Source organism: Sinisalibacter lacisalsi (assembly GCF_014640115.1).
Lineage (GTDB): Bacteria > Pseudomonadota > Alphaproteobacteria > Rhodobacterales > Rhodobacteraceae > Sinisalibacter > Sinisalibacter lacisalsi.
Window position 1 is genome coordinate 132930 of the sequence record NZ_BMGI01000001.1, and the last position, 56132, is coordinate 189061.

Here is a 56132-nt window from a genome sequence, read left to right on the forward strand (position 1 = left end):
GCACAAGGCGGCCAACCCCGACAGCCTGATCGCGCAGGCGCACGTCTTCCCGCTCGGTGGCATTCAAGCCAGCGCCGACTGGATCACGGCGCAGAGCCGCTGAGAAGAGCTTTGACGCAAACCGAAAGCGGCGCCACACCGGGCGCCGCTTTTTTGTATCAGGGTCCGGGTTCAGGCCCCGGTGACCTCGACCGAGTTGTTCGGGTCGATGGTCACAGTGCCCTGGCGGCGCACCCAGTTCTCCACAACGTCCCAGATCGGCGGCCCCTCGGTGCCCTCGTTCACGCTGGCCCAGCCGGCGACAACATAGGTCTTGCCCGGGTCGATCGCCTCGCCGGTCTTGAGCAGGGTCATGTTCGACAGCCGCTCGCCCTGCGGCCTCGACACGTCGATCCGGTAGCCCATGCCGCCGACACGCACCATGTCGCCGCCCTGCTGATAGTAGGGATCGGGGTTGAAGAGGTTGTCGGCCACGTCTTCGAGGATGATCTTGAGCTGCTCGCCCGTCATCTCGCTGCGGTAGGCTTCGGGGTAGCTCATCGAGGTGGCCGCGAAGATGTCTTCGCGGGTGATCGGCGTATCGGCGATCAGGCTCGGCCCCCAGCGGAAGCCGGGCGAGAGCGCGATGTCGGCCTCGCGCTCTTCGATCAGCGCGTTGCAGATCAGATCGTCCCAGGTGCCGTTGAAGTTGCCGCGCCGGTAGAGCACGGAGCCAGTCTGGCCGATCACTTCGGACATTTCCGCTTCATAGGGCGCACGGTGGCCGTCGATCACCGCGGCCATCTCGGCATCGGGCTCGATCACGTCCGCAAAAATCGGGATCAGCTTGTGGCGGAAGCCCATGAGTTGGCCCTCGCGCACGTCGAGGTCGAGGCGGGTGACGAACTTGCCGTTCGAACCGGAGGCGATCACCAGGGTCTGCCCCACCATTACCGGCTCGGGCAGCGCATCGTGGGTGTGGCCGGTCAGGATCACGTCGATCCCCGGCACCCGGCCCGCGAGCTTGCGATCGACGTCGAAGCCATTGTGCGAGAGCAGCACCACGAGACCGGCGCCTTTGGCGCGCACCTCGGCGACCATCTCGGCGATCCGGTCTTCGCGGATACCGAAGCTCAGATCGGGGAACATCCAGCCGGGGTTGGCGATCGGCATGTAGGGAAAGGCCTGACCGATCACCGCGACCTGCACCCCGCCGCGCTCGAACATCTTGTAGGGTTCGTAAGCCGGCTCATCCCACTCGGCATCGAAGATATTGGCGCCGAGGAAGGGGAAGGGCAGGCTGTCGACGATCTCGGTGACACGGTCGATCCCGAGGGTGAATTCCCAGTGCGAGGTCATCGCCTCGACGCCAAGCTGGTTCATCGCGTCGACCATATCCTGCGCGCCGGTCTTGAGCACGGTGTAGGAGCCATGCCAGGTGTCGCCACCGTCGAGAAGGAGCGCATCGGGGCGCGCGGCGCGGATGGATTTCACCACCGTTGCCACCCGGTCGAGCCCGCCCATCTTGCCGTAAGTGCGCGCCAACGCATCGAAATCGTTGTAGGTGAGCGCATAGGCTTCGGGCGTGCCCGGCTCGATGTTGTAGAGCTTGAGAAAATCCTGCCCGGTGACATGCGGCGGCAGGCCCTTGACCTCACCGACACCAAGATTGATCTCGGGTTCCCGGAACCAGACCGGTTTGAGCTGGCCGTGAATGTCGGTGACATGGATCAGAGTCACGTTTCCGAACGTATCGAAATCGAGCAACTGGTCTTGCGTCAGCTGCTGGCGGGCCGCGATCTGCGCCCAGGCGCCAACGCCACTGCCACCCACGATCGCCGACGCGGCAACAGTGGCCTGAAGGAAGTCTCTCCGCGAGATCATGCCTTCCCCTCCCCAAAATGCTGAATTGTTTCTGGATCAAGAATCAGACGCGGCGGCACCATGTCGGGGCCGCCGCGTCTTTTGGCTCAGTTCCGCACCGAAGGCGCTTCGACCGAGAGGCCGTTGCCGCGCGAGGCGACGTAGAGCTCAAGCGCGCGGAACTCGGGTCCGCCACGCTCGTAGCTTTCCGCCCGGGTATCACGCACACAGCCATAGAAACGGTTGTGCAGCGAAATCATGTTGCTCTGCTTCAGGCGGTAAACCGGGAAGCCGTTGATCTGGCCCTGGCTGAGGTGATCGGCACGGATGTAGTTGCCGTTGTTCTCCTCGTGGCAGCTTGCGCAGGACAGGTCGAGCAAGCCATGGCGCTTGTAGTAAAGCTCCTTGCCCTGTTCCCAGTAGGGCTGCGCCGGGCCGTCGATCGCCACGTTCACCGGCATGCCGCGCGATTGCAGCGCGATCGCCGCCGTCATGTCGCGCATCGGCGCCGTGTTCCAACCCCAGGCCTCGGCGCCCATCCGGTTTTCGCGGCAGTCGTTGATGTAGTTTTCCATCGACCACAGCTCACCATCGGCGTTGACCTTGGGAAGCACGGCGCGAAGGCCCTTCATGCTTTCCTCGATCGAACCGTGGCACGACGCGCAGGATTCCCCTTCGGTGCCTTCAACGGTTTCCCAGGCTGTCAGACCCTGTTCGACGTGAAGAAATGCCGGGTTCTCGAAATCATCCGTCTCCAGCCGGCGGGTCGCCGCGTCGCGGAAGTGCCAGCCCGAGATGGCCTGGTCGAGCGCCCCTTCCAGGTGCGCCGGCGCTTCCGTGATCGTCACCATTTCCAGCTCGTCATTGATCACCAGCACGGCATCGAGATCGGGCTCGGCCGTGGCCGTGTTCCCGATGGCGAAGCTCATGGCTATGGCCAGAGCCGCCGTCTTCTTTGCGCGAAAAGTCATCGCGTCTCCTCCCTGACGTTCTTGTTCTTGTTGCTGGCGATCAGGCCAGTTCAATGCCGTTCGACGTGGTGTAGACGGAGCCGTCATCGTCGTACCATGTGAAGGTGAACTCGCCTGCCGCGTCGATCTGAGCGTCGAACTCGATGTAGGGGTTGGCCGAGATCGCCGGCTCGAGCGCCATGTCGACCACCGAGGTGCCGTTGAATTCGCAGGTGAAGCGATTGATGATCTGCCGCGGGATCGGGTTGCCGTCGCCATCCTTGCGCAGCCCCGACTCCATCGAGTGGCTGATCAGGGTCTTGACGGTGAAGGCTTCTCCGGCCTTGGCCGAGGAGGGGATCTTCACGCGGGGTTTGACATCTGCCATTTGAGTGTCTCCTGAATCTGGTTGGGTCGTCGGTCCGCGATGTTGCCACCGCGGGACGGGCCTCAGCCGCCGCAGCCGCCGATGGTGACTTTCACGGCGCGCGTCGTCTGAACGAAGCTGCCGTCCGACATGCGCGCCACCGCGAGAACGTCTTGCGTTTTCGCAAGGCGAATGCGGGTCGAGAGCCGGCTCGAACCGGCGGCCGGACCGAAGCTCACGCGGCAAACGGGCGGCGACGGGTTGCCGGTGGCCATCACCATGATCTCCTCGGCACCAGGGGCCGAAACCTCGATGGGAACCACGTTGCCGTTTTCCGCGATCTCGGGCGCGTTGATCTCGATGCCGCTTTCGCCGATCTCGGCGCCGCCGGTGAAGGCGGCAATCGCCTCTTCCACCGCAGAAGCCATCGCCGGCGTGCCGGCAAGAAGCGCGATGCCACCAGCACCGATCACCAGGGTTTCTCGTCTCGTGTAGGTCATGTTCTGGATGTCTCCCTTAAGTTGGCCCTGGCGCTCATTCTTCGGTGAAGGTCAGGAGCAGGGCGAGAATGTCTTCGATCTGCTGGGCGGTCAGCACGGTCACGTCAGGCGATTTGGCCGCCTTGCCGGTGTAGCCATCACCCGGACGGTAAAGGTTTGACACGTTGTAGAATGCCGGCATGACCGTTTCGGGGAAAGTGTGCTTGGCATTCACGAGGATACCCCGGATCTGCGCGGGTTCATAGCGCGCGCCGACACCCGTCAGCTCCGGCCCGACATCGCCCGGAAATTGCTCCTGGCTCCAGCCTTGGGCAGTGTGACAGGCAACGCAGTTGCCCGCGCCCCGGCTCACCGCCGATTTGTAGCCCTCTTCCGGGTCTCCGGGAACGCCGGTAAGGGATTCAAATACCTCGCCGTATTCCGAGAAGCTCACCTCGGTGGGTGCGGTTTCGGCACTGAGGATCGCGGGAAACGCAGTGGCGGCTGCCGCGCAAAGCGCAAACAGTGTTCTCATAAGAGCCCTCCCTAAGCTCGTTATTTCATGTGCGGCACTGTGCCGCTCGTTCTGTGGCGAAATGCCTCATTGGCGGGCACTGCCTGAGTCGCGACCTTAGCAATCCCCTTGGCAAGCAAACAACAAAAAGATTTGATTATTTGCATGAAAATGTCGCCCAGGAACCGGGGCGACATCGGGATTATCCACGCAAATCATTCCTGCGCATAGAAATTTTCCGCGAAGTATCGCTGGAATTCGATGTTGTCGTATTCCTTGTCGCGGACCCATGTGAACATCGCGAGCGTTGTTGCGCGCTCGAAGGCCCCCGGCATCACGGCCGAGGCCGCGCTGATCGCCGTCACGCCTTCCGGAACTTCCTCGGGGAGAAAGATCATCGTCGGTGTGAACACGGTGTTCCAGCGCCGCGCCGTGTCTTTCTCGCTGAGCACGGTGCCGTCGAAGTCGGTGACTTCAAGATCGCCGTAGAGGTTGACCTGCACCACGAAGAAGCTTTCCCGGATCATCGCGTCGATATCGGGGTTGGGGAAAATCTTCTCGTGCATCTTGGTGCAATAGATGCACCCGCGCTGCTCGATGATGATCATCATGCGCTTGCCGGCGGCGTTGGCATCGGCAAGATCCTCGCGCAGGTCGAGAAAGGTTTCCTGCAGCCAGTCGGGCTTGTGCAGCCCGTCGTCGCCCAGTGGCACCTCGGCGATTGCCGGGCCGGCGAGCGCCAGAATCGCCGAGGCGGCGAGCGCGCGAAGACCTTGCTTCAAGGCGTATCCAATCATGTCGTCCTCCCTTTAGCGACGCCTCAGATGAGCGTCTTTTCCCAGCTGAAATTGTTGATCATCCATTCGGCGATATAGTTCACCGAGTTCGTCGCGATGAGGATGGCGAAGACGATCATCATCACCCCCATTGCCTTCTCGGCATAGACCATGAACCGCCTGTTGCGCCCGACCCAGGCCAGGAACGGCCGCGCGGCGGCGGCGGCGAGCACGAAAGGCAGGGTCATCGCGAGGCCGTAGACCAGGAGAAGCAGGCCCCCACGGAACAGGTCGCCCGTGCCGCTCGCCACCATCAGGATCGCCGCGAGCGCGGGGCCGACGCAGGGCGTCCAGCCAAAACCGAAGGCAAGGCCCATCACGTAGGCACCAACCATTGTTGTCGGGTCCGATTTCGCCTCGAGCCGCGCCTCGCGGTATAGAAACTTGAGCCGGTAGATCCCGAGGAAGTGCAGGCCGAACAGGAACAGCACCGCCGCCGCCGCCCAGGCGAGTTGATCTCGCCACTGGATGAACGCCGAGCCCAGCGCCGTTGCCCCGAGCCCGAGTAGCACGAAGATCGAGGTGACGCCGAAGGCGAAGGCGAGGGCCGAGAAGATCAACCTGCGCTGCGCGCCCGGCGCGATTTGCGGCCCGCCTTCGTCACCGCGCAGTTCCTGCATCGAGAGCCCGGCCATATAGCACAGGTAGAAGGGCACGATCGGCAGGATGCACGGCGAGAGGAACGAAAGCAGTCCGGCCAATGCCGCGCCGCCCAGTGTTGGATCAAATCCCATTTTCTACGTCCTTGTCGCGCGACATATCATGACATAGCATTCTTTATGTTCGTAATTCGGGGCGTCAATGAAATATCCTTTCGCAGTCGCAGCAATGCGGAACGTCATCGGGGCCCTGATCCTTGGCCTGTCCACGTTTTCCAGCCCTGCCGCCGCAGGCGAGCTTCGACTTCTCATGTTCGAGCAGGAGGGCTGTATCTGGTGCGCCCGCTGGGAGCGCGAGATTGGCGTCGCCTACCCCAACACCGAGCAGGCCGCGCGCGCGCCACTGACCCGGTTCGACCTTCGCGACAAGCTTCCCGACGACATCTCGCTGGTTCGCCGGGCGCATATCACGCCAACCTTCGTGCTGCTTTCGGATGGCGCGGAAGTCGGGCGGATCGAGGGCCATCCCGGCGGCGATTTCTTCTGGTTCCTGCTCGATGAACTGATCAAAAAGACCACCGGCACCCCCGCCGAAAACTGACCCAACCAAGGAGGAGAAAACCATGAAAAAACTTGCCATCGCTGCCGCTGTCGCGCTTGCCGTCGCGGCTCCGGCGCAGGCGGAGGAGCACGCGCCCGTCGCCCGCACGGTTTCCGGCGCCTATGACGACGTGATGTTCGACGTCGAAACCGCGATCACCAACGCGGGCCTCGTGATCGACGCGGTCAACCACGTGGGCGACATGCTGGAACGCACCAAGGAAGACGTCGGCGGCACCGAAACGCTGTTCACCAACGCCAAGGTGTTCAACTTCTGCTCCGCCGACGTGAGCCGCGCGGTGATGGAGGCAGACCCGATGAACCTGCAGTTCTGCCCCTACACCATCTTCGTGATGGAGCAGCCCGGAACCGTGGGCGAAGTCACCGTCGGCCGCCGGTCCTATCCCTCGGGCGCGATGGAGCAGGTCAGCGCCATGCTCGACAGCATCATCGACGAAGCGCTGTCCGGCTACTGACCCGCTGAAGAAAGAGGGGAGCTCAGAAGCTCCCCTCTGCCGCCTGATCCAGAATCGCGAGAATCGTTTCCTTCACGCCCAAGGCCTCTTCGAGAAGCTCGGGCGGCAGCGGTTTGCCCCCGTGGATCATCATGTCCATGTCGAGCGAGTAGATCCACAAGTCGCCATTGGCGTCCTCGACCAGTGAAACACGGCACGGCAGATAGGCCGAATAGGCCTCGGAAACCTCCACCATCTTCGCCGCCGTCATCGGGTTGCAGTAGAGATAGATCTTCAGCTTGCGCCACTCGCTCCCCTGCATCAGCGAAACCTGTTCGCCGAGCGGCAGAGAACCCACGTCGCGGATGTTCTGTTCCAGCGCCACCGACTTGATCGATTCGTCGATCTCCTCGAAGGTCAGCCCATCGGCCACCTTGCGCTTCCACACGGTCGCCTCTGCCGAGTTGCCGGTTTCGGCCAAGCGCATGGCCATGTTCCAATACACTCCGGGCGCCTGCGGATCGAAGCCGCGAAACGTCCAGAACACCCAGCCCGTCGCGACAACCGAGACCAGACCTATTACCATCAAAATGGCGCGAATTACCTTCATGCGACGAGCCTCCCTGTTTCTCTCCGCTTACTACCATATCCGTTTCAGGAGGCCGCCAAGTCAAGCGTCGAAGCAAGGCGGCCTCCTCGGGCCGCACAAGTGTTGCGCCTGAAAGGCCGCCGTCAGCCGCTTCGAACCGCCAGCTATGTCAGGACTCTCAAGGTGTTGCGGCCACGCTGAAGCGCACACGCCGCCGGGGCAATCAATGCGAAGCATGTCCGGCCACGGCAGGCCGTGCCGCCCGAGAACGGACGATTGCCCGCGTTTTCCCGGCATTCATGAGCAGCTATATTCGGGGGAAATGGTGCCCAGGAGAGGACTCGAACCTCCACGACCTTTCGATCACTGGTACCTGAAACCAGCGCGTCTACCAATTCCGCCACCTGGGCAGGTGTCGTGGAGCCGCGATGTAAGGCCAGTGCCGGGCGGTGTCAACGGGATTCGCGGCGGAAAGCGGGCGCCGCGTTTGCGGCTTGTCCCGACAGGCCCGCGGGGCTATTCAGGGCCGCGCATCATCCGAGGAGATTACCATGTCGAAACTGGTGACGATCTACGGCGGCTCGGGCTTTGTCGGGCGTTACATCGCCCAGCGCATGGCGCGCGCCGGTTGGCGGGTTCGCGTCGCGGTGCGCCGGCCCAACGAGGCCCTTTTCGTGCGCACCTATGGCGTTGTCGGGCAGGTCGAGCCGGTGCTGGCCAACATTCGCAACGAAGCCTCGGTGGCGCAGGCGATGCAGGGCGCAGACGCCGTGGTCAATTGCGTGGGCACCTTCGACAAGGGCGGCAAGAACAACTTCGGCGCGGTCCAGCACGAAGGTGCGGAACGCATCGCCCGGCTCGCAGCGGCGGAAGGTGTGGAGACACTCGTTCATATTTCGGCGATCGGGGCCGACAAGGATGGCGACACGCTTTACGCGCAATCCAAGGGCAAGGGCGAAGAAGCCATCTTGAGGCATTTTCCGAACGCCGTGATCCTGCGCCCCTCGGTGGTTTTCGGCGCCGAGGACCAATTCTTCAACCGTTTCGCCGGGATGACCCGGCTGAGCCCGGTGCTATCGGTCGTCGGGGCAGAGACGAAGTTCCAGCCGGTGTTCGTCGATGACGTGGCCGCCGCTGCCGCGCATGGCGCGACCGGCAAGGCCGTTCCGGGGATCTACGAACTGGGCGGCCCCGAGGTGAAGACCTTTCGCGAGTTGATGCGGATGATGCTGGAGGTGATTCAGCGCCGCCGCCTGATCCTGAACCTGCCGTTCGGCCTCGCCCGGATGATGGCCTGGTTCTTCGATCTCGGGCAATCGCTGTCGGGCGGCCTGTTCAAGGCGCCGCTCACGGTCGACCAGGTCAAGAGCCTGCGTCACGACAACGTCGTGAGCGCGGGTGCGAAGGGCTTCGCCGATCTGGGGATAGAACCGCGCGCGATGGCGTCGATCCTGCCGGAATACCTGTGGCGTTTCCGAACGTCGGGCCAGTATGCCGCGATCAAGGCCTCGGCGAAGAACCTGAAAGCCTGAGGTCAGGTGTAGGCGAACAGCAGCAGGACGATCCCGAGGATGACCCGGTAGATCACGTAGGGCGTGAAGCTCACGGTCTTGAGCAACCGCATCATCAGGCTGAGCGCGAGCAGAGCCGAGACGAAGGCGAAAGCGGCTGCGATGGCGCCGTCTCGCGCGGCCGCAATATCGGCGGTTGCCGCCACCTCGAGGCTCAGGAATGCACCGGAGGCGAGGATGGTCGGGATCGACATCAGCATGGCGAGGCGCGCACCGTCTTCGCGGCTGTAGCCCAGCGCCCGCGCGCCAGAGATCGTGGCGCCTGAACGCGATGTGCCCGGGATGAGGGCGATGGCCTGCCAGAACCCCATGACGATCGCGTCACGCAACGACCAGTCGCCCACCCGCTTCACCTCGGCGCCACGCTGGTCGGTCCAGTACAGCACGATGCCGAAGAGCAGCATCGTCCAGCCGATCACCGCGACCGAGCGCATGGCATCGTCGAGGCCGGTGAGCTTGAGCGCGAGGCCGAACAGCACCACCGGAACCGTCGCCACGCCGAGCAGGAAGGCGAGCCGCGCACCCGGCGTGTCGATCCGGCCCCTGATGAGCCGTGGCAGCCCGGCCACAGCGCTGGCGACATCATGCCGGAAATAGAGGATGACGGCGCCGAGCGTGCCCACGTGCACGGCCACGTCTATCACCTGCCCCTGGTCTGCGAGCCCGGTGACATTTGGCAAGAGAATCAGGTGCCCCGATGAGGAAACCGGCAGGAACTCCGTCAAACCCTGGATGACGGCGACAAGAAAGAGGTGCCAGAGAGACATTGGCCGATAGCCTTCGAAAATGATACCCCAAGCTAACTACTGGAAATTGAAAGGAAAGGGAAATTTTAGGTCATAATTACTGATATTTAAGCGACACAACCCCGGACCCCGCCAAGGCCCGGACCGGAAAAACCGCACATTTAGGTCAGCATAACTGCCTTTTCTTTTCCGGAATCCCTGCTAAACAGTCGCTCCGAGGAAGACGGAGGCAAAAATGGCAAAGCAGCCGATGCTGAAATTCGTGGACGTGGCGCGCGACATGCCGGTGAAACGCAGCGCGCAAGAACGCAGCCATGATTTCGACGAGATCTATGCGGAATACGCGGATGCGAAGGCCGCCGAGCAGGCATCGCGTTGCAGCCAGTGCGGCGTGCCCTATTGCCAGTCGCACTGCCCGCTGCACAACAACATCCCCGACTGGCTGCAGATGACGGCGATGGGCCGACTGAAGGAAGCCTATGAGCTCAGCCAGGCGACCAACACATTTCCAGAGATCTGTGGCCGCATCTGCCCGCAAGACAGGCTCTGCGAGGGCAACTGCGTGATCGAGCAGTCGGGCCACGGCACCGTGACGATCGGCGCCGTCGAGAAATACATCACCGACACCGCCTGGGAGCGGGGCTGGGTCGAGGAGATCGTGCCGCGCGCGGAGCGCGGTGAGAGCGTGGGCGTCATCGGCGCCGGGCCGGGCGGTCTGGCCGCCGCCGACGTTCTGCGCCGCGCGGGCGTTCAGGTCACGGTCTACGACCGGCACGACCGGGCCGGCGGGCTGATGACCTACGGCATCCCCGGCTTCAAGCTGGAGAAAGACGTGGTGATGCGCCGCGTCGAACAGCTCGAACGCGCGGGCGTGAAATTCGTGCTCAACTGCAACGTGGGCGAAGACATCTCGTTCCAGGCGATCCGCGGCCAGCACGATGCGGTGCTCGTGGCCACCGGCGTTTACAAGACGCGCGATCTCGGCGGGCCGGGGGCGGGCGCGGCCGGCATCGTGCCCGCGCTCGACTACCTGACCGCCTCGAACCGGATCGGCTTCGGCGACGAGGTGGAGGAATTCGACAACGGCACCCTCAACGCCAAGGGCAAGAAGGTTGTCGTGATCGGCGGCGGCGACACCGCGATGGACTGCGTGCGCACCGCGATCCGGCAGGGCGCCACCAGCGTGAAATGCCTCTACCGACGCGACCGTGCCAACATGCCCGGCTCGCAACGCGAAGTGGCCAACGCCGAGGAAGAGGGCGTGAAGTTCGTCTGGCTTTCCAATCCCAAGGGCTTCACCGGCGATCCCGTTACCGGCGTGAAGGTGCAGAAGATGCGCCTCGGCGAGCCGGACGCAACGGGCCGACAGAGCCCCGAGCCGATCGAAGGGTCGGACTACACCGAAGACGCCGATCTGGTGATCAAGGCGCTCGGCTTCGAGCCGGAAGACCTGCCCGCGCTCTGGGGCGAGGACGCGCTGCCCGTCACACGCTGGGGCACGGTGCTGGCCGAGTTCAACTCGGGGGCAACCAGCCTGCCCGACGTCTACGCCGCCGGTGATATCGTGCGCGGCGCCTCGCTCGTGGTCTGGGCAATTCGGGACGGGCGCGATGCGGCCAACGCGATGCTCAAGGCTTTCGACGAACAGGGCGCGCAGGTCGCGGCGGAGTAAGGCCAAGATATTCGCTTTGCGGCCCCGGAAACGGGCAGCGAACAACCTGGTCGGTGAAACCGGCATCAAAGGCAACCGGAACGAAGGACGCAGAAAAATGCGATGGTCCGCGATCCATACCACGCTCGGCGCGCTCGCCTTCGCGTTGCCTGCCGCCGCGGCCGACTTCAGCCCGCCCCGGGGCTGCGAGGCGTTCCTGACCGTGCAGAGCCGGAGCTGCTCGGTCGCGCTTCAATGGCGCTGCGGCGCAGAGGCCGACAGCGATTTCTGGTCCGCCACCTTTTCGAGCGAAGGGCTCGAATCCATCGTGCGCTATTCGGCCGATTACCAGTGGCTCGACGCCGTCTACATGTGGGACAATTCGCGCGAGGAGTTCCAGCCTCCCGCCACCGACCCGATCTCGCTGCGCACCCTGATCGACGCGGGTATCGACAGTTTCGATTTCACCATGCGCCGCTCGCAACCCGACCGCAGCTATGACCTGCGCGTTGTCGGGGCCGACTTGCTCACCGGCGAAACCGTCGAGGTCGACGGCTATAGCCTCGACGTGGTGCGCACCCGGGTGGAGATCACCGCCGAGGATGGCACAGTGGAATACAAGTCGGAAGGCCGGCAATATCTCTCGCGCCCGCTCCGTCAGTTCTTCCTCGGCACCGAACGGATATCGGCCCCGGATGGCTCGGTAGCGGAATATGATGATACCCCGGTCGACATCATCGAACCGGGAGAGCCCGGCTTCGGCGCGACCGAGCCGCTCTACGAATGCAATATCCAGGATGCAGCCATGACGCCCGCCGCCCCGCAGGCGGCGCAGAAGGAGACGACCCATGACCAAATTTGACGACAGCTGGATGGCCGAGGAGCAGGCCCGCCGTGACTGGCTTGCTGAAAATGGCATGTATGCGCCCGAGTTCGAGCACGCGTCCTGCGGCGTGGGCCTCGTGGTTTCGATCGACGGCAAGCCCTCGCGCAAGGTCGTCGAACACGGCATCGGCGCGCTGAAGGCGGTCTGGCACCGGGGCGCGGTGGACGCCGACGGCAAGACCGGCGACGGCGCCGGCATTCACGTGCAGATCCCGCAAGCCTTCTTCCACGATCAGATCCGCCGCACCGGCCACGAGCCGCGCGAGGGCGAGCAGATCGCCGTCGGGCAGGTTTTCCTGCCCCGCACCGATTTCGGCGCGCAGGAAACCTGCCGCACCATCGTGGAGACGGAAGTGCTCCGCATGGGCTATTACATCTACGGCTGGCGCGGTGTGCCGGTCGATATCTCCTGCCTCGGCGAGAAGGCCAACGCCACCCGGCCGGAGATCGAGCAGATCATCATCTCGAACTCGCGCGGCGTGGACGAGGAAACCTTCGAGCGCGAGCTTTATGTCATTCGCCGGCGGATCGAGAAGGCCGCCGTGGCGCGTGGCGTACGCGAGCTTTACCTCGCGAGCCTGTCGTGCCGCTCGATCATATACAAGGGCATGATGCTCGCCGAACAGGTCGCGGTATTCTATCCCGACCTCATGGATGAGCGTTTCGAGAGCGCCTTCGCGATCTATCACCAGCGCTATTCCACCAACACCTTCCCGCAATGGTGGCTGGCCCAGCCCTTCCGCATGCTGGCCCACAACGGCGAGATCAACACGCTGAAGGGCAACATGAACTGGATGCGGAGCCACGAGATCCGCATGGCCTCGTCGGCCTTCGGCGATCTCGCCGAAGACATCAAGCCGATCATCGCCGGCGGGTCGTCGGATTCCGCAGCCCTCGACGCCGTCTTCGAGGTGCTCGTGCGCGCGGGCCGCTCGGCGCCGATGGCGAAGGTGATGATGGTGCCCGAGGCGTGGTCGAAACAGGCCGGCGAACTGCCGCAGGCCTGGGTCGACATGTATTCCTACGCCAACTCGACGATGGAGCCCTGGGATGGCCCGGCGGCGCTGGCGATGACCGACGGGCGCTGGGTTTGCGCCGGGCTCGACCGCAACGGGCTGCGCCCGATGCGCTACGTCGTCACCGGCGAGGGCCTCGTGATCGCGGGGTCGGAAGCCGGGATGGTGCCGATCGACGAGGCGACCGTGGTTGAAAAGGGCGCGCTCGGACCGGGCCAGATGCTGGCGGTCGACATGAAGGACGGGCTCCTGTTCCACGACGCCGAGATCAAGGACAAGCTCGCCGCGTCGCGCCCCTTCGGCGAGGCGGTGAAGCACATCAAGGATATCGAGGACGATCTCGCGAAGGTCGAGGAAAAGGCGATCTTCTCTGGCGAAGAGCTGCGCAAACGCCAGATCGCGGCGGGCTATTCGCTCGAGGAACTCGAGCAGGTGCTCGCGCCGATGGCGGAAGACGGCAAGGAAATCCTCGCCTCGATGGGCGATGACACGCCCGCAGCCGTGCTCTCCAAGCAATACCGCAATCTCAGCCACTTCTTCCGGCAGAACTTCAGCCAGGTGACGAACCCGCCGATCGACTCCTTGCGCGAATTCCGCGTGATGAGCCTCAAGACCCGGTTCGGCAACCTCAAGAACGTGCTCGACGAAACCGGCAGCCTGACCGAGGTTCTGGTGCTTGAGAGCCCCTTCGTGGGCAACGCGCAATTCGAGGAACTCAAGGCGCACTTCAATGCGCCGATGGTCGAGATCGATTGCACCTTTGCCGCCGATGGCGGCCCGAGCGCACTGCGCGACGGGCTGGAGCGGGTGCGCGCCGAGGCCGAGGATGCAGTGCGTTCCGGCGCGGGCCATATCGTGCTCTCCGACATGGGGCAAAGCGAAACCCGCGTGCCGATGCCGATGATCCTCGCCACCAGCGCCGTGCATTCCTGGCTGACCCGTCAGGGCCTGCGCACCTTCACCTCGCTCAACGTGCGCTCGGCCGAGGCGGTCGATCCGCATTACTTCGCGGTGCTGATCGGTTGCGGCGCGACGGTCGTAAACGCCTATCTCGCCGAAGACAGCCTCGCCGACCGGATCTCGCGCGGGCTGCTCGACATGACGTTGAGCGACGCCGTGCGCACCTACCGTGAAGCGATCAACCAGGGCCTGCTCAAGATCATGTCGAAAATGGGCATCTCGGTGATCTCGTCCTATCGCGGCGGGCTCAACTTCGAGGCCGTGGGCCTCAGCCGGGCGATGGTCAACGAGTATTTCCCCGGCATGACCAGCCGGATCTCGGGGATCGGCGTCGGCGGCATCCAGAAGAAGCTCGAGGAAGTCCACGCCCGGGGCTGGCTCAGCCAGGGCACCAACGTGCTGCCCATCGGCGGTTTCTACAAGGCGCGCAAGGGCGGCGAAACCCATGCCTGGGGCGCGCAGGCGATGCACCTGATGCAATCGGCCTGTGATCGCGCCTCCTACGAGCTTTGGAAGAAATACTCGGCGATGATGCAGGCCAACCCGCCGATCCACCTGCGCGACATGCTCGACATCAAGCCGCTCGGCGCGCCGGTGCCGATCGACCAGGTGGAAAGCATCACCGCGATCCGCAAACGCTTCGTGACGCCGGGCATGAGCCTAGGCGCGCTTTCGCCCGAGGCGCACAAGACGTTGAACGTGGCGATGAACCGGATCGGCGCGAAATCCGACTCGGGCGAGGGCGGGGAAGACCCGGCCCACTTCGTGCCCGAGGCGAACGGCGACAACCCGTCTGCCAAGATCAAGCAGGTCGCTTCCGGCCGCTTCGGCGTGACGGCGGAATACCTCAACCAGTGCGAGGAACTGGAGATCAAGGTGGCCCAGGGCGCCAAGCCCGGCGAGGGCGGGCAATTGCCCGGCATCAAGGTCACCGACCTGATCGCACGGCTGCGCCACTCCACCAAGGGCGTGACGCTCATCAGCCCGCCGCCGCACCATGACATCTACTCGATCGAAGACCTGGCGCAGCTGATCTACGATCTCAAGCAGATCAACCCGCGCGCCAAGGTGACGGTGAAGCTGGTGGCGTCTTCCGGCGTCGGCACGATCGCGGCGGGCGTGGCCAAGGCCAAGGCCGACGTGATCCTGATTTCGGGCCACAACGGCGGCACCGGGGCCTCGCCCGGAACCTCGATCAAGTTCGCCGGCCTGCCGTGGGAGATGGGCCTCACCGAGGCGCACCAGGTTCTTTCGATGAACAACCTGCGCAGCCGGGTCACCCTGCGCACCGACGGCGGCCTGCGCACCGGGCGCGACATCGTCATGGCGGCGATGATGGGCGCGGAGGAATACGGCATCGGCACCGCCGCGCTCATTTCGATGGGCTGCATCATGGTGCGCCAGTGCCAGTCCAACACCTGCCCGGTGGGGGTTTGCACCCAGCGCGAAGACCTGCGCGCCAAGTTCACCGGCAACGCCGACAAGGTGGTGAACCTCATCACCTTCTACGCCCAGGAAGTGCGCGAGATTCTCGCCCGGATCGGCGCGCGTTCGCTCGACGAGGTGATCGGCCGGGCCGACCTGCTCAGCCAGGTGAGCCGGGGCGCCTCGCATCTCGACGATCTCGACCTGAACCCGCTGCTGGTGAAGGTCGATACCCACGACCGCGTCGCCTATGATATCGACCGGCCGCGCAACGAGGTGCCCGACACGCTGGACGCCGAAATCGTCAAGGATGCCGCGCGCTTCCTCAAGGACGGCGAGAAGATGCAGCTGCAATACGCGGTGCGCAACACTGACCGCACCATCGGCACCCGCGTCTCCAGCCATATCGTGCGCAACTTCGGTATGCGCAACAAGCTCCAGCCCGACCATCTCACCGTGAAGCTTACCGGCTCTTGCGGCCAGTCGCTCGGCGCCTTCGCCGCGCCCGGCCTCAAGCTCGAGGTTTCGGGTGACGCCAACGACTACGTCGGCAAGGGGCTGTCTGGTGGGATCATCGTGGTGCGCCCGCCGATGTGCAGCCCACTGGTGGCGCAGGAAAACACCATCATCGGCAACACCGTGCTCTACGGCGCAACCGATGGCTTGCTCTTCGCGGCTGGCCGCGCCGGCGAGCGCTTCGCGGTGCGCAACTCGGGCGCGCGCGTGGTGGTGGAAGGCTGCGGCTCGAACGGCTGCGAATACATGACCGGCGGCGTGGCGGTGATCCTCGGCGATATCGGCGCCAACTTCGGCGCCGGGATGACCGGCGGCATGGCCTATGTCTACGATCCCGAAGGCATTGCGCAGACCTACATGAACATGGAAACCCTCGTGACCGTGCCGGTGACGGTGGACCATTGGGAAAACGAACTCAAAGAGCTCATCTTGCGCCATGCCGACGAAACCGGCTCGGTCAAGGCACACCAGATCCTGCAGGACTGGGGCAACGAGCTTGGGAAGTTCGTGCAGATCTGCCCCAAGGAAATGCTGCCGCACATTCCCGTGCCGCTGTCGCTCGAAGAGGGCGCGATGCCGGCCGAGTGAGGTCGGCGCTAACAATGACAAGAGGAGCGGCCCGGCGATGGGCCGCTCCTTTCACATTCAGATATCGGCGAAGCCCACCACGTAGTTGTGGCCGTATTGCTTGGCGTATTTCGGGCAGGTCGTGTAGTAGAAATAAATGTTGCCCTCGGGCTTGCCCCGCTCGGCGGCGAGCGCCCGCATCTCCTCGCACCAGTCTTTCATTCGCGAATAGGGTCCGTCGAACACACGGGTAACGAAAGTGCCTGTCAGTCGCACCATCTCTTCGTGGGGCACGTCCTTGCTGGCCGCAAAGTAATGCTCCGAGGTCCAGGCCCCGAGATCGCGCGACAGCACGAGAAACTCTTTCGGATCATAGGCCCCCGCCGCTTCGAGGTGACTATGCACCCGGGGAAACACACGCCCCATATCGACGGGCACATGAAACACCGCATGAGTCACCGCGCGCACGAAAAGCTTCTCCTGAAAATGCAGCTCCAGACCATCCCACGCTGCCGGATCAAACCGGGGGCAGCATCCCGTTTCGGTGTCGGACATATCGGTGATCGGCAGGATATCGTATGGCATCGCTCTCTCCTTTCCCCGGTTTCCATAGCACCAAAGGGCGCAGCCCGCCTTGATCTCGCTCCTGCCCGGCGGGCCTTGGCCGATCCCCCCCCCCCGCTTGACCGGGAGGCGCACGGCGGTGACAAGGAACCATGGCGCGATCTGACGACACCAAGAATGCATCGCTGACGCTCGGGATCTTGCGCGGGCTCTGGCGGCTGGTGATGCGTGGCGTCGGGCGCTTCGGCGGCTTCGTGATGCGCTGGGTCCGCCGTGTGCTCTCGGTTTTCTTCGCCTTGATCGCCGTGGGCGTGGGCGCCTACGCGTTCTTCGATCCACCCACAACGCTCTACATGGCCGCCGAGAAAGGCAGGCTTGACCAGCTGGCGCATGAATGGGTCGATTTCGACGAGATCGCCCCGGTGATGGCGCGCTCGGCCGTCGCGGCGGAAGACGCCAGTTTCTGCACCCACTGGGGCTTCGACATGGCGGCGATCCGTCAGGTGATCGACGCCGGTGAAAACCGTGGCGCGTCGACGATCAGCCAGCAGGTGGTGAAGAACGTCTACCTCTGGCCCGCGCGCTCCTGGGTGCGCAAGGCGCTTGAAGCACTGATCACGCCGGTGATGGAGCTTGTCTGGTCGAAGCGCCGCATCCTCGAGGTCTATCTCAACATGATCGAATTCGACGAGGGGGTGTTTGGCGTTGAAGCGGCGGCGCAGCACTACTTCGGGGTGCCGGCCGCCAGGCTCACCGCCGATCAGGCCGCCCGCCTCGCCGCTGTCCTGCCGGCGCCGAAAGAGCGCTCGGCCGCAGCGCCCGCGCAATTCGTCATCCGCCGCGCCGCGTCGATCCGCGACGGGGCGGCGACAATCCTCCGGGATGGCCGGGCCGCCTGCTTCGAGGATTGAACGCCGCTTCTTTTCACGCCATTACCTGCTGAACCCCAAGAGAACCGCCGAACATGACCCGCCTGTTTCACTTCCCGCTCTCCCCGTTCTGCCGCAAGGTGCGCCTTTCGCTGGCGGAGAAGAAGATCGACGTCGAGCTGGTCGAAGAACGCTACTGGGAAAAGACCTCCGAATTCCTGCGCCGCAACCCGGCCGGCAAGGTGCCGATCCTGAAACTGGACGGAAAGACGCTCACTGAAAGCGCGGCAATCTGCGAATACATCGAGGAACGTTACCCGAGCCCCTCGCTGATGCCCGGCGATCCCGATGGCCGCTACGAGGTGCGCCGGCTGGTGACGTGGTTCGACGACAAGTTCCACAACGAGGTCACCTCGAAGCTGCTCTACGAGCGGGTGAACAAGAAGATCACCGGGCAGGGCTACCCGGATTCCCATAACGTCAAGGCGGGCGCGCGGTCGATCAAGTATCACCTCGATTACATGGGCTGGCTGCTCGACATGCGCCGCTGGCTGGCCGGCGACACGATGACGCTCGCCGATTTCGCCGCCGCCGCGCACCTGTCGAGCCTCGATTACATCTCGGACGTGGATTGGGACCGTAACGCCAACGTCCGCGAGTGGTATTCCAAGATCAAATCACGGCCCGCCTTCCGCTCGATCCTTGCCGACCAGATCCCCGGCTTTCCGCAGCCACCGCATTACGCGGACCTTGATTTTTGACCTCGGGACTGCGGCAGAAGCTCCTCGACCAGGCCCGCGCGGAAGGGTTCGCGAAGGCCGGCATCACCCGGCCAGACGCGGTGCCGGGTCTCGCCGGGCGGCTGGCGCAGTTCGTCGATAACGGCTGGCACGGCGACATGGGCTGGATGGCGGAGCGGATGCATTGGCGCGGCGATCCGGCCGCGCTCTGGCCGGAGGCGCGCTCTGTCATCATGCTGGCCGAGGTCTATAGCCCCGAGCATGATCCCCGCGAGGTCTTGCGCCACCCCGACAAGGGCGCGATCAGCGTCTATGCGCAGAACCGCGACTACCACGACACCGTCAAGAAACGGCTCAAGCGGCTGGGGCGCTGGCTGATCGACGCGGCGGGCGCGGAGACGGAGATCAAGGTGTTCGTCGATACCGCCCCGGTGATGGAAAAGCCGCTGGCGGCGGCGGCCGGGCTCGGCTGGCAGGGCAAGCACACCAACCTGCTCGCGCGTGATCTCGGCAACTGGTTCTTCCTCGGTGCGATCTTCACAACGCTCGATCTGGAACCCGACGCGCCCGGCGCCGACCATTGCGGCGCCTGCACCTCCTGCCTCGATGCCTGCCCGACGCGGGCCTTCCCCGCGCCCTACCAACTCGATGCCCGGCGCTGCATCTCCTACCTCACCATCGAGCACAAGGGGCCGGTGGACGAGGCACTGCGCCCGGCGCTGGGAAACCGGATCTACGGCTGCGACGATTGCCTCGCCGCCTGCCCGTGGAACAAGTTCGCGCAGGTGGCCTCGGAGGTGCGCTACCTCGCGCGCGACGATCTCGCCGCGCCCGACCTCGCCGCGCTCGCCGCCCTCGACGACGCCGGATTCCGTGCGAAGTTCTCGGGCTCGCCGATCAAGCGGATCGGTCGGGTGCGGTTTCTGCGCAACGTCGCCTACGCGATCGGCAATTCCGGGGATCCGAAGCTTTCCGAGGCTGTGCGGCCGTTGGCCGCAGACCCTGATCCGGTGCTCGCAGAGGCCGCCCGCTGGGCGCTCGCACGGCTCGCCTAACCCCTCAAGACCCATTTTTCAGGGGCTTTCGCGGCAGGGTCGAATCACCCTGACGAACGCGATCATAGGACTGGATCCATAATTAGAATTGATCCAGATCAACGCTTTTTCAGGCCCTCTCTGGTCAGGTTCGGGGCATCTAAACGGAGGTTCCCAATGAAGAAATTCGCTGTTGCGTTGCTTGCCACCACAGCCCTCGCCACCCCGGTGTTGGGCGATGAACTGATGGAAGCAGCGCAGGATATGTTCAAACCCCTGCCCTCGACCATGCCGGCGCTGGCCGACAACGTGGTCACGCCGGAAAAGATCGAGCTGGGCAAGGCCCTGTTCTTCGATCCGCGCCTTTCGGCGTCGGGCGTGTTCTCGTGCTACTCCTGCCACAACCTGACCACCGGCGGGGATGACAACCTCGAAACCTCGATCGGTCACGGCTGGCAAAAAGGCCCGCGCAACTCGCCGACGGTTCTGAACGCGGTGTTCAACGAAGCCCAGTTCTGGGATGGCCGCGCCGCCGACCTCGCGGCTCAGGCGAAAGGCCCGATCCAGGCCGGCGTCGAAATGGCGAACACCCCCGAGCAGGTGGTGGACACGCTGAACTCGATGCCGCAATACGTGTCGATGTTCCAGGCCGCCTTCGATAGCGACGACGCGGTGAGCTTCGACAACATGGCGAAGGCGATCGAGGCGTTCGAAGCCACGCTGATCACACCCGCACCGTTCGACGCCTACCTTAACGGTGACGCCGGCGCGCTGACCGACGATCAGAAAGCCGGTCTGGAACTGTTCATGGACAAGGGCTGTGTCGCCTGCCACGCCGGTATCAACGTCGGTGGCGAAGGTTACTTCCCCTTCGGCCTGATCGAGAAGCCGGGCGCCGAGATCCTGCCGGAAGGCGACAAGGGCCGCTTCGCCGTGACCGAAACGATCGACGACGAATACGTGTTCCGCGCCTCGCCGCTGCGCAACATCGCGCTCACCGCGCCCTATTTCCACTCGGGCAAGGTGTGGGATCTCAAGGTCGCCGTGCAGATCATGGCCGAAAGCCAGCTTGGCGACGAACTGAACGACGAGGAAGCCGACCAGATCGTGGCCTTCCTCGGCAGCCTGACCGGCACGATGCCGGAGGTGACGGTGCCGATCCTGCCGCCGGAAACCGCAACCACGCCGCGTCCGACCGCAGAGGTTCTGCCCCAATAATCCCCCAATCGGGGAAATCGGATCGGGCCGGCCTCGCGCCGGCCCTTTTCATGGCACGCCGTCGGCCAGCCCGTGGCCCGCTCAGTGCATCGTGAAGGCCTCCACCGCCGCCGCCACACCATCGGAGGCGCGGGCGATGGGAAAGGGTCCGAGCGTGCTCCCGCCAACAACGTAGGTGATCCGCGTGGCATCGCGCCCTTCGCGGAAGACGACCCGCACATCCGCACCCTTCGCGGCAAAGGCGCGCGACAACGAAAGCGCAAGCTGCGCCTTGCTGGGGCCACCCGGGCGCGTTGGCCCCCAGTCGACCAAAGCGACGATCTCGCGAGAGTCCCCATCTCCGCGATAAGCGCGCAGGGCCTGCTCGGTGATCCCGAGCGGGCGCAGGTTCGGATCCTTGGTGACATGGAACCAGGCCAGCGCCACCGCCGTGGGAAGCACGATCACGGCGGCGATCAGTGAAACATACGCCACGCCACGGCGTTGCTGCGTTTGCGACATGAGAGCCCCCGGGCTGAACACGGCCAGCCTGGAGCAAATCCCTTCAGGAAACGTGAACGCCCGCAGCCCAGATCAGCTTCGCACCAGCGCCTCGTAGGCTTCCGAGATCTCGCGGGTCAGCGCCCCGACCTCGAAGGTGTAATCGCCGATCTGGCCAACGGGGGTGACCTCCGCCGCCGACCCGGTGAGCCAGCACTGCTCGAAACCGGCCATCTCCTCGGGCATGATGTGGCGCTCGTGCACGGTGATGTCGCGCTCTTTCAGCATGCCGATCACGGTCTGGCGGGTCAGGCCGTTGAGGATCGCGTCGGGGAGCGGAGTGTGGACCTCGCCATCCTTGACGAAGAAGACGTTGGCGCCCGTCGCCTCGGCCACGTAACCGCGATAATCGAAGAACAGCGCGTCCGAGCAGCCCTTGGCCTCGGCCGCGTGCTTGGACATGGTGCAGATCATGTAAAGCCCCGCCGCCTTTGCCGCCGTCGGGATCGTCTCCGGGCTCGGGCGCTTCCATTTCGAGATATCGAGCTTGGCGCCCTTGAACTTGGCGTCGCCGTAATAGCTGCCCCACTCCCACGCCGCGATGGCGAGGCGCACGGGGTTGCGCGCCGACGACACGCCCATGTCGGGCCCGGCACCGCGGAAGGCAACGGCCCGCACGTAGGCATCGCTGAGCCCGTTGGCCTTCACCACCTCGTATTTCGCCGCCTCGATCTGCTCGACCGTCCAGGGGATCTCCATGTCGATCAGTTCAGCCGATTTCAGAAGGCGTTGGCTGTGCTTCTCCGACAGGAAGATCTTGCCACCGTAGGCGCGTTCGCCTTCGAATACCGACGAGGCATAGTGCAAGGCGTGGCTCAGGATGTGCACCTTCGCGTCGCGCCACTCCACGAGCGTGCCGTCCATCCAGATCTTGCCGTCGCGATCATCATAGGCCCCAATCATGGTTTGCTCCTTCTTGCGCCTTGCAACTTTTCAGATATTGCGCAAGTTAGGTCCGATGTGGACATAAAGTTACGCAAAATTCGGGATTCGCTATCAGTCAGGTCTTGGAATGTCAATAAGGCTGACATAAAAGCGGGTGCGGAGAACCCAGGGTAACGCGAGGAGGTGGAGCACATGGGAGATCGGATAGGACCGGGCGGACCGTCGCTGCTGTTTCTGACCGACGAACAGCTCAGGCAGGGCATCGAGGCGATGTTCTTTGCCTACCGCGGCTTCACCGCCGATCCCGACCGGATTCTCAACGCCCATGGCTACGGCCGCGCCCATCACCGCGCGCTGCATTTCATCCATCGCAGCCCGGGCACCACGGTGAACAACCTGCTCTCCATCCTCGGGGTCACCAAGCAATCGCTGAACCGCGTGCTGCGCTCGCTGATCGAGGACGGCCTGGTGAACGCGCGCGTCGGCACCCGCGACAAGCGCGAGCGCCATCTCTTTCTAACGGAAACGGGCGAACGGCTGGAACGCGAGCTTGCAGAAGTGCAGCGCGAGCGGATGCGCGCGGCCTACCGCGAGGCCGGGCCCGAGGCCGTGCGGGGCTTTCGAACCGTGCTGGAAGCGATGATGGACCCGAGCATGCGCCGGCACTTCAACCGATTGAAAGAAGGCGAGGGATGACGGAACCGGCTCCCACGCACCTCCTGGTGGCCGATGGTGACGAGCGGCTGCGCGATCTGCTGCGCCAGTATCTCAAGACCCAGGGCTTCCTCGTCAGTGTGGCGCGTGACGCCGAACATGCCGGCCGCCTTCTTTCCGGGCTGGACTTCGACCTCGTCCTCCTCGACGCCGCCCTGCCGAATGCGATCCCCCTCGCACAGGGCTTGTCGACGGCGGTGCTCCACCTCGTTCCCAAGGGTCTCGCCCCCCCCTGTGAAGGCGAATGGATTGCCAAACCATTCGAGCCGAAGGAGCTGTGCCAGCGGATCAACACGATCCTCAAGCGCCGGCAACCGGCCGCAGCCCCCGCGCCCCGGGTTGTCGACCTCGGGGAAATGCGGTTCGACATCAGCACCGGGACGATGACCCGGGCCGGCATCCCGATGCGGCTCACGGCAACCGAAGTTCAACTGATGCGCGCGCTCGCGGCCGATCTCGGCAAGCCGGTCGGGCGGGGCGAACTGGTGGCCCGCCTCGGGCGCGAAGGGCTGCAAGCCAAGGCCCGCGCGGTGGACGTGCAGATCACCCGTTTGCGGCGAAAGCTCGAAGTTGACCCGAAATCTCCGCGTCACCTGCAAACCGTTCGCGGCGCGGGCTACATGCTGGTGGGCGACTGAGCCTGATCGCCCGCTTTGCCCTTGGCACCGGGGCGCGAAAACAGCATGGTCCGTCCATGACAACAGCTTTCTTCTCCCACCCCGACTGTCTCCAGCATATCAACCCCCCCGGGCACCCCGAACAGGTCGCCCGGCTCAAGGCGATCGACGCCGCGCTCGCCAGCCCGATCTTCGACGCGCTGGTGCGGCGCGATGCCCCGCTCGGCGACGAGGAGGCGATCCGCCGCGCGCATCCGAAGGTGCAGATCGACGCGATCCGCGACGTCATCCCTGAATCGGGCTTGGCCCGGATCGACCCCGACACCACCGCTTCGCCCGGCTCGTGGAACGCGGCCCTGCGCGCGGTGGGGGGCGCTTGCGCCGCCGTCGATGCCGTGCTTACGGGCGAGGTGGCCAATGCCTTCGTCGCCGCGCGCCCGCCCGGCCACCATGCCGAGCGTGCCAATGCGATGGGGTTCTGCTTGTTTTCCAACATCGCCATCGCCGCGCTGCACGCGCTGGAAACGCACGGGCTGACCCGCGTCGCGGTGCTTGATTTCGACGTGCACCACGGCAACGGCACGCAGGACGTGCTCTGGAACGAAAGCCGCGTGCACTTCGCCTCGTCGCACCAGATGCCGCTGTTTCCCGGCACCGGCGCGGCCCACGAGAAGGGGGCTTACCTCCAGATCATGAACGTGCCGCTGCGCGAAGGCACCGGTGGCGAAGCGATGCGCGAAGCCTGGGAAGGCAGGATCCTGCCCTGGGTGAAGGAGTGGGAGCCCGAACTCGTGCTCGTCTCCGCCGGCTTCGATGCCCACCGCGCCGATCCGCTCGCGGGCCTGCACTGGACAACCGAGGATTTCGGCTGGATCACCCACCGGATCTGCGATCTCGCCGACGATTGCTGCGGCGGCAAGGTGGTCTCGACACTCGAGGGTGGTTATGATCTGGAAGCGCTCGCCGACAGCGTCGGCCTGCACGTGGAAGTTCTTATGGAGCGGGGATCATGAGCGAAAAACCGGTGGAAGAGATGAGCTTCGAGGAAGCCATGCAGGAGCTCGAGGCCGTCGTCGGCCAGCTCGAGCGGGGCGACGTGGCGCTGGAAGACTCGATCAAGCTCTACGAGCGCGGCGCGGCGTTGAAGGCGCGTTGCGAGGTGAAGCTCAAGGAAGCCGAGGAAAAGGTGGCCGCGATCACCCTGGACGCGAACGGCAATCCCTCCGGCACAAAGCCCGTCGAAGGCCTCTAGATGTTTCGTGCGCGTTTGGCCGAAGACGCCGCGCTGGTGCGTGCCCGCCTGATCGACGCCCTGCCGAAATCCGGCCCGATGGCCGCGCCGATGGCCTATGCCGTGTCCGGCGGCAAGGGGCTGCGCGGCTTCCTGGTGATCGAAGGCGCGCGGATGCTGGGGATCGACCCAGACGGCGCCTGCTTTCCCGCCGCCGCCGTCGAGGCGATTCACGCCTACAGCCTCGTGCATGACGATCTGCCCGCGATGGACGACGACGATCTGCGCCGGGGCCAGCCCACGCTGCACCGAAAGTGGGACGAAGCCACCGCGATTCTCGTCGGCGACGCGCTTCAATCGCTCGCCTTCGAATTGGTGACGCACGCCGAGGTGGGGCCTGCCGAGGTGCGGGTGACGCTCGCACGCACGCTTGCAGAGGCCGCGGGCGCGCGCGGCATGGTGCTGGGCCAGGCGCTCGACATCGCCGCCGAGAGCGCGGCCGCGCCGCTCACGCTGGACGAGATCACCGCGCTTCAGGCTGGCAAGACCGGGGCGCTGATCCGCTGGTCGGCGATGGCCGGCGCCTTGCTCGCAGGTGAATCCCCCGAACCGCTGCGGCGCTACGGCGAGGCGCTGGGGCTTGCCTTCCAGATCGCCGACGACGTGCTCGACGTGGAAGGCGACGCGGCGAAAGTGGGCAAGGCCGTGGGCAAGGATGCCAATGCGAACAAGGCCACGTTCGTCTCGCTCCTTGGCCTCGAAACGGCAAAAACCCGCGCAGCCGAACTTGTGGATGAAGCCTGCGAGGCGCTTTTGCCTTACGGTAAAGAGGCTGAAACCTTGCGGCAGGCTGCCCGCTTCGTTATTGCCCGAGACGCCTGAGTTCTTGAAAGTCGATATTGTCATGTCAGACCGCCCGGTAACACCACTCCTCGACCGCATTGCCTCTCCCGCCGACATGAAGGGCCTCTCGGTCTCGGAACTGAGGCAGCTGGCAGACGAACTGAGGGCGGAGACGATCAGCGCGGTCTCGCAAACCGGGGGGCACCTCGGCGCCGGGCTTGGCGTGGTCGAACTCACCGTGGCGCTGCACCATATCTTCGACACCCCGCGCGACCGGATCATCTGGGACGTGGGCCACCAGGTCTACCCCCACAAGATCCTGACCGGGCGGCGCGACCGTATTCGCACGCTGCGCCAGAAAGGCGGGCTCTCGGGGTTCACCAAACGCTCGGAAAGCCCCTACGACCCCTTTGGCGCCGGCCATAGCTCCACCTCGATCTCGGCTGCGCTGGGCTACACCATGGCGCGCGAAATGGGCGGCACGCCCGATCCGGCGCTGGGCGACGCGGTGGCGGTGATCGGCGATGGCGCGATGAGCGCGGGCATGGCCTTCGAGGCGATGAACAACGCCGGCCACCTCAAGAGGCGGATGTTCGTCATCCTCAACGACAACGACATGTCGATCGCCCCGCCGGTCGGGGCGCTTTCGAACTATCTCACGCGGCTTTACGAAGCCGAACCGTTCCAGGAATTCAAGGCCGCCGCCAAGGGTGCGGTGAGCCTTCTGCCGCCGCCCTTCCAGGAAGGGGCACGCCGGGCGAAGGAAATCCTCAAGACGATGACCGTGGGCGGCACGATGTTCGAGGAGCTGGGCTTCTCCTATGTCGGCCCGATCGACGGCCACGACATTGAGCATCTCGCGGGTGTGTTGCGCGCGGCGCATGACCATGCCACCGGGCCGGTTCTGATCCACATCATCACCAAGAAGGGCAAGGGCTACGCGCCCGCCGAAAACGCCAACGACCGTGGCCATGCGACCGCCAAGTTCGACATGATCACCGGCAAGCAGCACAAGTCGCCCTCGAACGCGCCGGCCTATACCAAGGTTTTCGGCAAGGTGCTGACCGATCTCGCGGTGCAGGACGACAAGGTTTGCGCCATCACCGCCGCGATGCCCGACGGCACCGGCGTTGGCATGATGGCCGAGCGCTACCCGAGCCGCACCTTCGACGTCGGCATCGCCGAGCAACATGCGGTGACCTTCTCCGCCGGGCTCGCCGCGGGCGGGATGAAGCCCTTCTGCGCGCTCTACTCCACCTTCCTGCAACGTGGTTACGACCAGATCGTGCATGACGTGGCGATCCAGCGCCTGCCGGTGCGCTTCATGATCGACCGCGCCGGGCTCGTCGGCCAGGACGGCGCGACTCATGCCGGCAGCTACGACCTTGCCTATCTCGGCAACCTGCCGGGCTTCATCATCATGGCGCCTTCGGACGAGGCGGAGCTGATGCACATGGTCGCCACCGCCCACGCGATCGACGATGCCCCCTCGGCGGTGCGCTATCCGCGCGGTGAGGGCGTGGGCGTGGATATGCCCGAGGTTCCGCACGTTCTCGAAATCGGCAAGGGCCGGATCGTGGCAGAGGGCAGCCGCGTGGCGATTCTTTCGCTCGGCACCCGGCTCGAGGAAGCACGAAAGGCCGCCGAACGGCTCACCCAGCGTGGCATCACCCCGACCCTCGCCGACGCCCGCTTCATGAAGCCGCTCGACGAGGAGATGATCCTCGCCCTCGCGCGCGACCATGAAGTGCTCATCACCATCGAGGAGGGCGCGGTGGGCGGCTTCGGCAGCCATGTTGCCCAGCTTCTCGCCCAGAATGGCGTGTTCGACGGCGGCCTGAAGTTCCGCTCGATGTTTCTGCCTGACACCTTCATCGACCATGCGAGCCCCGCCCAGATGTATGAAGAGGCCGGGCTGACGGCCGCCGACATCGAAACCAAGGTGCTCGAAGCTCTCGGGATTGCCGAGATCGGGGCAAAAAGGGCCTGAAACCGGCGGGATTGCTTCCCTCCTGCAACAGTCAAGCCGGACTCGCGGCGCCTTTTCGCCCAATGCTGGACTTGGCGAACCACGCGCACGATAATTACCCCATCCATTTGCTCAAACTTGGGGTAAGACAGATGAAAAAACTCGTTCTCGGCGCGGCCTTCGCGCTCGCTGCCTCGACTGCGATGGCCGGCTCCGTTGCCGAGCCCGTGCTCGATCAGGAAATCATCATCGAACAGGCGCCCGCCTCGTCGGTGAACCACCACATCCTGCCGCCGCTGTTCTTCGTGCTCTTCGTGGGCGGCGCGGTGCTGCTCTGAACAAGAACCCAGGGTAACGGTTCAGGAGCGGGGCGCTTTCGTGGCGCCCCGTTCTCATTTCTCGTCGGCGAGAAGCGCGGCGAGACCTTCGCGGTAGGTCGGATAGATCAGGTTCACACCCAGATCGTCCTTGATCCTGCTGTTCCTCACCCGCTTGGATTCGGCATAGAAACTGCGCGCCATCGGCGTCATCGCGGCGGTGGCGTAGTCTTCGGGCGGCGGCAGATCGACGCCCAGAAGCGCGGCGGCATGGGCCAGCACATCCTGCGGCGGGGCCGCCTCGTTGTCACAGACGTTATAGACAGCGCCAGGATCGGGCTTTTCGATGCTCGCCGCCAGCACCTGCGCGATATCATCCACGTGGATCCGGCTGAAGACCTGGTCTTTCTTGATGATCTGCCGTGCGGTGCCACGCCGCACCTTGGCGAAAGGGCCACGCCCCGGACCGTAGATGCCGGCAAGGCGGAAGATGTGCAGCGGCAGCCCGGCCTCGTCCGCGAGCGCCTGCCATTGCGCCTCGGCCTTTACCCGCTGATGGCCGCGCCGGGTTGCGGGCGTGAGGGGTGTGCGCTCGTCGACCCAACCGCCGGCATGGTCGCCGTAAACGCCGGTGGTCGAGAGATAGCCGACCCATTCAAGATGGTCCGCATTGGCCGCGATCTCGTCGCGTAACACCGCCAGAACCGGATCGCCCTCATCATCGGGCGCCGCGGAGAGCAAAAGATGCGTGGCCGCCGCCAGAGGTGCCGCCATATCGGCCCCCGGCCAGATCACCGGCTCGACCCCCTTGCCCCGAAGCGCCTCCGCCTTCTCGGGGCTGCGGGTGGTGCCGATCACCCGCCAGCCTTGCGGGATCAGCAACCGCGAAAGCGCGCGGGCGGAGAAGCCATGGCCGAAGGAAAGGAGCGTCTTGGTCATGCCCGGCATCTTGGCGTTACGCGGCCGTGATGCAAGAGGGCTTGCGCTCACCTCCCGATTCTCCACTATTGCTCCATGTCGAACCAAATGATCAAATCCTGGGCCGAGGTTGCCCCCCGCCTGATCGCCGTTGCCGCCGGACGCGAGCCCGCCGATTGCGTGATCCGGGGCGGAAAGCTCGTGAACGTGCATAGCCGCGAGGTGCTCGACGGTTGGCAGGTGGCCATCGCAGACGGGCGTTTCGCCTATGTCGGGCCGGATGCCACGCATTGTATCGGCGAGCGCACCGAGATCATCGAAGCCGAGGGGCGCTACCTGATCCCCGGCCTCTGCGACGCGCATATGCACATTGAGAGCGGCATGCTCACACCCGCCGAATTCGCCCGCGCGGTGATTCCGCACGGCACCACGAGCATGTTCACCGATCCGCACGAGATCGCCAACGTGCTGGGGCTGGAAGGCGTGCGGCTGATGCACGACGAGGCGATGATGCAGCCCGTCAACATCTTCACCCAGATGCCTTCCTGCGCGCCCTCCGCGCCGGGGCTGGAAACCACCGGACACGAGATCACGCCTGAAGATGTGGCCGAGGCGATGACATGGCCCGGCATCGTGGGCTTGGGCGAAATGATGAACTTCCCCGGCGTGATCCATGCCGACCCGAAAATGCTGGCCGAGATCGCCGCGACCCAGGCCGCTGGCAAGACGGTGGGCGGGCATTACGCCAGCCCCGATCTCGGCCCGGCCTTCCACGCCTACGCGGCGGGTGGACCGGCGGACGACCACGAAGGCACCTGCGAAGCCGATGCCGTCGCCCGGGTGCGGCAAGGCATGCGCTCGATGATGCGGCTCGGTTCGGCCTGGTATGACGTTGAAAGCCAGATCACGGCGGTGACCGAGAAGGGGCTCGATCCCCGCAACTTCATCCTCTGCACCGACGACAGCCATTCCGGCACGCTGGTGAACGATGGCCACATGAACCGCGTCGTGCGCCATGCCATCGCTTGCGGCGCCGATCCGCTGGTGGCGCTGCAGATGGCCACGATCAACACCGCCACGCATTTCGGCCTTGAGCGCGAGCTGGGCAGCATCGCACCGGGGCGACGCGCCGACGTGATCCTCACCGCCGATCTCGTCACCCTGCCGATCGAGCGGGTGATCGCGCGCGGGCGGACGGTGGCGATCGGCGGGCGGATCACGGTGGAATGCCCGCATCTCGACTGGCCCGATCATGCGCGCAACACGGTGCATCTCGGCAAGGTGCTCGCGGCGGCTGATTTCGAAATCAGCGCACCGGACGGGGCCAACACCGTCACCGCCAAGGTGATCGGCGTGATCGAGAACCAGGCACCGACGAAGGCGCTCACCGCCGATCTGGCTGTCGAGGGCGGGATCGTGCAGCCCGACGAAGGCGCGGGCGTGGCGCAGATCGCCCTTGTCGAGCGGCACCGGGGCACCGGCGGGGTGACCAACGGCTTCGTCTCCGGCTTCGGATACAAAGGCCGCATGGCGCTGGCCTCGACGGTAGCGCATGACAGTCACCACATGATCGTGGTGGGCACCGACCGCGAGAACATGGCGTTGGCCGCGAACCGGTTGGGCGAGGTGGGCGGCGGCATCACCGTGTTCCGCGATGGCCGCGAAATCGCGCTGGTGGAACTGCCCATCGCCGGACTGATGAGCGAAGACCGTGCCGAAACCGTGGCGCTCAAGGCCGACCGTATGGTGGAGGCGATGGCCGAATGCGGCTGCACGCTCAACAACGCCTACATGCAGCACTCGTTGCTCGCGCTGGTCGTGATCCCGGAGCTTCGGATATCCGATCTGGGGCTGGTGGACGTGACCCGTTTTGAAATCACCGACCTGTTCGAGGAGGCCTGATGCCGGCCCGTTCCCAAATCGACCGGATCGTCTCGCACGACGTTCCCGCCCCGCAGAGCTTCACCGATGCCGCCGCCGCCGTGGCCCGGCTCGAAGAGCTTTATGATGCCGCCTGCGATTTTCTCGCGCACACATTTTCGGAGCAGGCCACCGCCGCCGTGGCGCCCGGCACCCGCTTCCGCGCCTTCTACCCCGAGGTGCGGCTGTATACCACGAGCCACGCCCAGACCGACACGCGCCTGAGCTTCGGCCATGTCGCGGGGCCGGGCAGCTACTCCACCACGATCACCCGTCCCGACCTGTTCCGCCACTACCTAACCCAGCAGATCGGGCTGCTTGTGCAGAACCACGCGGTGCCCGTGGAGGTCGGCTATTCGCAAACGCCGATCCCGGTGCATTTCGCCGTTTCGGGGCGTGACATCAACGTGCCGCAGGAAGGCGCCATGGCCTATCCCCTGCGCGACGTGTTCGACGTGCCCGACCTCACCACGACGAACGACGATATCGTGAACGGGCTCGGCTACACCCACGAAGACGGCTCGCAGCCGCTTGCCGCCTTCACCGCCCAGCGCATCGACTATTCGCTCGCACGCCTCACGCATTACACGGCGACCGACCCGGGCCATTTCCAGAACCACGTGCTGTTCACCAACTACCAGTTCTACGTCGAGGAATTCGAAGCCTACGCCCGCACCGTGCTGGCCGATCCCGAGAGCGGTTACGTGAGCTTCGTGAGCCCCGGCAATTGCGAGATCTTCGACGGCGAATGCGAGATCGACCGCCCGGCGAAACTGCCGCAGATGCCCACCTATCACCTCAAGCGGAAGGATGGATCGGGGATCTCGCTCGTCAACATCGGCGTGGGCCCTTCGAATGCGAAGACCGCAACTGACCACATCGCCGTTCTGCGCCCGCATGCCTGGCTGATGGTGGGTCATTGCGCCGGCCTGCGCAATTCGCAGCGGCTGGGCGACTTCGTGCTCGCCCATGCCTACCTGCGCGAAGACAAGGTGCTCGACGACGATCTGCCGATCTGGGTGCCGGTGCCGCCGCTCGCGGAAATCCAGATCGCGCTGGAAGCGGCGGTGGCGGATGTGACCGAGCTTCAGGGCTTCGAGCTGAAGCGCATCATGCGCACCGGCACCGTGGCGAGCTTCGACAACCGCAACTGGGAACTGCGTGAACACACCGGCCCGGTGCAGCGCCTGAGCCAGTCCCGCGCCATCGCGCTCGACATGGAAAGCGCCACCATCGCGGCCAACGGCTTCCGCTTCCGGGTGCCCTATGGCACGCTGCTTTGCGTCTCCGACAAACCGCTCCACGGCGAGTTGAAATTGCCCGGCATGGCGACGGAGTTTTACACCACGCAGGTGCTTCGCCACCTGCTGATCGGCATCCGGGCAATGGAGCGCCTGCGGGAAATGCCGCTCGAGCGCATCCACAGCCGCAAACTGCGCTCCTTCGACGAAACCGCCTTCCTGTGAACGAACGAGGGGCCAAAACAGGCAAAAAGACGCAAAAACCCTTTATTTTTCTGCGCAAAACGCGCACAAATTGTTGTGCGGTCCTTCTACATTACGTTAAATGCCCGGAATGAAACCCCAAGTATTGGGATATCTGAGGAGAAGATACATGGCGAAACCGATGACCAAAACCCAACTGGTGGCCGCTCTGGCCGACGAAATGGGTGGTGACAAGAAGACGGCCTCGTCGGCGCTGGATGCGATCGTTTCGGTGATCACCAAGGAAGTCTCGGGCGGCGGTGCCGTAACGCTTCCCGGCGTTGGCAAGTTCTACCTGCGCGAGCGCCCCGAGCGCATGGTGCGCAACCCCGCCACCGGCGAGCAGATCAAGAAAGAGGCCGACAAGGTGGTGAAGGTCACCGTTGCGAAGGCCCTCAAGGACGCCGCCAACGGCTGATCCTTGAACCTGCACGGAATTTCGTTAAGGGTCGCCTTCCGGGCGGCCCTTTTCATTTGGAGGAACGGTACTTGCGCATGGATATCCGCGCCCTTGTGATGGGGCTGGCCTTCGCCTTCATGTGGTCGTCGGCCTTCACCTCGGCCCGCATCATCGTGGCCGACGCGCCGCCGATCACCACCCTGGCCATCCGCTTCGTGATCTCCGGGCTGCTCGGGATCGCCATCGCCGCGGCGTTGGGGCAAAAGATCAGCCTGACGCGCGGGCAATGGATCTCGGTCGTGGTGTTCGGCATAAGCCAGAACGCGCTCTACCTTGGCCTCAATTTCGTGGCGATGCAGTGGATCGAAGCGGGGTTCGCCTCGATCATCGCCTCGTCGATGCCACTGATCGTGGCCGCGCTGGGCTGGGCCGTCTTCCGCGACAAGCTCACGCCGCTGGCGCTGACGGGCCTCGTCCTGGGCTTCGCGGGCGTGGCACTGATCATGGGCACGCGGATCTCGGGCGGCGTCGACCTTATCGGCATTGCGCTTTGCGTGATCGCGGCGCTCGCCCTCGCGGTCGCCACCCTGACGGTGCGCACCGCCTCGGGCGGCGGCAACCTGCTGATGGTGGTCGGCCTGCAGATGATCGTGGGCGCCGTCGTGCTCGCACCCTTCGGGATCGCCTTCGAAACCCTCGAGGTGACATGGAGCTGGCAGCTCGTTGCGGCCTTCATCTATACCACGTTGATCCCCGGCCTTGCCGCCACATGGGTCTGGTTTGCCCTGGTGGGGCGGATCGGCCCGGTGCGCGCCTCCACCTTCCACTTCCTCAACCCGTTTTTCGGCGTCACCATTGCCGCGCTCCTGCTCGGCGAAGAGCTTGGGCCGCTCGACGTGGTCGGCGTGGCCATCGTCACCGTGGGGATCCTCGCGGTGCAACTGGCGAAACAAAAGCCAACGGCTTCGTGAAATCTGTTGAGATGACTTTGCCCGGCTTCGGCGTAGCCTCCTGCGAATGGATTACCTGCTCGCCTATGCCGCCGGGCTTCTGACCCTGATCAACCCCTGCGTTCTGCCGGTGGTGCCGATCGTGCTGGCCAGCGCGCTGCAAACCTCGCGCCTCGGCCCGGTCGCGCTCGCGGGCGGAATGAGCCTGTCCTTCGTCGTGTTCGGGTTGCTTGTGACCAGCGTCGGTTACGCCATCGGCCTCACCGAAGACACGCTCGCACAGGCTGGCGCGGTTCTGATGATCGGCTTCGGGCTGGTGCTGCTTGTCCCACGCGCCAACGCCGCCTTCGCCGGGGCCACGGCGGGGCTTTCAGCGCGAGCGGATAGCGGCATGGAGAGCCTGCCGCGCGCCGGGCTAACCGGGCAATTTGCCGGCGGGCTGCTGCTCGGCGCGGTCTGGAGCCCCTGCATCGGCCCCACCCTCGGCGGCGCCATCGCCCTCGCCGCACAGGGCGAAAGCCTCGCCCATGCCGGCGCGATCATGACAGGCTTCGCGCTTGGCGTCTCGACGCTCATCCTCGCGCTCGCCTACGGCCTGCGCACCACCAACCTGCGCCCGCTTTCGACCGCCGCCAAGCCCCTGCTCGGCGGCGCCTTCCTGCTGGTGGGCCTCGCCATCCTGTTCGGTTTGCATCACCTCGCCGAGGCCTGGCTCATCGGCGTGATGCCGCCCTGGCTTCTCGAACTGTCCGTATCCCTCTGAAGGAGACCGCCATGAACCGCCGCGCCTTTCTCGCCACCCTGCCCGCGGCCACTCTGCTGCCCCGGCTGGGCCTCGCCGCGCCAATCCCTTACGCGCCGGGGCTGATCAACGAACGCCTCGACGCGGGCGAGACGCTCTTTGTCGACTTCTACGCCCCGTGGTGCGGCACCTGCATCGTGCAGCATCGGGTGATGGACAAGCTCAAGGCCGAAAACCCGGCCTATGAACAAAAGATCACCTTCATCGAGGTGGATTGGGACAGCTGGAAGCGCTCGGAACTCACCGCCGCGCTCAACGTGCCGCGCCGTTCCACCCTGATCGCCATCGGCCCGGACCGGCGCGAAATCGGCCGCATCGTGGCCGGCACGTCGCGCGACGAGATCAAGGCGCTTTTCGACGCGGCGCTGGCGGCAGCTTCGGCCTAACCCAGCACCGCGAGCAGGATGTTGAGGGTCACGAAGGCGCCCATCGTGGCGCCGAGCTGGGCGATCGAGGCAAGGCCCTCGTGGCCGACTTCCTGCGCGAAAACCGAGTAGATCGTGAACATCGGTATCGCCGCCGAGACGATCACCGCCATGCGCAGATCTCCCGCGAGCGTCACACCGAGCGCGCCGAGGGCGAGCACCGCGAGGAATGTGAAGGCGGGCTGAACGAGCAGCTTTCCCACCATGATCTGGCCGGCAAGGGCGCGGCTGCCGCGGATCTCGATCCCCACGAGCGACCCTCCGATGACGATGAGCGCCAGCGCGGCGGCGGAAGCGGCGAGCAGGCCAACGAGCCGGTCCAACGGGCCGGGCAGGGTCGCGCCAGCGAGCGATACGGCCAGGCCCAGCAGCATTCCGATCACCATCGGGCGGCGGATGACACCCACCAGAACCCGGCCCACCTTGGCAAGCGGATGGCCGCGACCGGCCGGTTTTCCCAGTTCCAGGATGACCAGGGCCAAGGGCACGATCACCACGTTTTCCACCAGCATGTTCATGGCGAGGATCAATCCGGCCTGATCGGGCAACAGGATCAGCATCAGCGGGTAGCCCACGAAACCGGAGTTCGGGCAGGATGTGCCCATCACCGCCACGCCGCGCCGCGCCGGATCGGTGGTGGCGGAAAACCACAGGAAGGCGATCAGCGTCGTCGCCAGCGCACCCGCCAGGTAAACACCCATGTAAGGCAGGTTGAACACCTCTCGCGCGGGGCGCGAGGCCACGGCGGAGAAGATCAGGGCGGGCAGGGCGATGTTCATCACGTAAGCGCCGAACACGCGCATGTCGGCGGATTTGAACACGCCCTTCCACACCAGCCCATAGCCGAGCGCGACCATGGCGAAGATCGGGAAGGTGATCGAGAGAACGGTGAGCATCAGCGCCCATCCCGCGTGCGCGGGGGGACGGCTGCGCGCGCAGCCGTGCCGCGCGGGCGTGCGCCCGCGCTGCGCCGCGCTGGATCAGCCGATCCGGCCACGTGGCCCCTCACCCACCTGTGCCCGATGCAGGAGGAGATGATCGAGCACCACGCAGGCCGCCATGGCCTCGCCCACCGGCACGGCGCGGATCCCCACGCAAGGGTCGTGCCGCCCCTTGGTGACGATCTCGGCCGGTTCGCCCGCCTTGGTGATCGTCTTGCGCGGGGTCAGGATCGAGCTTGTCGGCTTCACCGCGAAACGAACGACGATATCCTGCCCGGTGGAAATGCCGCCTAGGATGCCGCCCGCGTGGTTCGAGCTGAATTCCGGCCCATCCGGCCCCATCGTGATCTCGTCGGCGTTGTTCTCGCCGGTCAACTCGGCCGCCCGCATACCCTCACCGATCTCCACGCCCTTCACCGCGTTGATGCTCATCATCGCGGCGGCGAGGTCGGTATCGAGCTTGGCGTAGATCGGCGCGCCGAGCCCGGCGGGTGCGCCGCGCACCACCACCTCGATCACCGCGCCCACGGAACTGCCCGCCTTGCGCAGAGCGCCGAGATAGTCGGCCCAGGTTTCCGCCGCCTTCGCGTCGGGCGTCCAGAACGGGTTACGCTCGATTTCGTCCCAGTCGAACCGTGCGCGGTCGATCTCGTGGGCGCCCATGCGGGTCATGTAACCCCGGATCTCGATCCCCGGCGCCAACGCCTTCAGCGCCTCGCGGGCCACCCCCCCCGCCGCCACCCTTGCAGCGGTTTCACGCGCCGAAGAACGCCCGCCACCACGCGGATCACGAATGCCGTATTTCAGCCAATAGCTGATATCGGCATGGCCGGGGCGGAACTTCTCGGCGATGTCGCCGTAATCCTTCGAGCGCTGGTCGGTGTTCTCGATCATCAGCTGCACCGGCGTGCCGGTGGTCTCGCCCTCGTAGACGCCCGAAAGGATACGCACCTCGTCGGCTTCGCGGCGCTGGGTGGTGAACCTGTTCTGGCCGGGCTTGCGCCGGTCGAGCCAGTGCTGGAGCATCTCCGCTTCGAGGCAAACGCCCGGCGGCACGCCATCCACCGTCGCCCCCAGCGCAGGCCCGTGACTCTCGCCCCAGGTGGTGACGCGGAAGATATGTCCGAAACTGTTCATCATGGCCGGGCTCCCTTCGCAAAACCGTGTAGGGGTTTGGCCTTGCAGGGGCAAGCGTTGAGGCATAGGTTTGAAAGCACCTCGGGGTGCCGCGAGTTTTCTCCCGGCTGAGATGCGAAAGCGAACCCGTTGAACCTGAACCGGTTAGGACCGGCGGAGGGAAGGTAAGGATCATCCTACCGGAACGCCGCCCGCCCGTATGGAGGATGACATGAAAGCACTCACCATCGCAGCGGGGATCGCCACCACGGCCAGCATGGCCATGGCGGATGTGCCCGTACTCACGATTTACACCTACGACAGCTTCGTTTCCGAATGGGGCCCCGGCCCGGCTGTGGAATCCGCCTTCGAGGAAACCTGCGGCTGCGATCTCCAGTTCGTCTCGGTTGGCGACGGGGCGGAGATTCTCGCGCGCCTGCGGCTGGAAGGCGCACGTAGTCCGGCCGATCTTGCGCTCGGCCTCGACGCCAACCTGATGGCCGCCGCCAGCGCCACCGGGCTGTTTGCGCCCGCCCAGATCGAAACCCCCGCGCTCGATCTGCCGATCGCGTGGAAAGACGATACCTTCATTCCCTTCGACTGGGGCTGGTTCGCCTTCGTTTACGACAAGGAAAAGGTGCCTGAGCCGCCGCGTTCCTTCGACGAGCTGATCGCGTCGGGCCACTCGCTCGTGATCCAGGATCCGCGCTCCTCGACCCCCGGCCTCGGCCTGCTGCTCTGGGTCAAATCGGTCTATGGCGACGCCGCGGGCGAGGCCTGGGAACAGTTGAACGAGCAGGTCGTGACCGTCACCAAGGGGTGGACGGAGGCCTACGGCATGTTTCTCGAGGGCGAGGCCGACATGGTGCTGTCCTACACCACTTCGCCGGCTTACCACTTGATCGCCGAAGATGACGACAGCAAGGCGGCCGCGGCCTTCGATGAAGGCAATTACCTCCAGATCGAGGTGGCAGCGAAGCTCGCCAGCAGCGACCAGCCGGAGCTGGCCGATGCTTTCCTCGAGTTCATGCTGTCGGACGCCTTCCAATCGGTGATCCCGACGACGAACTGGATGTATCCGGCGGTGACCCCGGCAGACGGGCTGCCGCAAGGCTTCGAAACGCTGGCGCACCCCGAAACCTCGCGGATCTACCTTGGTGACGAGGCCCGCGAGATGCGTGATGTGGCGCTGGCGGAATGGCTCGCAGCCTCAACCCGCTGAGCCGCGCCGACGCGGCGGGGGCGGCGGCGCTCGCCCTCGTGCTCGCGTTGGTCCTGGGCACGCTCGCGGCGGTGGCACTGCGGGCAGAGGTGGCGGCCGGATTCGGCCCCGCCGACTGGGCGGCCATCCGCTTCACGGTGGTGCAGGCCACGCTTTCGGCCGCGCTCTCGGTCGGCCTCGCCGTGCCGGTGGCGCGGGCCCTCGCACGCCGGCGCTTCCCCGGCCGGGGCCTGCTGATCACCCTGCTCGGCGCCCCTTTCATCCTGCCGGTGATCGTGGCGGTGCTTGGGCTCATCGCGGTGTTCGGCCGCGCCGGGATTTTCAGCACCGCGCTTGGCTGGTTCGGGCTCGAGCCGATCTCGATCTACGGCTTTCACGGCGTGGTGCTGGCGCATGTGTTCTTCAACCTGCCTCTCGCCACGCGACTGATCCTGCAGGGCTGGCTCGCGATGCCCGCCGAACGCTTCCGGCTCGCGGCCTCGCTCGGCTTCGCCCCTGCCGACATCGCCCGCACGCTGGAGCGCCCGATGCTGCGCCAGGTGCTTCCGGGGGCGTACCTTGTGGTCTTCTTGCTCTGTCTGACCAGCTTCGCCGTGGCGCTCACGCTGGGCGGCGGCCCGCGTGCGACGACGATCGAGCTTGCGATCTATCAGGCCTTCCGCTTCGACTTCGATCTCGGCAAGGCCGCGCTTCTGGCGCTGGTGCAGGTGCTTGTGGCCGGAACCGCCGCGATCGTGGCGCTGCGGATCAGCCTCCCTGCCGATCCGGGCGCGGGGCTGGACCGGGCGGTGATGCGGTGGGATGCCGCCACGCCGCTCCTGCGGGCGCAGGATGCCGGCCTGATCGGCCTGGCCGCGCTGTTCCTCATCCTGCCGCTGGCGATGATCACGCTCGACGGGCTTCCCGCGCTCCTGCACCTACCCGCCTCGGTGGGCTGGGCCGCGCTGCGCTCGCTCGCCGTGGCGCTTTCCTCCGCCGCGCTGACGCTGGCGCTGGCCCTGCCGATCGCCGCACTCGCGGTGCGCCGCAACTCGCGGCTGGCCGAGGGGATCGGCACGCTCACTATCGCCGCCTCGCCGCTGGTGATCGGCACCGGCCTGTTCATCCTGCTGTTTCCTCTCGTCGATCCCTCGCGCCTCGCGCTGCCGGTGACCGCACTCGTCAACGCGGTAATGGCGCTGCCGTTCGCGTTGCGCGCGCTGATGCCGGCGCTTGGCCAGATCGAGGCCGATTTCGGCCGTCTCGCCGATGGTTTGGGGATGACCGGTGGCGCCCGGCTGAGGCTGCTCTGGCTGCCCCGATTGCGCCGCCCGCTCGGCTTTGCCGCGGGTCTCGCGGCCGCGCTCAGCATGGGCGATCTCGGGGTCGTCGCGATGTTTGCCGCGCCCGAGGAGGGCACATTGCCGCTGGCGCTCTACCGTTTGATGGCCGCTTACCGGATGGACCTTGCCGCCGGTGCGGCGCTGGTTCTGCTCGCCCTCTCGCTCGCGCTGTTCTGGATCTTTGACCGCGGAGGCCGGCTCGATGTTGACGCTTGATCATTTCTTGGTGCAATGGGGCGACTGGGAACTGACGGCCGACTTCACCGTGCCGCCCGGCGCCAAAGTCGGGGTGCTTGGCCCCTCCGGCTCGGGCAAATCCACCCTTCTCGCCGCCATTGCCGGCTTTCAGCCGTTGAACGCCGGGCGCATCCTTTGGAACGGTGACGACATAACAGACCTTCCTCCGGTGGCGCGGCCGGTGGCGATCCTGTTCCAGGACAACAACCTCTTTCCACACCTGACGGCCGCCGAAAACGTCGGGCTTGGACTGCGGCCCGACCTGAAACTCGACAAGGCACAGAAAGCCGCCGTGGACGAGGCACTGCAGCGGGTTGGGCTCGAAGGGTTCGACGCGCGCAAGCCGGGGCAGCTTTCGGGCGGACAGGCGGCACGGGTCGCCCTGGCCCGCGCCCTGTTGCGGAAAAAGCCGCTGATGCTGCTCGACGAACCCTTTGGCGCGCTCGGCCCCGCCTTGCGCGCCGAGATGCTGGCCTTGGTGGACGACCTCGTGCGCGAGACGGGGGCCACGCTCCTGATGGTCAGCCACGAGCCGGCCGACGCCAGGGCAGTGGCCGACTCGGTGATCCTCGTGGCCGAAGGCAGGGCACATCCGCCGGTGCCCACGGCAGACCTCTTCGCCAATCCGCCCGAGGCGCTGCGCGACTACCTCGGGGGATGATCCCGCAACGAAAAAGGGCGCCGCTGGGGGCGCCCTTTCTCAATTCTGAAAGCTGGGATTACAGGCGAGCTTGCTTGCCGCCGTGCTTGACCGGGTACCAAAGCTTTTTGTTGGCGAGGTAGAGCAGCGTGGTGAGCAGCACGAGCAGCGTCACCGCGATGACACCAGCCTGCTTGCGCGCCATCATCTTCGGCTCCGCCGTCCACATCAGGAAGGCCGCGACGTCTTTCGCCATCTGCTCTTCCGTCGCCGGGGTGCCGTCGTCGTACTCGACGAGACCTTCGAACAGCTGCGGCGCCATCTGCACCCAGCCGGTGGAAAAGGCAGTGTTCTCGTAGAGGAACTGCCCGGCCACCTCGTCTTCCTCGCCGGTGTAACCGAGGAGGTAGCTGGTGATGTATTCCGCTCCACCAATGCCCCGGAACAGCTGGCTGATGCCAAGGCCGTAGGGGCCGTGAAAGCCCGCGCGGGCCTTCGCCATGAGCGAAAGGTCCGGCCCCATGCCGTCGCCCGACACGGTCGGGAAATGGTCGGCAGGGGTTGCCGGGCGGTAATCGTCGAGTTCCTCGTCGAACACCTCGAAATACTCGGCGGCATAGGCACGCACCTCGTCTTCCGAGTAGCTCGGCCCGCCCGGGTCGGCGAGCGTGCGGATCGGCACGTAACGCAGACCATGGCAGGCAGAGCAGGCCTCGGTGTAGACCTTGAGGCCGCGCTGGAGCTGCTGCTGGTCATACTTGCCGAACGGCCCCTCGAAGGAGAAGGCGTAGTCGTCGACGTGACCGCCTTCGCCCGCGGCAATTGCCGCGCCACCGCCGAGTGCCAGCGACGTGGCGGTGATCGCGGTGAGGGTGAGTTTCCTGATCATTTTCATTGATCCTTTCTCTACGCTCACTCAGCCGCCGAGCCGGAAGCTTCGGGGTAGTGGTGGTTGAAATCTTCTTCGATCGTCGCCGGCGGCGTCTTGACCTTTTCGGTCCAGCCGAGCAGCGGGAGAACCACGAAGAAGTAGGCGAACCAGTAGGTCGAGGCGATCAGCGAAATCCAGTCGTAGGGGAAATCGGTCGATTGCGCGCCGACCCACATCAGCACCATGAAGTCGATCGCCAGCAGCCAGAACCAGAACTTGAACATCGGCCGGTAGGCGCCCGAGCGGGTTTTCGACGTGTCGAGCCAGGGGGCCAGGGCCATCGCGACGATCGCGCCGAACATGGCGAGCACGCCGAAGAACTTCGCGTCGATGATGCCGCCGGTGACGAAGCTCACCAGTTGCACGGCCCAGACGTCGGCGGTGAACGCACGCAGGATGGCGTAGAACGGCAGGAAGTACCATTCCGGCACGATGTGCGCGGGAGTCGCCAGCGGGTTGGCCTCGATGTAGTTGTCCGGGTGGCCGAGGTAGTTCGGCATGAAGCCGACGATGGCGAAGAACACCAGCAGCACCAGCGCCAGGGCGAACAGGTCCTTGATCACGAAGTAGGGCCAGAACGGCAGGGTGTCTTTCTTGACGACATCCTTGCTGTCACGCCGCACCTCGACACCGGTCGGGTTGTTGTTGCCCGTGGTGTGGAAGGCCCAGATGTGCACCGCGACGAGCGCGGCGATCACGAAGGGCAGAAGGTAGTGCAGCGAGAAGAAGCGGTTGAGCGTGGCGTTGTCCACCGCCGGACCGCCGAGCAGCCAGGTCTGGATCGGCTCGCCGATGAAGGGGATCGCGCCGAACAGGCCGGTGATCACGGTGGCGCCCCAGAACGACATCTGGCCCCAAGGCAGCACGTAGCCCATGAAGGCGGTCGCCATCATCGCCAGGTAGATCAGCATACCGATGATCCAGGTCACCTCGCGCGGGGCCTTGTAGGAGCCGTAGTAGAGACCGCGGAAGATGTGGATGTAGACAGCCAGGAAGAACAGCGACGCGCCGTTCTGGTGAATGTAGCGGAGCATGTGGCCGCCGTTCACGTTGCGCATGATGTGTTCGACCGAGGCAAAGGCCAGATCGACATGCGGCGTGTAGTGCATCACCAGAATGATGCCGGTCACGATCTGCAGCACCAGGGTGAAGGCCAGAACGATGCCCCAGATCCACCACCAGTTGAGGTTTTTCGGGGTGGGGATCATCAGAGTATCATAGGCCAGCCCAACGATCGGGAGGCGCGAATGAAGCCACGATGCGAACCGTGAGTTCGGCTCGTAGTGGTCGTGCGGTATACCGGACATGTGTTTCCTCTCCCTTAGCCCAGCTTGATCGTCGTCTCGTCGACGAATTCGGCGACCGGAATGGGCAGGTTTTCAGGCGCGGGGCCTTTGCGAATGCGGCCCGACGCGTCGTAGTGCGAGCCGTGGCAGGGGCAATACCAGCCGTCGTACTCACCGGCACCGTTGCCGAGCGGCACGCAGCCGAGATGGGTGCAGACCCCCATCATCACCAGCCAGCGGCCCTCTTCGTCGAGGGTGCGGTTTTCGTCGGAGGCATCGAGGCCCGGGTCGGCGTTGTCGTTGCGCGCCAACTTGTCGGGCATGCCCGAAATGTCTTCGCTGCGCGCGCGCTCGATTTCGTCATCCGTGCGGTGCCGGATGAACACCGGCTTGCCGAGCCATTTCACGGTAAGCTGGCTGCCTTCCTGCACGTCCGCGATATCGACCCGGATCGAAGCCAGTGCCCGAACATCGGCCGAGGGGTTCATCTGGTTCACCAGTGGCCAGACAGCGGCACCCGTGGCCACGACGCCGGCCCCTGCCGTTGCGTAATAGAGGAAATCCCTGCGGGTCCCTTCGTGATCGTCTGCGTGTGACACGAGAACTTCTCCCTTCTTGAGCCGCAGGTGCGGCCAACAGACCACGGGCCACAGTTGCCCGCAGCCCATTGCGCGGGTGTTTAGCGTGCGAAAATCCGCCAGTCCAGCGGACAATCGCGCGCAGGTCCGCAAATCATCGGCCGTATCGTCGCAGGCCCACCCCGGCTGGACGGCCCCGGCGCGCCGGAATAGTCTGTGGCGCTGGGGGCTGTGCATGCTGGATTTTCTGAAAAGATGGCGAAACGGCGTGATTCTCGTCGTGCTTGTGGCGGTGGTCATCACCGCACCACCGGTGCCCGAGCGATGGGGGGACCGCATCGCCTGGACCTTGCCCGCACTGGCGGGTGTTTGCTCTGTCGCGAATGGCACATGGCCCGAAACCCTGCTGCGCTTCGCGGCGATGGAAGCCACGGTTCAGGGCACCAAGTCGGCACTGGCCGATGCCGAGATCAACGCCCGCCCGCGCGGCGGCGAGCGCGGCTTTCCCTCCGCCCACAGCGCCCATGCAGCTTTCGGCGCGAGCGCGCTGGTGCATGATTGCGTTGCCGGAAATCCGATGATGCGGGCGGGACTAATCGTCGCAGCGGCGTTCACCGGGGCGAGCCGGGTGGATGCCGGCGCACACAATGCTTGGCAGGTGCTCGCGGGCTGGATCGTGGGATTCGGGTTCGAGCGGCTCTGGCGGCAGCGCAAAAAGCGGCGCCGGGCCTGAAAACCGGAAGTCAGGCCGGGTGGGTCGCCTTCATGCTGGCTCGCTCGGAAAACACGGCAAACCAGTCGTCAAGCGCGTCGCGCCCCTTGCGCCAGGGCCTGTCGGGGTGGCGGAAATCGAGATAGCCCAGCGCACAGCCCACCGAGATCACCCCGGCATCCAGCGGCCCGGCAAGATGGCTCATCCAGCGCGCGTTGAGGGCATCGAGCGCATTCTCGATCTTGGCCCACTGCGCGTCGAGCCAGCCCTTGTCCTGCTTGTCTTCGGGCCGGCAGCGGCCCTCGTAGACCATCAGAACGGCGGCATCCATGATGCCGTCGCCGGTGGCTTCCAGCGTCAGCGTTTCCCAGATGTGGCTCTCGGGATAGAAACGCGCACCGGCGCGGGCATCGAGATAGCGGGTGATCACCCGGCTGTCGTAAAGCGTGCAGCCCTCGGGGCGAACCAGCGCCGGTATTTTCTTGAGCGCATGCGCGGCGGCCACCTCGGGCGCGGGCCTTGTCGGGCTGGTGGCCACTTCGAGGAGCTCGACATCGTCGGCCATGCCAAGCTCATGCAGAACCACCCGGACCTTGCGCACGTAGGGCGAAGCCGGGGCGTAGAGCAGTTGCATCATCCTAGACCCTCCGGAACCGGACCCGGCCCAGCGCGGTGGCGTCAATCTCGATACCCGGGCCGCCTTCACCGAACCGGATCACCCGCCGCATCCGGCCGGTGGCGTTGACCTGCTCGGCCTCGCGCCGGGCGGTGAGGCCCTCGGGGGTTTCATCGAGCGCATCCTCGGCGCGCTGATCGCGGTGGCCGCGTTCAACCGAACGGGCAATCGCATAGCTTGCGAGCGCCACGGTGCCGTAGCGCAGCGCGATGGCCGTGATCGGAGCGAGGGGCAATGGCATGGCAATCTCCCTGTCAGCGAAACGAATCTAGGCACGGGCAGCGCCCCTGTCCACGGATTTGCGAAAACCTTCAGACCGTTGGCGCAACGGCGCCGACGAGCTGGGTGCCGTGATAGCCCTCGATCACCGCCGCAACGATGGCGCCCTCCGGCTGATCGGCATCGAACACGACCTCGGCGAATTGCTCCGTGCGGCCCATGCGCGGGTTTTCCATCAAGACCGCATGGCGCTGGCCCGCCTGCGCCGCGAGATGCGCCGTCACCCGCGCGTCACCCGCGGCACGCAGCCGCGCCGCACGCTCGCGGATCGCACCGCCCGGCACCGGCGGCATCCGCGCCGCCGGCGTGCCCTGGCGCGGCGAATAGGGGAAGACGTGCAGCCAGGTCAGCCCGCATTCCTCCACCAGCTTCAGCGAATTCTCGAAATGCGCCTCGGTCTCGGTCGGGAAGCCGGCGATGATATCGGCCCCGAAGGTGATGCCGGGGCGCAGGCGGCGCGCCTCCTCGGTGAAGGCGATGGCATCTTCGCGCGAATGGCGGCGCTTCATGCGCTTCAGGATCAGGTTATCGCCATGCTGGAGCGAAAGGTGCAGATGCGGCATCAGCCGCGGCTCGGTGGCGATGGCCTGCATCAGGTTGTCATCCGCCTCGATGCTGTCGATCGACGAAATCCGCAGCCGCGGCAGGTCGGGCACCAGCTTGAGAATGCGCATCACGAGGTCGCCCAGCCGCGGTTCTCCCGGCAGATCGGCGCCCCAGCTCGTGAGGTCGACGCCGGTGAGTACCACCTCGTTGTAGCCCGCCCCCGCCAGCCGCTTGATCTGCTCCACCACCACGCCCGCGGGCACCGAGCGCGAATTGCCCCGGCCATAGGGAATGATGCAGAAGGTGCAGCGATGATCGCAGCCGTTCTGAACCTGGACGTAGGCCCGGCTCCGCGTGCCGAAGCCGTCGATCAGGTGCCCGGCGGTTTCGGTGACCGACATGATATCGTCCACCCGCACCTTTTCGGTGGAGGCCATCAGCCCGGCCCATGTTTTGGGCTCCATCTTCTCGGCATTGCCGATCACGGCATCCACCTCGCCCATCTCGGCGAAGGTTTCCGGTTCGGTCTGCGCCGCGCAGCCGGTGACGATCAGCTTGGCGTCGGGGTTCTCGCGCCGCAGCCGGCGGATTTCCTTGCGGGCCTTGCGCACCGCCTCGGCGGTGACCGCGCAGGTGTTGACCACCACCGCCCCCTCCACGCCCGCCTGATCCGCGAGCGCCTTCATCGCCTCGGTCTCATAGGCGTTGAGGCGGCAGCCGAGGGTGGCGAAAACCGGGGGTTTGTTGGCCATCAGATCGCTCCCAGGAAATCCGGGGTGAGCACGGCGTCGAAGACATGCGCAGTGGGGCCCGTCATCCACACGCCATCCTCGCGCCAGTCGAGCGCCAGCCAGCCGCCGTCGACCTCCATCCGCATCTTGCGCCCGGTCAACCCGCGCTGCACGGCGGCCACGGCGGTGGCGCAGGCCCCCGAACCGCAAGCAAGCGTGATCCCGGTGCCGCGTTCCCACACCCGCATGCGGATCTCATCCGGTCCGCGCACCTGCGCGAACTCCACATTGGTGCGCTCGGGAAACAGCGGGTCATGCTCCACGCGCGGCCCGATCCCGGCCACGTCCACCGCCTCGGCATCGTCGACGAAAAACACCGCGTGCGGATTGCCCATGCCCACCGCCACCGGATCGCCTTCGAGCGGCAGATGCGCGGTATCGGCCTCGCGCGCCAACGGCACCTCGCGCCAGTCGGTCTGGGGATGGCCCATGTTCACATGCACCGCATTCTCGATCAGGCGCGCGTCCAGCACGCCGCGCTCGGTGCGGATGGTGAGGGCCTCGCGCTCCGTCACATCGAAAAGGAAGCGCGCGACGCAGCGCGTGGCGTTGCCGCAGGCCCCGGCGCGGCTGCCATCGGCGTTCCAGAAATCAAGGTCGATGTCGGCCGCATCACTGTCGCGGATCTCGGCGAGCTGGTCGAACCCCACGCCCCGGTTCCGGTCACCCAGCGCCCGCGCCAGTGCCTCGGTGACAACAGGCTCCCGCCCCCGTGAATCGATGATCACGAAGTCATTTCCGGCCCCGTGCCACTTCATGAAGGCAAGGCCGTGATCGGGGAGCGCGTTGTCCATCCGGGCCATATACGCCCGCCAAAACGGATTCGCCAGAAAAGAAGGATTTTTCACTTGACCCCATGGGGCCTGCGCTCTAGTCACCGCTCCGCAGTGGGCCGTTAGCTCAGTTGGTAGAGCAACTGACTTTTAATCAGTGGGTCGCAGGTTCGAATCCTGCACGGCTCACCACTGAAATCATTGTTTTGGCGAGGCTTTGCCGAGTCCTTGTTCAAGGGGCCGGACTCAAAGCCGCGTTCAGCGCCCGAAAGAAGCCCTTGGTGGCAAGTGGCGGTTCGGGCGATCAGTATTCACAAAAACTCCACCCGGTCGCTTCCCGGCAGGCGCGGCGCGTCACTCGCAGCGCAGCAACGCCTGCCAGCCCGCGCTCACACCAAGGAGAGACACCGGCAGGTTCAAGGCCGGGCTACCGCGCAATGGGCGGAACGCGAGGGTCAGTTCCCGCCCCCGCTGCAGTTCCACCAATTCGGATTGCGCAAGGCCGCGCACGGCGAGGCAAAGCTCGGGGTCGCAGAAGATCCATTCCGCACCCCGAGCCTCGCCCCCGTCAATGCGATACCCGATGCCCGACACCAGCGATGCCCCCGTTGGCACGCGAAACGCGAGGATCGGTTCGGCACCCTGCGTTTGCAGGACGACCTGCGCCAGCATCGTGCCGGTGCGTTGCGAAAGCAGGGACTGGATCAGAAGGCAATCCGAGCCATCCTCCCCGGCAACCAGTCGCCAGTCACGAAAGCGCTCCGCCGCCGCCTCGCCGGCAAGGAGCATCACCGCCGCGATCCAGCCCGCGAGCCTTGCGCGGCGCGGGCATGGGCGTCTATCGCGCCGTCGCACCGCCACCCCCGAGCGCGGTCAACCCCTCTTCCAGCCCGAGGACCGAAAGCCGAAAGAGCAATGGCTGGGCCGTGATCGCAGGGCGATATCCGCCGATCAGCGGGTCTGCCGACTCCAGGGTTGCGACTTCCTCCGCGGAGAGCTCCACCAAGGCTTCGCATATTTCCCGCGAGCAGCTTTGCCAGACGAACTCTTTCTGCCCATCGGTGCCCTCGGCGTCCACCGGCTTGATTGCAAACCCCGAGGGGAAATGCGCGCCTATCGGCACGCGCGCGGCGATGAACCGGCTCCCGGAGTCCGCGGCGGAGAACGCAAGCAGTTCCGCGAGAAAGGCGCCGTCAGACTCGCGCACCAGCCGCTGGCTCAGAACGCACAGCGTTTCATTGACAGCAATGGCCTCGCATTGCACCGTCCAGGCCCCGAAGCGTTCGCCGTTTGCGACCCGCCTGGCACCTTCGGCAGCATCGTCCTGTGCCCCCGCCAAACCTGTTGATACGGCGATGGAAGCCGCAATCATCGCGCCCGCCCGGAAAAGAGATTGAATGCGCAAAACCGTGTTCTCCTCTGTGATTGTTGCCTGCCCGGCCCGGTGTCGTCAGAACCTCAGCCCGACGCGCGCGAAAGCCGACCACCGTCCACCCGCGGTAAACCCGGGCACGTCCCGCAGCGGACGCGCCACGAAGGCATCCGCGAATACGCCCTCGCCTGTCGTCATCGACATCCCGATCCCCGCAGAGGCCAGCCGACCCTGCCCGACATTGCGCCCGGCGACGTAGTCATGGGCCTCGCCGGTATCGGCGAAAACGAAGGGGGTGAGCGAGAGCTCCTCCGGCAGGACCTCCGCCGGCAGCGCATATTCAAATTGCGCCCGCGCAAACCAGCCGCTGTCACCCGATTGAAGCCCGGTGGGATAGCCGCGCACCGCATAGGGCGAGGCCGATGAAAACTTGAACCGCGCAGGCAGCGGGGCGGCGACGGCGAGTTGCCACCCGGCCCTGAGAGAGAAAGACAATTCGCGCGTGATCGGCGCGGCAATGGTCAGATCGCCGGGCAGCAGCACTCCACCGATCCCGGTGGCGCCGGTGATGGCGTCGTCGTAACGCAGCAACCGCAGCGCCTGACTGACCTGAATGGAGGCGAAATCACCGAACCAGGCCGCAGTCGTCCCGAGCGAAAGGTATCCGCCTGCCTGATCGAGAAGCGGCGCACCGGCGATGTCGGATTGCTCCGAGAACCAATGCATCCCGAGGCCGAACGACACCCGCCTGCGCTCTTCGACCAGCGTTGGCACCGCCAGAGACAACTCGGCAAAGCGCGTCTGTGTCTCGACCCGCGGCGCGGCACGCGTTTCCGCGCGATCATAGCCGGCGGTTATCGAAAGCGCCGCGCCCGAGGGCGTGATGACCCGACCGTAGGACGCGGAGAGGCTGAGCGCGCCCGCACCACGCGAGATCGACAGCGCGAGCGGATCGTTCCAGCCGGTGAGCGCGGCATTGCGCAGCGTTGCACCCAGCCGCAACGTCCCCTGCGCCGGGGTGCCGTAATTGTCGGCGGTGATCTCGCCGGTGAGGCGCTTGGGCTCGCTGACCTCGGCCACGAGATCGGTTTGTCCGCGTTCGGAGCCGGGAACGAAATTTGCGTCGAACGCGACACCATCGGTGAGCGCAAGACGGTTCAGCCGCGCGTCGATGATCCGCGTGTCGGCCAGATCTCCGGTGCGCAGCCCGAGCCGCCAGCGGTAGTATTCCGGGCGCGACAGGCCCGACGCAACCCGGACCGCCCCGATCCGAGCTTCGAACAATTCCACCTCGACCCGCCCGTTCGCCGGGTCCACGCCGGTAACGATCGGCTGGGCAAGCACGATACCCCGTTCGGCATACACCCGGGCGACGGCATCGGTGATGGCGCTGAGATCGTCGGCTCGAAAACGCCGCCCCAGCAAAGTCGCCTCGATCGCGGCGAGGCTGGACGCCTCAAGATAGCCCGAAGGTGTGAACCTGATCTCGCGCAGCACGAAAAGTGCCGCGCCGGGCGGCATGCGCGCCTCACCTGCGCCCGCAGGCGCAACGGCGCGCTCGGTGGCGCGTGCCGCCGCCCGCACAGCTTCCTCAGCCGCCTCGATCGCCGCGTCGGACGGTCGGTTGCCCGCCTGGTCACCACCCCCGATCGTCGTCTCGATCGGGGCCGCGTCCTGCGCCGTCGCCGAAAACGCCACAAGGGTAACCATCACGGCGGCTGCGAGTTTATGCATCCTGTTCTTCATCCTGCCATCGCCGAAAAACGGGCCGCCCACGCGGCCCGGACCAGTCAGCATCTTGCCCTATTCGTCCTGCTCATCGTCTACCCCGAAAACAAGGCCTACGCGCGGGGCCACAAAGACACCCGGCCCGACCACCTGCCCGAACGGTCGGATCAACGGCGGATTGCCACCCGCGAACGGCTGCTGGCCGGAGGCCGGGCCGGTGAGAAGGAACGGCGCGTTGGCCGGTCCCTCCTCCGTGCCGCCGTCGTCGCCACCACCGTCGCCCTCGCCATCGGTGTCGCCGCCTCCATCATGCGTCGCCCCGAGCGTGAGAAGCCGGTAGGCGTCTTCGTCAACCACGGTGAAGCCAAGGGCCGGTCGGGTCTCTTGCGTCTCGCCCTGATCCATCTCGTAAGCCACCGAAACAGTTGCCCCCGGGAACAGCAACTCGGCGCCGCCCGCGGTCGTGATGGATGACGGAGCGGCCACGTCGAGAACGAGCGGCCCGGTTTCGGTCACCGCGTAGTCCGCGACGATCCCGTCCTTGGTGACATTGACCCAGATGCCGTCCGCCGCGCCGATGCGCCAGGGCCCAGCCGCGGACTCCGTCACCACGAAGGGGGCGTCTTCGCTGCCGATTGCACCGCCGAACGCGTGCAGGCTGAAGCTTTCGGCCTTCAGCGCGGGGATCGCGCCGGTGACATCGCCGCCCAGCGCGGTCAACAGAACCGGGCCCGCCTTGCCGCTGCCCAAGCCGCTTTCCACCGACCCCGCGACGGTGAGCCCGCCGGTTGCCAGAAGGTCGATCGCGCCACCACCGATGTTGTCCAGCCAAAGCACCTCGAGATCGCCCACTGCGTGCAGCTGCATGTTGCCCGACTCGATACGCGCGCCAAGCTGCCCGGCTTCGATACCAAACCCCGACGGGCCGGGATTGGCGAGGCTCTCCACGTTCAGCACGAGCCGGCCGTCCGGGGCTGTGGCGCGCGCGTAAGGGCCTTCGCCCACCCCGGTGAGCGCGCCTGCGGTCCGCAGGACGATCGCCTCATCCGACGCCGCGCTCTGCACCCGCGCCACGTCGAGCACGCCGGCACTGTCGAGCAGGGCGCTGCCGGTGCCGGTGTCGATCTCCGCGCCGAGCGTTTGGCGGATCGCGCCAGTGGTGCTGACCAGCGACAGATCTCCGCCGCCTGTGAGCACCCCGGCCGTCTGTGTGATCTCTGACGCGGTGATCGAGACCGGTGCGCCGTTGGTCACCACGCCATCGCCACGCAACTCCACGGACGTTTCTGCCTCCAAGGCGATGCCGAGGCCGTTGGGGCCGATGCCAAGTTCCTCGAGAGTGGTTCCGCTGGAGGCAAGGATCTGCTCGACGCTGGCCATGTCGACCTCGCCGGTTCGCAGGCTGTCGAAGGCAATCGGCGTGCCCGCCGCCACGTCGATCCAGATGCCGAGCCCGCCTTCGATCTCGACTGTATTCAGCCCTTCGCCGGGGCGCAAAAGCACACGGCGCGCTTCGTCACCGAAACTCAGGCCATTGGCGAGCAGCGAAGATGTCACTTCGAGTTCATCGACGACGATGCCCCAATTCACGTCGATGTCGACAACATCTGCGGCGATCCGCGCGGCATCAAGGCCAAGCCCGGTATTTTCGTCCGTGCGCACCAGAACGGAACGCGCCTCAAGGTCGCCGACCTCGATGAAACTGGCCGTGTCGCCCGCGAGAAGCGAAACATCGGCATCAACGGCAAGAATGTCACCCACCCGGATTTCGCGCTCGGTCCGGATCACCAGCGGATCGGAGCCGGTCTTGGCCAGCGGCCCGGCATCATCCATCCGGAAACCTTCGGCGTCGATCGTGACCGCACCGCCGAGATCAAGCCGGCGCCCGTCGGCCACCCAGACCCGACCATTGGCCAACAGGTTCAGCGAACTGCCTGCGAACGTGAGGTTGTCTTCGATGCGGATCTCCGCCCGGCTGCCGGTCTGGCTGTCGCCGAGCGCCGCGATGTTGATACGGTCGGCCGAGAGGGTAAGGCTGGCGGCCGGGTCGAACAGGAAGGGGGTGTCGATCAACACCTCGCCGTGGTTGATCAGACCGAAGCTGGCCGCCTGCTCGTCGAGCGCAATGTTGACGATCCGCAGATCACCATCATTGAGGAACCACGCCGATACCGGTGCCGCCCCCTCAGGCGCGATATCGAAGACGCTCAGCCAGGCGGTATCGGTGAGGCTGTCATTGCGGAAGCGGGTCACGAGGGGCACATCGGGGGCGCCGATCTGGCCACCCGCGGCGATGGTGTTGGCATCCGAGGCCGCAAGATCGAGGGCTATGCCGTCCTTTCCCGTGATCGTGCCCGCTACCGAGAGCACAAGCTGCCCCCCCGCGTTGATCGCCGGGATACCCCCGGCCCCCGCCAGCCGAAGATCGCCCGCCGCCACGGTCAGCCGGGTGTTGGCCTGCACCGATCCAATAGCGTGGGCCACGACGTCGCCCTCTGTCACGCTGAGATGCAGATCGCCCTCCACGGCGACGGCATTGATTGCGGCCTCCGCTTGCGTCGAGGCAACCTCGAGCGGGTTGCCGAGCGACCCGACCGCACCTCCGGCGCTGAGAGTGATATCGGTGGCGCGGATATCGGCGGCGGCGTCGAGGTTGGCATCGAGAATATCACCGCCAAGCGCGCTCACCACCACCGCGCCGCCCGAGTAGATATCCGAAACCGCAAGGCTGCCCCGTTGCGTGATCTCGCCGGCACCCCCGCCACCCGGCTCGAACAGCGCCTGCACCGAGGGCGTCAGAACCGTGATCAGCGCGGTCACCGGATCGAACACCTCCAGAACGCTCAGGCTGTCCTTCACGGTTGCGATCCGAACGTCGCCCTCTGCCCGTGCCGCAATCGAGCCGCCTTGCGCCTGGGCCACGAGGATCGGTGCAAGAGGCGCGCCGATACCGCCTTCGCCGCCCTCCAGAACGATATTGCGGCCCGTGGCGTTGACGATCGTTCCGCCGGCGTAGGCCCCGGTGATGCCTTGCGATGTCTTCAGCCGTGCATCATCGCCGGCGAAGAGGGTCTGCAGTGCAACCGGGCTTTCAGAGCCGACAAAGGCATCTCGCCCGGCAAGCACCCGCAGCCGGCCGCTTGCTTCCACGTCGAGATCCTCGTTGCCCGCGACCGTGAACGACACATCGGGCACGATGCTGATATCGGCGCGCTCGGCCGTCCAGAGCGCGAGCCGCGCCGCCTCGGTGAAGCCGTCGGCGTTCAGGAATGTCACCGGATCGGTGCTTTCGCCGACATCCAGATCGGCCATCAGGGTGATGTTGACGCCCGAGACGTTGGCCGTCTCGATCTCCGTCACCGTGTCGGACACCGGCAGGATCAGCGAGCGACGCAGCCCCAACCCCAGGCGTTCGTCCGAGAGAAAGGCCGTGCCGAGGATTTCGTCGCGCTCCGGTTGTGAGGCTTCGTATGTGAAGGTGGGATCGAATTTCACCGCGCCCCAGATCGCATGGGCGGCGTGGAATGCCTCGGTTTCGGCCTTTTCCGCGGCAGCGATAGCGGCATCGTCCAGCCCGAAGGCGGCCAGTTCGTCGCGCCGCGCCTCGTCGAACTCCACCACGAAGGCCGGATCATAGGGCAGCGGCTCGGCATCGCCCGCGATCACCTTCGCAACGTCTTCGATACGATAGCGCCAATAGTCCCGGTATTCGGCGGTGCGGGCGTTCTCATAGGCCTCCAGCGCGTCGGTATCACGGGTATTCTCCGTGCCGTCTGCGTAAGGATTGCCGCGCAGGCCCAGCTCGTCCCACAGGGCTTCGAGCAAGCCCTGCTCGGCGCGCCGATCAACGAGAGCCTCGCTGTTGGCGTCGCGGATCGACCCACCGGAAACGACGATGGTGACATCGCCCGCCGCCGACGCGACGCGATCAACCTGCAGATCCGCGCCGGACTGATAGAGCGCGATCTCGTCAGCCGCCGTGGCATTGAGCCGGTCGGCGGTAATCCACAAGGGCTCCAGCGTGGCCGCCTTGCCGAGGCTGCCGCCACGCGCGGTCAGGCTCAGATCCCCGGCATTGATGATCGGGATGCCCTCGGGCGCGTTGGAATGGCGCAGGATCGAGCCCGGAGCGGTCAACTCCACCTGCTTGCGCGCGGCGGAATCGACGGCGATCACGTTTATGTCGCCGCTCAGTTCCTCGACGAGAATCCGCTCCTGCGCCAGCGCGGTGAAGCCGAAGCCATCAGCCACATCAACCTTGAGCGGCTTGAGGTTCGTCGGCATTAGGGGGGTGATCCCGCCCGTCCCTGATGGCTGGTCCTGCCTCGATCGGGGTGAGAACCGGTCGGCAATCTCGGCAAGCTGGCCGATTTCACCACCGGCATTCAGGATCAGCCTGTCGGTGTCGAGGATTGCCGTTGGCCTGTCCGTCAGGATCGATCCCTCGGTCGAGACGATCTCTGTCAGGCCCGCCCGGTTGTAGACGCCGCCCTCGAGGATCACGTCCCCCCGGGCGGTGACCTTCAGTTCACCAACGTCGTAGCCGTGGAAGCCGATGTCGATGGGCAGGTTGGCCGGGATCGTGTGCAGCGCATAATCGTTGATCTTCTGCACCACCGTGGTTTCGCGCACATCGGTGACACCGTCGCCAACCCAGCCTGTCGAGGTGGTTTCCTGGAAGTCGTCCTCGGTCACGCTCAGCAGGCGCATCGCACCCGGGGTGAGGTATTCATAGGTGGGCGTGGCGCTGGCTGTCGGGGGCAGACCGCCGAGGAGCGGATCGTCAAAGGCCAGCTTCAGCGCGCGCTCGTCCCACAGTACCGGGGTCGAGCCGGTCACGTCGGTTTGCGAAAGGATGTTGGTTGTGACCGTGGTGGAAATCGTCTGGTTGCCTTGCGGGTCGGTCACCCGGGTTTCACGTGTGATCCTTTCCTCCACCCGCACCTCGCCGATGCGCGTCTCGACCGCCCAGTCCCCTGCGATGGTATACTGCGGATCGATCAACCCCGGCAGCGAAACGGTCAATCCCCCAACCTGGTTGGATACCGTTCGGGTGATCGTGCCGTCGGGAGCCTGAGAGAACTCGGTGGTGACGAACCCGCCGTTGACGCCCGGCAGGGCGGTGTCGACGATGCGGATCAGCCCGTTCACCCCCTCTCCGTAGCCGGTGGACAGCGTGGTGAAATGGATCGGCACATCCGCATCAGACACCACGTTGACCCGCCCATGGCCATGGGCTGCTAGGATTTCCCCTCCTCCGGTCGAGATGATGTCGCCCACCAGTTCGACGGTGCCGCCCTTGGTGATCATCGGATCGACGATGAAGCGGCGATTCACCCGGTCATAGCGCAGGATACCGTTGCCCGTGACGTAAGGCTGGCCGGTCGCGGGGTCGATCTCGTTGCCCCAGCTGGAGCCATATCCCGCCAACCCGGCCGGTGCGTAGACCGTCGCCACCTCGTCGACCAGTGACATGGTATCGAACAACTCGCCGAAGCCCTCGGAGATGTTCAAATCCCAATCGGTTATGCCCGACTGGATCGTGCCGTTCACGTTCAATGCGTTGGCGTAGATGTAAACGCCGCCGACCCCGAGAATACGCCCGCCGCCCGTCTGTACCGAATAGGCGGGCGAACAGGGTGTGGAGGTGTAGCCGCAGGGCACGCCGCCCGCCGCCACATCATCAAAGAACGCGGCGTAAACCCCATAGGGATCGTCGACATTGGTGAGGTAATCGTCGATTGCGGCAACGAGGAAAAAATCACCGCCCGAGCGGATATCAACCGTGCGCGCGTTGACTTCGCCCAGAACGTACAGGTTGCCTTCGGCCGTCAGCAGCCGGGCGGTGCCGTTGAGGTTTTCCACCAGCCCCGACACGATCAGGTCGCCGGTCAGCGTGCTTTGCGCGCCGATGTAGCGGTTTTCGACGTTGATCGTGGGCTCCGCGCCGCCCGGCCCGGACAGCGACAGATCA

General features: G+C 65.5%; 54 protein-coding genes, 2 tRNA genes and 1 riboswitch (2 of these 57 cut by a window edge). Of the genes, 29 read left to right on the top strand and 27 right to left on the bottom strand.

What is annotated here, in order from left to right; translation table 11 throughout:
- On the top strand, positions 1–103 hold the 3' end of the coding sequence (locus tag IEW01_RS00655) for a methylenetetrahydrofolate reductase (protein ID WP_188525678.1). 776 nt of this gene lie to the left of the window's left edge; only the last 103 of its 879 coding nucleotides appear in the window; the start codon falls outside the window, past its left edge; it ends in the stop codon at positions 101–103.
- A 68-nt stretch (positions 104–171) separates the two neighbouring features.
- Here IEW01_RS00655 and soxB read toward each other — a convergent pair whose 3' ends face one another.
- From soxB to IEW01_RS00690, 7 genes are all read right to left on the bottom strand, one after another.
- Entirely contained in the window at positions 172–1863 is a 1692-nt protein-coding gene (gene soxB / locus IEW01_RS00660) for a thiosulfohydrolase SoxB (RefSeq protein ID WP_188525679.1), read from the bottom strand.
- Between the two features lie 86 nt (positions 1864–1949).
- A complete protein-coding gene (gene soxA, locus IEW01_RS00665) occupies positions 1950–2813 on the bottom strand; it encodes a sulfur oxidation c-type cytochrome SoxA (RefSeq protein WP_188525680.1) in 864 nt (287 codons plus the stop codon).
- Between the two features lie 40 nt (positions 2814–2853).
- The gene (soxZ, locus tag IEW01_RS00670) at positions 2854–3180 is read right to left on the bottom strand and encodes a thiosulfate oxidation carrier complex protein SoxZ (protein ID WP_188525681.1); all 327 of its coding nucleotides are present in this window, start codon (positions 3178–3180) and stop codon (positions 2854–2856) included.
- A gap of 62 nt (positions 3181–3242) precedes the next feature.
- Positions 3243–3659, bottom strand: coding sequence for a thiosulfate oxidation carrier protein SoxY (soxY, locus tag IEW01_RS00675; protein ID WP_188525682.1), 417 nt, complete (start codon positions 3657–3659; stop codon positions 3243–3245).
- A 34-nt stretch (positions 3660–3693) separates the two neighbouring features.
- Positions 3694–4173, bottom strand: a complete 480-nt coding sequence (gene soxX, locus IEW01_RS00680; protein WP_188525683.1) for a sulfur oxidation c-type cytochrome SoxX — start codon at positions 4171–4173, stop codon at positions 3694–3696.
- A gap of 194 nt (positions 4174–4367) precedes the next feature.
- The gene (locus IEW01_RS00685; RefSeq protein ID WP_188525684.1) at positions 4368–4949 is read right to left on the bottom strand and encodes a SoxW family protein; all 582 of its coding nucleotides are present in this window, start codon (positions 4947–4949) and stop codon (positions 4368–4370) included.
- A gap of 23 nt (positions 4950–4972) precedes the next feature.
- Entirely contained in the window at positions 4973–5722 is a 750-nt protein-coding gene (locus IEW01_RS00690) for a cytochrome c biogenesis CcdA family protein (RefSeq protein WP_188525685.1), read from the bottom strand.
- A gap of 94 nt (positions 5723–5816) precedes the next feature.
- On the opposite strand from IEW01_RS00690, the gene IEW01_RS00695 reads away from it, so the two are divergent.
- Positions 5817–6188, top strand: coding sequence for a thioredoxin domain-containing protein (locus IEW01_RS00695; protein ID WP_188525686.1), 372 nt, complete (start codon positions 5817–5819; stop codon positions 6186–6188).
- A 22-nt stretch (positions 6189–6210) separates the two neighbouring features.
- On the top strand, positions 6211–6663 hold the full coding sequence (locus tag IEW01_RS00700; RefSeq protein ID WP_188525687.1) for a DUF302 domain-containing protein: 453 nt from the start codon (positions 6211–6213) through the stop codon (positions 6661–6663).
- Positions 6664–6685: 22 nt separating this feature from the next.
- On the opposite strand, the gene IEW01_RS00705 is transcribed toward IEW01_RS00700, so the two are convergent.
- Both IEW01_RS00705 and IEW01_RS00710 read right to left on the bottom strand, forming a co-directional pair.
- Entirely contained in the window at positions 6686–7252 is a 567-nt protein-coding gene (locus IEW01_RS00705; RefSeq protein WP_188525688.1) for a DUF302 domain-containing protein, read from the bottom strand.
- A gap of 302 nt (positions 7253–7554) precedes the next feature.
- Positions 7555–7641 (bottom strand) — tRNA-Leu (locus IEW01_RS00710).
- Between the two features lie 141 nt (positions 7642–7782).
- Here IEW01_RS00710 and IEW01_RS00715 point away from each other — a divergent pair.
- Positions 7783–8763, top strand: a complete 981-nt coding sequence (locus tag IEW01_RS00715) for a complex I NDUFA9 subunit family protein (RefSeq protein ID WP_188525689.1) — start codon at positions 7783–7785, stop codon at positions 8761–8763.
- A 2-nt stretch (positions 8764–8765) separates the two neighbouring features.
- Here IEW01_RS00715 and IEW01_RS00720 read toward each other — a convergent pair whose 3' ends face one another.
- Positions 8766–9569: an undecaprenyl-diphosphate phosphatase gene (locus IEW01_RS00720; RefSeq protein WP_188525690.1), complete on the bottom strand. Its 804-nt coding sequence runs from the start codon at positions 9567–9569 to the stop codon at positions 8766–8768.
- A 214-nt stretch (positions 9570–9783) separates the two neighbouring features.
- Here IEW01_RS00720 and IEW01_RS00725 point away from each other — a divergent pair, with 214 nt between their 5' ends.
- The 3 genes from IEW01_RS00725 (at position 9784) to gltB (ending at position 16589) form a co-directional block, all read left to right on the top strand.
- A complete protein-coding gene (locus IEW01_RS00725) occupies positions 9784–11220 on the top strand; it encodes an NAD(P)-dependent oxidoreductase (RefSeq protein ID WP_188525691.1) in 1437 nt (478 codons plus the stop codon).
- Positions 11221–11317: 97 nt separating this feature from the next.
- On the top strand, positions 11318–12061 hold the full coding sequence (locus IEW01_RS00730; RefSeq protein ID WP_188525692.1) for a hypothetical protein: 744 nt from the start codon (positions 11318–11320) through the stop codon (positions 12059–12061).
- The gene (gene gltB / locus IEW01_RS00735) at positions 12048–16589 is read left to right on the top strand and encodes a glutamate synthase large subunit (RefSeq protein WP_188525693.1); all 4542 of its coding nucleotides are present in this window, start codon (positions 12048–12050) and stop codon (positions 16587–16589) included. Before IEW01_RS00730 ends, gltB begins: the two co-directional genes overlap by 14 nt.
- 57 nt (positions 16590–16646) lie before the next feature.
- Here gltB and IEW01_RS00740 read toward each other — a convergent pair whose 3' ends face one another.
- Positions 16647–17153, bottom strand: coding sequence for a hydrolase (locus tag IEW01_RS00740; RefSeq protein WP_188525694.1), 507 nt, complete (start codon positions 17151–17153; stop codon positions 16647–16649).
- A 131-nt stretch (positions 17154–17284) separates the two neighbouring features.
- Between IEW01_RS00740 and mtgA the strand changes: the two genes are divergently transcribed.
- The 4 genes from mtgA to IEW01_RS00760 all read left to right on the top strand — a co-directional run bounded on the left by mtgA (position 17285) and on the right by IEW01_RS00760 (position 20993).
- Entirely contained in the window at positions 17285–18043 is a 759-nt protein-coding gene (mtgA, locus tag IEW01_RS00745) for a monofunctional biosynthetic peptidoglycan transglycosylase (RefSeq protein ID WP_438810802.1), read from the top strand.
- Positions 18044–18096: 53 nt separating this feature from the next.
- Entirely contained in the window at positions 18097–18762 is a 666-nt protein-coding gene (gene fzlA, locus IEW01_RS00750) for an FtsZ-binding protein FzlA (RefSeq protein WP_188525695.1), read from the top strand.
- Complete coding sequence (gene queG, locus IEW01_RS00755) at positions 18759–19796, top strand: tRNA epoxyqueuosine(34) reductase QueG (protein ID WP_229737991.1); 1038 nt, start codon at positions 18759–18761, stop codon at positions 19794–19796. The genes fzlA and queG overlap by 4 nt, the downstream gene beginning before the upstream one ends.
- Positions 19797–19952: 156 nt before the next feature.
- Positions 19953–20993, top strand: a complete 1041-nt coding sequence (locus IEW01_RS00760) for a cytochrome-c peroxidase (RefSeq protein WP_188525696.1) — start codon at positions 19953–19955, stop codon at positions 20991–20993.
- A gap of 81 nt (positions 20994–21074) precedes the next feature.
- Here the strand turns inward: IEW01_RS00760 and IEW01_RS00765 are convergent, their stop codons facing one another.
- Positions 21075–21467, bottom strand: a complete 393-nt coding sequence (locus tag IEW01_RS00765) for a hypothetical protein (protein WP_229737992.1) — start codon at positions 21465–21467, stop codon at positions 21075–21077.
- Positions 21468–21566: 99 nt separating this feature from the next.
- A complete protein-coding gene (locus IEW01_RS00770; protein ID WP_188525698.1) occupies positions 21567–22436 on the bottom strand; it encodes a branched-chain amino acid aminotransferase in 870 nt (289 codons plus the stop codon).
- Between the two features lie 174 nt (positions 22437–22610).
- Between IEW01_RS00770 and IEW01_RS00775 the strand changes: the two genes are divergently transcribed.
- The 7 genes from IEW01_RS00775 (at position 22611) to IEW01_RS00805 (ending at position 28130) form a co-directional block, all read left to right on the top strand.
- Positions 22611–23114, top strand: a complete 504-nt coding sequence (locus tag IEW01_RS00775; RefSeq protein WP_188525699.1) for a MarR family winged helix-turn-helix transcriptional regulator — start codon at positions 22611–22613, stop codon at positions 23112–23114.
- Positions 23111–23770, top strand: a complete 660-nt coding sequence (locus IEW01_RS00780) for a winged helix-turn-helix domain-containing protein (RefSeq protein ID WP_188525700.1) — start codon at positions 23111–23113, stop codon at positions 23768–23770. Before IEW01_RS00775 ends, IEW01_RS00780 begins: the two co-directional genes overlap by 4 nt.
- A gap of 56 nt (positions 23771–23826) precedes the next feature.
- On the top strand, positions 23827–24762 hold the full coding sequence (locus IEW01_RS00785) for a histone deacetylase family protein (RefSeq protein ID WP_188525701.1): 936 nt from the start codon (positions 23827–23829) through the stop codon (positions 24760–24762).
- Positions 24759–25001: an exodeoxyribonuclease VII small subunit gene (locus tag IEW01_RS00790; protein WP_188525702.1), complete on the top strand. Its 243-nt coding sequence runs from the start codon at positions 24759–24761 to the stop codon at positions 24999–25001. The genes IEW01_RS00785 and IEW01_RS00790 overlap by 4 nt, the downstream gene beginning before the upstream one ends.
- On the top strand, positions 25002–25862 hold the full coding sequence (locus IEW01_RS00795) for a polyprenyl synthetase family protein (protein WP_188525703.1): 861 nt from the start codon (positions 25002–25004) through the stop codon (positions 25860–25862).
- A 22-nt stretch (positions 25863–25884) separates the two neighbouring features.
- On the top strand, positions 25885–27813 hold the full coding sequence (gene dxs / locus IEW01_RS00800) for a 1-deoxy-D-xylulose-5-phosphate synthase (protein WP_188525704.1): 1929 nt from the start codon (positions 25885–25887) through the stop codon (positions 27811–27813).
- A gap of 131 nt (positions 27814–27944) precedes the next feature.
- The gene (locus tag IEW01_RS00805; RefSeq protein ID WP_188525705.1) at positions 27945–28130 is read left to right on the top strand and encodes a hypothetical protein; all 186 of its coding nucleotides are present in this window, start codon (positions 27945–27947) and stop codon (positions 28128–28130) included.
- Between the two features lie 54 nt (positions 28131–28184).
- Here the strand turns inward: IEW01_RS00805 and IEW01_RS00810 are convergent, their stop codons facing one another.
- Positions 28185–29048 (bottom strand): SDR family oxidoreductase, encoded by an 864-nt coding sequence (locus IEW01_RS00810; protein WP_188525706.1) that lies wholly within the window; start codon positions 29046–29048, stop codon positions 28185–28187.
- 75 nt (positions 29049–29123) lie between these two features.
- Between IEW01_RS00810 and ade the strand changes: the two genes are divergently transcribed.
- From ade to IEW01_RS00840, 6 genes are all read left to right on the top strand, one after another.
- A complete protein-coding gene (gene ade, locus IEW01_RS00815) occupies positions 29124–30929 on the top strand; it encodes an adenine deaminase (protein ID WP_188525707.1) in 1806 nt (601 codons plus the stop codon).
- Positions 30929–32413 carry an AMP nucleosidase gene (locus IEW01_RS00820; RefSeq protein WP_188525708.1) on the top strand — a complete coding sequence of 495 codons (1485 nt, stop codon included), beginning with the start codon at positions 30929–30931 and terminating at the stop codon, positions 32411–32413. The genes ade and IEW01_RS00820 overlap by 1 nt, the downstream gene beginning before the upstream one ends.
- Before the next feature lie 148 nt (positions 32414–32561).
- Positions 32562–32849: an HU family DNA-binding protein gene (locus IEW01_RS00825; protein ID WP_188525709.1), complete on the top strand. Its 288-nt coding sequence runs from the start codon at positions 32562–32564 to the stop codon at positions 32847–32849.
- Positions 32850–32926: 77 nt separating this feature from the next.
- Entirely contained in the window at positions 32927–33802 is an 876-nt protein-coding gene (locus IEW01_RS00830; protein ID WP_188525710.1) for a DMT family transporter, read from the top strand.
- Positions 33803–33848: 46 nt separating this feature from the next.
- The gene (locus IEW01_RS00835; RefSeq protein WP_188525711.1) at positions 33849–34544 is read left to right on the top strand and encodes a cytochrome c biogenesis CcdA family protein; all 696 of its coding nucleotides are present in this window, start codon (positions 33849–33851) and stop codon (positions 34542–34544) included.
- An 11-nt stretch (positions 34545–34555) separates the two neighbouring features.
- Positions 34556–34969, top strand: a complete 414-nt coding sequence (locus IEW01_RS00840) for a thioredoxin family protein (RefSeq protein ID WP_188525712.1) — start codon at positions 34556–34558, stop codon at positions 34967–34969.
- Here IEW01_RS00840 and IEW01_RS00845 read toward each other — a convergent pair.
- The gene (locus IEW01_RS00845; RefSeq protein WP_188525713.1) at positions 34966–35904 is read right to left on the bottom strand and encodes an AEC family transporter; all 939 of its coding nucleotides are present in this window, start codon (positions 35902–35904) and stop codon (positions 34966–34968) included. The two genes, IEW01_RS00840 and IEW01_RS00845, sit on opposite strands and share 4 nt — an antisense overlap.
- Positions 35905–35988: 84 nt before the next feature.
- Positions 35989–37089, bottom strand: coding sequence for a chorismate synthase (aroC, locus tag IEW01_RS00850; RefSeq protein WP_188525714.1), 1101 nt, complete (start codon positions 37087–37089; stop codon positions 35989–35991).
- A 69-nt stretch (positions 37090–37158) separates the two neighbouring features.
- Positions 37159–37265: riboswitch (TPP riboswitch) on the top strand.
- Positions 37266–37297: 32 nt separating this feature from the next.
- Between aroC and thiB the strand changes: the two genes are divergently transcribed.
- The 3 genes from thiB to IEW01_RS00865 are packed head-to-tail and all read left to right on the top strand — an operon-like array spanning position 37298 to position 40507.
- A complete protein-coding gene (gene thiB / locus IEW01_RS00855) occupies positions 37298–38287 on the top strand; it encodes a thiamine ABC transporter substrate binding subunit (protein ID WP_188525715.1) in 990 nt (329 codons plus the stop codon).
- Positions 38263–39825: an ABC transporter permease family protein gene (locus tag IEW01_RS00860; protein ID WP_188525716.1), complete on the top strand. Its 1563-nt coding sequence runs from the start codon at positions 38263–38265 to the stop codon at positions 39823–39825. The genes thiB and IEW01_RS00860 overlap by 25 nt, the downstream gene beginning before the upstream one ends.
- Complete coding sequence (locus IEW01_RS00865; RefSeq protein ID WP_188525717.1) at positions 39812–40507, top strand: thiamine ABC transporter ATP-binding protein; 696 nt, start codon at positions 39812–39814, stop codon at positions 40505–40507. The genes IEW01_RS00860 and IEW01_RS00865 overlap by 14 nt, the downstream gene beginning before the upstream one ends.
- A gap of 58 nt (positions 40508–40565) precedes the next feature.
- Here the strand turns inward: IEW01_RS00865 and IEW01_RS00870 are convergent, their stop codons facing one another.
- The 3 genes from IEW01_RS00870 to petA are packed head-to-tail and all read right to left on the bottom strand — an operon-like array spanning position 40566 to position 43302.
- A complete protein-coding gene (locus IEW01_RS00870) occupies positions 40566–41375 on the bottom strand; it encodes a cytochrome c1 (RefSeq protein WP_188525718.1) in 810 nt (269 codons plus the stop codon).
- Between the two features lie 23 nt (positions 41376–41398).
- Positions 41399–42724, bottom strand: coding sequence for a cytochrome b (gene petB / locus IEW01_RS00875; RefSeq protein ID WP_188525719.1), 1326 nt, complete (start codon positions 42722–42724; stop codon positions 41399–41401).
- Positions 42725–42738: 14 nt separating this feature from the next.
- Positions 42739–43302, bottom strand: coding sequence for a ubiquinol-cytochrome c reductase iron-sulfur subunit (gene petA, locus IEW01_RS00880; RefSeq protein WP_188525720.1), 564 nt, complete (start codon positions 43300–43302; stop codon positions 42739–42741).
- Between the two features lie 214 nt (positions 43303–43516).
- Here petA and IEW01_RS00885 point away from each other — a divergent pair, with 214 nt between their 5' ends.
- A complete protein-coding gene (locus IEW01_RS00885) occupies positions 43517–44014 on the top strand; it encodes a phosphatase PAP2 family protein (RefSeq protein ID WP_188525721.1) in 498 nt (165 codons plus the stop codon).
- 10 nt (positions 44015–44024) lie between these two features.
- Here IEW01_RS00885 and IEW01_RS00890 read toward each other — a convergent pair whose 3' ends face one another.
- The 4 genes from IEW01_RS00890 to dapF all read right to left on the bottom strand — a co-directional run bounded on the left by IEW01_RS00890 (position 44025) and on the right by dapF (position 47079).
- A complete protein-coding gene (locus IEW01_RS00890) occupies positions 44025–44627 on the bottom strand; it encodes a glutathione S-transferase (protein ID WP_188526633.1) in 603 nt (200 codons plus the stop codon).
- Positions 44628–44631: 4 nt separating this feature from the next.
- Positions 44632–44910: a hypothetical protein gene (locus tag IEW01_RS00895; RefSeq protein WP_188525722.1), complete on the bottom strand. Its 279-nt coding sequence runs from the start codon at positions 44908–44910 to the stop codon at positions 44632–44634.
- 70 nt (positions 44911–44980) lie between these two features.
- A complete protein-coding gene (gene mtaB, locus IEW01_RS00900; RefSeq protein ID WP_188525723.1) occupies positions 44981–46246 on the bottom strand; it encodes a tRNA (N(6)-L-threonylcarbamoyladenosine(37)-C(2))-methylthiotransferase MtaB in 1266 nt (421 codons plus the stop codon).
- The gene (gene dapF / locus IEW01_RS00905) at positions 46246–47079 is read right to left on the bottom strand and encodes a diaminopimelate epimerase (RefSeq protein ID WP_229737993.1); all 834 of its coding nucleotides are present in this window, start codon (positions 47077–47079) and stop codon (positions 46246–46248) included. The genes mtaB and dapF overlap by 1 nt, the downstream gene beginning before the upstream one ends.
- Before the next feature lie 95 nt (positions 47080–47174).
- Between dapF and IEW01_RS00910 the strand changes: the two genes are divergently transcribed.
- A tRNA-Lys gene (locus IEW01_RS00910) sits at positions 47175–47250 on the top strand.
- Between the two features lie 162 nt (positions 47251–47412).
- On the opposite strand, the gene IEW01_RS00915 is transcribed toward IEW01_RS00910, so the two are convergent.
- The 4 genes from IEW01_RS00915 to IEW01_RS00930 all read right to left on the bottom strand — a co-directional run.
- Entirely contained in the window at positions 47413–47847 is a 435-nt protein-coding gene (locus IEW01_RS00915) for an invasion associated locus B family protein (RefSeq protein WP_229738095.1), read from the bottom strand.
- A 49-nt stretch (positions 47848–47896) separates the two neighbouring features.
- Positions 47897–48463 carry an invasion associated locus B family protein gene (locus IEW01_RS00920; RefSeq protein WP_188525726.1) on the bottom strand — a complete coding sequence of 189 codons (567 nt, stop codon included), beginning with the start codon at positions 48461–48463 and terminating at the stop codon, positions 47897–47899.
- 45 nt (positions 48464–48508) lie between these two features.
- Positions 48509–50164, bottom strand: a complete 1656-nt coding sequence (locus IEW01_RS00925) for a ShlB/FhaC/HecB family hemolysin secretion/activation protein (protein WP_188525727.1) — start codon at positions 50162–50164, stop codon at positions 48509–48511.
- A gap of 69 nt (positions 50165–50233) precedes the next feature.
- Positions 50234–56132, bottom strand: partial view of a leukotoxin LktA family filamentous adhesin gene (locus tag IEW01_RS00930; RefSeq protein ID WP_188525728.1) — the end only. Its footprint extends 11870 nt past the window's final position; only the last 5899 of its 17769 coding nucleotides appear in the window; its start codon lies beyond the right edge, outside the window; it ends in the stop codon at positions 50234–50236.

Coding starts and splice junctions, on each gene's coding strand:
- fzlA (WP_188525695.1), top strand. CDS start 18,097: ATGACCCGCCTGTTTCACTTCCCGCTCTCCCCGTTCTGCCGCAAGGTG.
- soxA (WP_188525680.1), bottom strand. CDS start 2,813: ATGACTTTTCGCGCAAAGAAGACGGCGGCTCTGGCCATAGCCATGAGC.
- IEW01_RS00845 (WP_188525713.1), bottom strand. CDS start 35,904: ATGCTCACCGTTCTCTCGATCACCTTCCCGATCTTCGCCATGGTCGCG.
- IEW01_RS00730 (WP_188525692.1), top strand. CDS start 11,318: ATGCGATGGTCCGCGATCCATACCACGCTCGGCGCGCTCGCCTTCGCG.
- soxY (WP_188525682.1), bottom strand. CDS start 3,659: ATGACCTACACGAGACGAGAAACCCTGGTGATCGGTGCTGGTGGCATC.
- IEW01_RS00835 (WP_188525711.1), top strand. CDS start 33,849: ATGGATTACCTGCTCGCCTATGCCGCCGGGCTTCTGACCCTGATCAAC.
- IEW01_RS00915 (WP_229738095.1), bottom strand. CDS start 47,847: ATGCTCCTTGCCGGCGAGGCGGCGGCGGAGCGCTTTCGTGACTGGCGA.
- IEW01_RS00700 (WP_188525687.1), top strand. CDS start 6,211: ATGAAAAAACTTGCCATCGCTGCCGCTGTCGCGCTTGCCGTCGCGGCT.
- IEW01_RS00760 (WP_188525696.1), top strand. CDS start 19,953: ATGAAGAAATTCGCTGTTGCGTTGCTTGCCACCACAGCCCTCGCCACC.
- IEW01_RS00740 (WP_188525694.1), bottom strand. CDS start 17,153: ATGCCATACGATATCCTGCCGATCACCGATATGTCCGACACCGAAACG.
- IEW01_RS00895 (WP_188525722.1), bottom strand. CDS start 44,910: ATGCCATTGCCCCTCGCTCCGATCACGGCCATCGCGCTGCGCTACGGC.
- IEW01_RS00695 (WP_188525686.1), top strand. CDS start 5,817: ATGCGGAACGTCATCGGGGCCCTGATCCTTGGCCTGTCCACGTTTTCC.
- mtgA (WP_438810802.1), top strand. CDS start 17,285: ATGGCGCGATCTGACGACACCAAGAATGCATCGCTGACGCTCGGGATC.
- mtaB (WP_188525723.1), bottom strand. CDS start 46,246: ATGGCCAACAAACCCCCGGTTTTCGCCACCCTCGGCTGCCGCCTCAAC.
- IEW01_RS00830 (WP_188525710.1), top strand. CDS start 32,927: ATGGATATCCGCGCCCTTGTGATGGGGCTGGCCTTCGCCTTCATGTGG.
- petB (WP_188525719.1), bottom strand. CDS start 42,724: ATGTCCGGTATACCGCACGACCACTACGAGCCGAACTCACGGTTCGCA.
- soxX (WP_188525683.1), bottom strand. CDS start 4,173: ATGAGAACACTGTTTGCGCTTTGCGCGGCAGCCGCCACTGCGTTTCCC.
- gltB (WP_188525693.1), top strand. CDS start 12,048: ATGACCAAATTTGACGACAGCTGGATGGCCGAGGAGCAGGCCCGCCGT.
- IEW01_RS00725 (WP_188525691.1), top strand. CDS start 9,784: ATGGCAAAGCAGCCGATGCTGAAATTCGTGGACGTGGCGCGCGACATG.
- dapF (WP_229737993.1), bottom strand. CDS start 47,079: ATGGACAACGCGCTCCCCGATCACGGCCTTGCCTTCATGAAGTGGCAC.
- IEW01_RS00885 (WP_188525721.1), top strand. CDS start 43,517: ATGCTGGATTTTCTGAAAAGATGGCGAAACGGCGTGATTCTCGTCGTG.
- IEW01_RS00685 (WP_188525684.1), bottom strand. CDS start 4,949: ATGATTGGATACGCCTTGAAGCAAGGTCTTCGCGCGCTCGCCGCCTCG.
- dxs (WP_188525704.1), top strand. CDS start 25,885: ATGTCAGACCGCCCGGTAACACCACTCCTCGACCGCATTGCCTCTCCC.
- IEW01_RS00890 (WP_188526633.1), bottom strand. CDS start 44,627: ATGCAACTGCTCTACGCCCCGGCTTCGCCCTACGTGCGCAAGGTCCGG.
- IEW01_RS00775 (WP_188525699.1), top strand. CDS start 22,611: ATGGGAGATCGGATAGGACCGGGCGGACCGTCGCTGCTGTTTCTGACC.
- IEW01_RS00780 (WP_188525700.1), top strand. CDS start 23,111: ATGACGGAACCGGCTCCCACGCACCTCCTGGTGGCCGATGGTGACGAG.
- IEW01_RS00720 (WP_188525690.1), bottom strand. CDS start 9,569: ATGTCTCTCTGGCACCTCTTTCTTGTCGCCGTCATCCAGGGTTTGACG.
- ade (WP_188525707.1), top strand. CDS start 29,124: ATGTCGAACCAAATGATCAAATCCTGGGCCGAGGTTGCCCCCCGCCTG.
- IEW01_RS00860 (WP_188525716.1), top strand. CDS start 38,263: ATGGCTCGCAGCCTCAACCCGCTGAGCCGCGCCGACGCGGCGGGGGCG.
- IEW01_RS00805 (WP_188525705.1), top strand. CDS start 27,945: ATGAAAAAACTCGTTCTCGGCGCGGCCTTCGCGCTCGCTGCCTCGACT.
- IEW01_RS00840 (WP_188525712.1), top strand. CDS start 34,556: ATGAACCGCCGCGCCTTTCTCGCCACCCTGCCCGCGGCCACTCTGCTG.
- IEW01_RS00820 (WP_188525708.1), top strand. CDS start 30,929: ATGCCGGCCCGTTCCCAAATCGACCGGATCGTCTCGCACGACGTTCCC.
- IEW01_RS00715 (WP_188525689.1), top strand. CDS start 7,783: ATGTCGAAACTGGTGACGATCTACGGCGGCTCGGGCTTTGTCGGGCGT.
- IEW01_RS00790 (WP_188525702.1), top strand. CDS start 24,759: ATGAGCGAAAAACCGGTGGAAGAGATGAGCTTCGAGGAAGCCATGCAG.
- aroC (WP_188525714.1), bottom strand. CDS start 37,089: ATGATGAACAGTTTCGGACATATCTTCCGCGTCACCACCTGGGGCGAG.
- thiB (WP_188525715.1), top strand. CDS start 37,298: ATGAAAGCACTCACCATCGCAGCGGGGATCGCCACCACGGCCAGCATG.
- IEW01_RS00705 (WP_188525688.1), bottom strand. CDS start 7,252: ATGAAGGTAATTCGCGCCATTTTGATGGTAATAGGTCTGGTCTCGGTT.
- IEW01_RS00810 (WP_188525706.1), bottom strand. CDS start 29,048: ATGACCAAGACGCTCCTTTCCTTCGGCCATGGCTTCTCCGCCCGCGCG.
- IEW01_RS00795 (WP_188525703.1), top strand. CDS start 25,002: ATGTTTCGTGCGCGTTTGGCCGAAGACGCCGCGCTGGTGCGTGCCCGC.
- IEW01_RS00690 (WP_188525685.1), bottom strand. CDS start 5,722: ATGGGATTTGATCCAACACTGGGCGGCGCGGCATTGGCCGGACTGCTT.
- IEW01_RS00770 (WP_188525698.1), bottom strand. CDS start 22,436: ATGATTGGGGCCTATGATGATCGCGACGGCAAGATCTGGATGGACGGC.
- IEW01_RS00785 (WP_188525701.1), top strand. CDS start 23,827: ATGACAACAGCTTTCTTCTCCCACCCCGACTGTCTCCAGCATATCAAC.
- IEW01_RS00870 (WP_188525718.1), bottom strand. CDS start 41,375: ATGATCAGGAAACTCACCCTCACCGCGATCACCGCCACGTCGCTGGCA.
- IEW01_RS00925 (WP_188525727.1), bottom strand. CDS start 50,164: ATGCATAAACTCGCAGCCGCCGTGATGGTTACCCTTGTGGCGTTTTCG.
- soxB (WP_188525679.1), bottom strand. CDS start 1,863: ATGATCTCGCGGAGAGACTTCCTTCAGGCCACTGTTGCCGCGTCGGCG.
- IEW01_RS00865 (WP_188525717.1), top strand. CDS start 39,812: ATGTTGACGCTTGATCATTTCTTGGTGCAATGGGGCGACTGGGAACTG.
- soxZ (WP_188525681.1), bottom strand. CDS start 3,180: ATGGCAGATGTCAAACCCCGCGTGAAGATCCCCTCCTCGGCCAAGGCC.
- IEW01_RS00825 (WP_188525709.1), top strand. CDS start 32,562: ATGGCGAAACCGATGACCAAAACCCAACTGGTGGCCGCTCTGGCCGAC.